61 protein-coding genes, 1 tRNA gene and 3 pseudogenes (1 of these 65 only partly in view) are annotated in these 55,233 nt (G+C 65.9%); 40 read left to right on the top strand and 25 right to left on the bottom strand.

The window, feature by feature from the left end; genetic code table 11:
- The 4 genes from C487_RS11230 to C487_RS20650 all read right to left on the bottom strand — a co-directional run.
- Positions 1-100, bottom strand: the beginning of a protein-coding gene (locus tag C487_RS11230) for a UvrD-helicase domain-containing protein (RefSeq protein WP_006185874.1). 3,584 nt of this gene lie to the left of the window's left edge; 100 of the gene's 3,684 nt are visible here — the first part of the coding sequence; the start codon lies at positions 98-100; its stop codon lies off the left edge, out of view.
- Entirely contained in the window at positions 93-1,124 is a 1,032-nt protein-coding gene (locus C487_RS11225) for a hypothetical protein (protein ID WP_006185873.1), read from the bottom strand. The genes C487_RS11230 and C487_RS11225 overlap by 8 nt, the downstream gene beginning before the upstream one ends.
- Positions 1,117-3,360, bottom strand: a complete 2,244-nt coding sequence (locus tag C487_RS11220; protein WP_006185872.1) for a PD-(D/E)XK nuclease family protein — start codon at positions 3,358-3,360, stop codon at positions 1,117-1,119. The genes C487_RS11225 and C487_RS11220 overlap by 8 nt, the downstream gene beginning before the upstream one ends.
- Before the next feature lie 502 nt (positions 3,361-3,862).
- Entirely contained in the window at positions 3,863-4,006 is a 144-nt protein-coding gene (locus C487_RS20650) for a hypothetical protein (protein WP_161605713.1), read from the bottom strand.
- Between the two features lie 156 nt (positions 4,007-4,162).
- Here C487_RS20650 and C487_RS11215 point away from each other — a divergent pair, with 156 nt between their 5' ends.
- Positions 4,163-5,335, top strand: a complete 1,173-nt coding sequence (locus C487_RS11215) for an MFS transporter (RefSeq protein ID WP_006185871.1) — start codon at positions 4,163-4,165, stop codon at positions 5,333-5,335.
- A 309-nt stretch (positions 5,336-5,644) separates the two neighbouring features.
- Here the strand turns inward: C487_RS11215 and C487_RS11210 are convergent, their stop codons facing one another.
- Positions 5,645-5,863, bottom strand: coding sequence for a hypothetical protein (locus C487_RS11210; RefSeq protein ID WP_193787929.1), 219 nt, complete (start codon positions 5,861-5,863; stop codon positions 5,645-5,647).
- 252 nt (positions 5,864-6,115) lie between these two features.
- On the opposite strand from C487_RS11210, the gene C487_RS11205 reads away from it, so the two are divergent.
- Together C487_RS11205 and C487_RS20645 are read left to right on the top strand one after the other, a co-directional pair.
- Positions 6,116-6,520: a CBS domain-containing protein gene (locus tag C487_RS11205; RefSeq protein WP_006185869.1), complete on the top strand. Its 405-nt coding sequence runs from the start codon at positions 6,116-6,118 to the stop codon at positions 6,518-6,520.
- A 110-nt stretch (positions 6,521-6,630) separates the two neighbouring features.
- Positions 6,631-6,804 carry a hypothetical protein gene (locus C487_RS20645; RefSeq protein WP_161605712.1) on the top strand — a complete coding sequence of 58 codons (174 nt, stop codon included), beginning with the start codon at positions 6,631-6,633 and terminating at the stop codon, positions 6,802-6,804.
- A gap of 51 nt (positions 6,805-6,855) precedes the next feature.
- Here the strand turns inward: C487_RS20645 and C487_RS11200 are convergent, their stop codons facing one another.
- The 3 genes from C487_RS11200 to C487_RS11190 all read right to left on the bottom strand — a co-directional run bounded on the left by C487_RS11200 (position 6,856) and on the right by C487_RS11190 (position 9,828).
- A complete protein-coding gene (locus C487_RS11200; RefSeq protein ID WP_006185868.1) occupies positions 6,856-7,221 on the bottom strand; it encodes a hypothetical protein in 366 nt (121 codons plus the stop codon).
- Between the two features lie 472 nt (positions 7,222-7,693).
- Positions 7,694-8,110: a hypothetical protein gene (locus C487_RS11195; protein WP_006185867.1), complete on the bottom strand. Its 417-nt coding sequence runs from the start codon at positions 8,108-8,110 to the stop codon at positions 7,694-7,696.
- 176 nt (positions 8,111-8,286) lie between these two features.
- On the bottom strand, positions 8,287-9,828 hold the full coding sequence (locus C487_RS11190) for an aldehyde dehydrogenase family protein (protein WP_006185866.1): 1,542 nt from the start codon (positions 9,826-9,828) through the stop codon (positions 8,287-8,289).
- Between the two features lie 103 nt (positions 9,829-9,931).
- On the opposite strand from C487_RS11190, the gene C487_RS11185 reads away from it, so the two are divergent.
- Complete coding sequence (locus C487_RS11185; protein ID WP_006185865.1) at positions 9,932-10,666, top strand: helix-turn-helix domain-containing protein; 735 nt, start codon at positions 9,932-9,934, stop codon at positions 10,664-10,666.
- Between the two features lies 1 nt (position 10,667).
- Here C487_RS11185 and C487_RS20325 read toward each other — a convergent pair.
- Positions 10,668-10,775 (bottom strand): annotated as a pseudogene (locus C487_RS20325) (proline dehydrogenase family protein); the annotation flags it as partial.
- A gap of 627 nt (positions 10,776-11,402) precedes the next feature.
- Between C487_RS20325 and C487_RS11180 the strand changes: the two are divergent.
- Positions 11,403-11,702 carry a hypothetical protein gene (locus C487_RS11180; protein WP_006185864.1) on the top strand — a complete coding sequence of 100 codons (300 nt, stop codon included), beginning with the start codon at positions 11,403-11,405 and terminating at the stop codon, positions 11,700-11,702.
- Positions 11,703-11,723: 21 nt separating this feature from the next.
- On the opposite strand, the gene C487_RS11175 is transcribed toward C487_RS11180, so the two are convergent.
- The 3 genes from C487_RS11175 to C487_RS11165 form a co-directional block, all read right to left on the bottom strand.
- A complete protein-coding gene (locus C487_RS11175) occupies positions 11,724-12,032 on the bottom strand; it encodes a hypothetical protein (protein ID WP_006185863.1) in 309 nt (102 codons plus the stop codon).
- A gap of 83 nt (positions 12,033-12,115) precedes the next feature.
- Positions 12,116-15,079 (bottom strand): excinuclease ABC subunit UvrA, encoded by a 2,964-nt coding sequence (gene uvrA, locus C487_RS11170; protein ID WP_006185862.1) that lies wholly within the window; start codon positions 15,077-15,079, stop codon positions 12,116-12,118.
- 129 nt (positions 15,080-15,208) lie between these two features.
- Positions 15,209-15,850 (bottom strand): hypothetical protein, encoded by a 642-nt coding sequence (locus tag C487_RS11165; RefSeq protein WP_006185861.1) that lies wholly within the window; start codon positions 15,848-15,850, stop codon positions 15,209-15,211.
- A gap of 312 nt (positions 15,851-16,162) precedes the next feature.
- Here C487_RS11165 and C487_RS11160 point away from each other — a divergent pair, with 312 nt between their 5' ends.
- From C487_RS11160 to C487_RS11145, 5 genes and pseudogenes are all read left to right on the top strand, one after another.
- On the top strand, positions 16,163-16,666 hold the full coding sequence (locus C487_RS11160; RefSeq protein ID WP_049908100.1) for a hypothetical protein: 504 nt from the start codon (positions 16,163-16,165) through the stop codon (positions 16,664-16,666).
- A 116-nt stretch (positions 16,667-16,782) separates the two neighbouring features.
- Positions 16,783-17,712, top strand: a complete 930-nt coding sequence (locus C487_RS11155) for a ribonucleotide-diphosphate reductase subunit beta (protein WP_049908093.1) — start codon at positions 16,783-16,785, stop codon at positions 17,710-17,712.
- 362 nt (positions 17,713-18,074) lie between these two features.
- A pseudogene (locus C487_RS22015) lies at positions 18,075-18,305 on the top strand (twin-arginine translocation signal domain-containing protein); the annotation flags it as partial.
- A gap of 148 nt (positions 18,306-18,453) precedes the next feature.
- A pseudogene (gene nirK / locus C487_RS11150) lies at positions 18,454-19,308 on the top strand (copper-containing nitrite reductase); the annotation flags it as partial.
- A gap of 205 nt (positions 19,309-19,513) precedes the next feature.
- A complete protein-coding gene (locus tag C487_RS11145; protein WP_006185859.1) occupies positions 19,514-20,305 on the top strand; it encodes a hypothetical protein in 792 nt (263 codons plus the stop codon).
- 19 nt (positions 20,306-20,324) lie between these two features.
- On the opposite strand, the gene C487_RS11140 is transcribed toward C487_RS11145, so the two are convergent.
- The gene (locus tag C487_RS11140; protein ID WP_006185858.1) at positions 20,325-20,564 is read right to left on the bottom strand and encodes a PRC-barrel domain-containing protein; all 240 of its coding nucleotides are present in this window, start codon (positions 20,562-20,564) and stop codon (positions 20,325-20,327) included.
- A 192-nt stretch (positions 20,565-20,756) separates the two neighbouring features.
- Here C487_RS11140 and C487_RS21025 point away from each other — a divergent pair, with 192 nt between their 5' ends.
- From C487_RS21025 to C487_RS11125, 4 genes are all read left to right on the top strand, one after another.
- On the top strand, positions 20,757-20,906 hold the full coding sequence (locus tag C487_RS21025) for a DUF7557 family protein (RefSeq protein WP_006185857.1): 150 nt from the start codon (positions 20,757-20,759) through the stop codon (positions 20,904-20,906).
- 264 nt (positions 20,907-21,170) lie between these two features.
- Positions 21,171-21,587, top strand: a complete 417-nt coding sequence (locus C487_RS11135) for a universal stress protein (protein ID WP_049908099.1) — start codon at positions 21,171-21,173, stop codon at positions 21,585-21,587.
- 56 nt (positions 21,588-21,643) lie between these two features.
- Positions 21,644-22,570, top strand: coding sequence for a hypothetical protein (locus C487_RS11130; protein WP_241431082.1), 927 nt, complete (start codon positions 21,644-21,646; stop codon positions 22,568-22,570).
- 207 nt (positions 22,571-22,777) lie between these two features.
- Entirely contained in the window at positions 22,778-24,028 is a 1,251-nt protein-coding gene (locus C487_RS11125; RefSeq protein ID WP_006185854.1) for a digeranylgeranylglycerophospholipid reductase, read from the top strand.
- Positions 24,029-24,057: 29 nt separating this feature from the next.
- On the opposite strand, the gene C487_RS11120 is transcribed toward C487_RS11125, so the two are convergent.
- The gene (locus C487_RS11120) at positions 24,058-25,698 is read right to left on the bottom strand and encodes a potassium channel family protein (RefSeq protein ID WP_006185853.1); all 1,641 of its coding nucleotides are present in this window, start codon (positions 25,696-25,698) and stop codon (positions 24,058-24,060) included.
- 164 nt (positions 25,699-25,862) lie between these two features.
- Between C487_RS11120 and C487_RS11115 the strand changes: the two genes are divergently transcribed.
- The gene (locus C487_RS11115) at positions 25,863-26,660 is read left to right on the top strand and encodes a ZIP family metal transporter (RefSeq protein WP_006185852.1); all 798 of its coding nucleotides are present in this window, start codon (positions 25,863-25,865) and stop codon (positions 26,658-26,660) included.
- A gap of 76 nt (positions 26,661-26,736) precedes the next feature.
- On the top strand, positions 26,737-27,180 hold the full coding sequence (locus tag C487_RS11110) for a universal stress protein (protein WP_006185851.1): 444 nt from the start codon (positions 26,737-26,739) through the stop codon (positions 27,178-27,180).
- Between the two features lie 34 nt (positions 27,181-27,214).
- Here C487_RS11110 and C487_RS11105 read toward each other — a convergent pair whose 3' ends face one another.
- The 6 genes from C487_RS11105 to C487_RS11080 form a co-directional block, all read right to left on the bottom strand.
- The gene (locus tag C487_RS11105; RefSeq protein WP_006185850.1) at positions 27,215-27,625 is read right to left on the bottom strand and encodes a hypothetical protein; all 411 of its coding nucleotides are present in this window, start codon (positions 27,623-27,625) and stop codon (positions 27,215-27,217) included.
- Positions 27,626-27,694: 69 nt separating this feature from the next.
- Positions 27,695-28,162 (bottom strand): phosphopantetheine adenylyltransferase, encoded by a 468-nt coding sequence (locus C487_RS11100; protein ID WP_006185849.1) that lies wholly within the window; start codon positions 28,160-28,162, stop codon positions 27,695-27,697.
- A gap of 96 nt (positions 28,163-28,258) precedes the next feature.
- Entirely contained in the window at positions 28,259-28,858 is a 600-nt protein-coding gene (locus tag C487_RS11095; protein ID WP_006185848.1) for a cysteine hydrolase family protein, read from the bottom strand.
- A complete protein-coding gene (locus tag C487_RS11090) occupies positions 28,855-29,652 on the bottom strand; it encodes a YqcI/YcgG family protein (RefSeq protein WP_049908098.1) in 798 nt (265 codons plus the stop codon). Before C487_RS11090 ends, C487_RS11095 begins: the two co-directional genes overlap by 4 nt.
- A gap of 257 nt (positions 29,653-29,909) precedes the next feature.
- Entirely contained in the window at positions 29,910-30,602 is a 693-nt protein-coding gene (locus tag C487_RS11085; RefSeq protein ID WP_006185846.1) for a YqjF family protein, read from the bottom strand.
- Positions 30,603-30,657: 55 nt separating this feature from the next.
- Positions 30,658-31,398, bottom strand: a complete 741-nt coding sequence (locus C487_RS11080; RefSeq protein WP_006185845.1) for an SDR family NAD(P)-dependent oxidoreductase — start codon at positions 31,396-31,398, stop codon at positions 30,658-30,660.
- Between the two features lie 114 nt (positions 31,399-31,512).
- On the opposite strand from C487_RS11080, the gene C487_RS11075 reads away from it, so the two are divergent.
- On the top strand, positions 31,513-31,971 hold the full coding sequence (locus tag C487_RS11075) for a universal stress protein (protein ID WP_006185844.1): 459 nt from the start codon (positions 31,513-31,515) through the stop codon (positions 31,969-31,971).
- A 122-nt stretch (positions 31,972-32,093) separates the two neighbouring features.
- Complete coding sequence (locus C487_RS11070; protein WP_006185843.1) at positions 32,094-32,558, top strand: universal stress protein; 465 nt, start codon at positions 32,094-32,096, stop codon at positions 32,556-32,558.
- A gap of 50 nt (positions 32,559-32,608) precedes the next feature.
- Here C487_RS11070 and C487_RS11065 read toward each other — a convergent pair whose 3' ends face one another.
- Positions 32,609-33,043 carry a hypothetical protein gene (locus C487_RS11065; RefSeq protein ID WP_006185842.1) on the bottom strand — a complete coding sequence of 145 codons (435 nt, stop codon included), beginning with the start codon at positions 33,041-33,043 and terminating at the stop codon, positions 32,609-32,611.
- 147 nt (positions 33,044-33,190) lie between these two features.
- Here C487_RS11065 and C487_RS11060 point away from each other — a divergent pair, with 147 nt between their 5' ends.
- The 20 genes from C487_RS11060 to C487_RS10965 all read left to right on the top strand — a co-directional run bounded on the left by C487_RS11060 (position 33,191) and on the right by C487_RS10965 (position 50,071).
- Complete coding sequence (locus C487_RS11060) at positions 33,191-34,168, top strand: ROK family protein (RefSeq protein ID WP_006185841.1); 978 nt, start codon at positions 33,191-33,193, stop codon at positions 34,166-34,168.
- A 77-nt stretch (positions 34,169-34,245) separates the two neighbouring features.
- The gene (locus C487_RS11055; RefSeq protein ID WP_006185840.1) at positions 34,246-35,727 is read left to right on the top strand and encodes an LVIVD repeat-containing protein; all 1,482 of its coding nucleotides are present in this window, start codon (positions 34,246-34,248) and stop codon (positions 35,725-35,727) included.
- Between the two features lie 60 nt (positions 35,728-35,787).
- Positions 35,788-36,153 carry a NifU family protein gene (locus C487_RS11050; protein WP_006185839.1) on the top strand — a complete coding sequence of 122 codons (366 nt, stop codon included), beginning with the start codon at positions 35,788-35,790 and terminating at the stop codon, positions 36,151-36,153.
- 153 nt (positions 36,154-36,306) lie between these two features.
- A complete protein-coding gene (locus tag C487_RS11045) occupies positions 36,307-36,876 on the top strand; it encodes a hypothetical protein (RefSeq protein ID WP_006185838.1) in 570 nt (189 codons plus the stop codon).
- Positions 36,876-37,823 carry a homoserine dehydrogenase gene (locus C487_RS11040; protein ID WP_006185837.1) on the top strand — a complete coding sequence of 316 codons (948 nt, stop codon included), beginning with the start codon at positions 36,876-36,878 and terminating at the stop codon, positions 37,821-37,823. The genes C487_RS11045 and C487_RS11040 overlap by 1 nt, the downstream gene beginning before the upstream one ends.
- Positions 37,824-38,191: 368 nt before the next feature.
- Complete coding sequence (gene tuf, locus C487_RS11035) at positions 38,192-39,544, top strand: translation elongation factor EF-1 subunit alpha (protein WP_006185836.1); 1,353 nt, start codon at positions 38,192-38,194, stop codon at positions 39,542-39,544.
- Positions 39,545-39,853 (top strand): 30S ribosomal protein S10, encoded by a 309-nt coding sequence (gene rpsJ / locus C487_RS11030; protein ID WP_004215311.1) that lies wholly within the window; start codon positions 39,545-39,547, stop codon positions 39,851-39,853.
- 224 nt (positions 39,854-40,077) lie between these two features.
- Positions 40,078-40,770: a rhomboid family intramembrane serine protease gene (locus tag C487_RS11025; RefSeq protein WP_049908092.1), complete on the top strand. Its 693-nt coding sequence runs from the start codon at positions 40,078-40,080 to the stop codon at positions 40,768-40,770.
- Between the two features lie 180 nt (positions 40,771-40,950).
- Positions 40,951-41,022 (top strand) — tRNA-Ala (locus C487_RS11020).
- A gap of 329 nt (positions 41,023-41,351) precedes the next feature.
- Positions 41,352-41,744, top strand: coding sequence for a hypothetical protein (locus tag C487_RS11015; RefSeq protein WP_006185834.1), 393 nt, complete (start codon positions 41,352-41,354; stop codon positions 41,742-41,744).
- 139 nt (positions 41,745-41,883) lie between these two features.
- A complete protein-coding gene (locus tag C487_RS11010; protein ID WP_006185833.1) occupies positions 41,884-42,198 on the top strand; it encodes a hypothetical protein in 315 nt (104 codons plus the stop codon).
- A gap of 1,103 nt (positions 42,199-43,301) precedes the next feature.
- Positions 43,302-43,499, top strand: coding sequence for a hypothetical protein (locus C487_RS11005; protein ID WP_006185832.1), 198 nt, complete (start codon positions 43,302-43,304; stop codon positions 43,497-43,499).
- Positions 43,500-43,666: 167 nt separating this feature from the next.
- Complete coding sequence (locus tag C487_RS11000) at positions 43,667-43,981, top strand: HalOD1 output domain-containing protein (RefSeq protein ID WP_006185831.1); 315 nt, start codon at positions 43,667-43,669, stop codon at positions 43,979-43,981.
- A gap of 231 nt (positions 43,982-44,212) precedes the next feature.
- Positions 44,213-45,325, top strand: a complete 1,113-nt coding sequence (locus C487_RS10995) for a lipid II:glycine glycyltransferase FemX (protein WP_006185830.1) — start codon at positions 44,213-44,215, stop codon at positions 45,323-45,325.
- Between the two features lie 206 nt (positions 45,326-45,531).
- The gene (locus C487_RS10990; RefSeq protein ID WP_049908091.1) at positions 45,532-46,251 is read left to right on the top strand and encodes a helix-turn-helix domain-containing protein; all 720 of its coding nucleotides are present in this window, start codon (positions 45,532-45,534) and stop codon (positions 46,249-46,251) included.
- A 234-nt stretch (positions 46,252-46,485) separates the two neighbouring features.
- Positions 46,486-47,421 carry a WD40/YVTN/BNR-like repeat-containing protein gene (locus tag C487_RS10985; RefSeq protein ID WP_006185828.1) on the top strand — a complete coding sequence of 312 codons (936 nt, stop codon included), beginning with the start codon at positions 46,486-46,488 and terminating at the stop codon, positions 47,419-47,421.
- A 127-nt stretch (positions 47,422-47,548) separates the two neighbouring features.
- Positions 47,549-47,857 carry a 30S ribosomal protein S24e gene (locus tag C487_RS10980; RefSeq protein WP_006185827.1) on the top strand — a complete coding sequence of 103 codons (309 nt, stop codon included), beginning with the start codon at positions 47,549-47,551 and terminating at the stop codon, positions 47,855-47,857.
- A gap of 1 nt (position 47,858) precedes the next feature.
- Positions 47,859-47,993, top strand: coding sequence for a 30S ribosomal protein S27ae (locus C487_RS10975; protein ID WP_006185826.1), 135 nt, complete (start codon positions 47,859-47,861; stop codon positions 47,991-47,993).
- A 71-nt stretch (positions 47,994-48,064) separates the two neighbouring features.
- Entirely contained in the window at positions 48,065-49,699 is a 1,635-nt protein-coding gene (locus C487_RS10970; RefSeq protein WP_006185825.1) for a bifunctional N(6)-L-threonylcarbamoyladenine synthase/serine/threonine protein kinase, read from the top strand.
- 87 nt (positions 49,700-49,786) lie between these two features.
- Positions 49,787-50,071: a DUF5808 domain-containing protein gene (locus C487_RS10965; protein ID WP_006185824.1), complete on the top strand. Its 285-nt coding sequence runs from the start codon at positions 49,787-49,789 to the stop codon at positions 50,069-50,071.
- A 62-nt stretch (positions 50,072-50,133) separates the two neighbouring features.
- Here the strand turns inward: C487_RS10965 and C487_RS10960 are convergent, their stop codons facing one another.
- Positions 50,134-51,804: an NADH-quinone oxidoreductase subunit D gene (locus C487_RS10960; RefSeq protein WP_006185823.1), complete on the bottom strand. Its 1,671-nt coding sequence runs from the start codon at positions 51,802-51,804 to the stop codon at positions 50,134-50,136.
- 83 nt (positions 51,805-51,887) lie between these two features.
- Here C487_RS10960 and C487_RS10955 point away from each other — a divergent pair, with 83 nt between their 5' ends.
- Entirely contained in the window at positions 51,888-52,538 is a 651-nt protein-coding gene (locus tag C487_RS10955; protein WP_006185822.1) for a helix-turn-helix domain-containing protein, read from the top strand.
- A 25-nt stretch (positions 52,539-52,563) separates the two neighbouring features.
- Here C487_RS10955 and C487_RS10950 read toward each other — a convergent pair whose 3' ends face one another.
- Positions 52,564-52,752 carry a cupin domain-containing protein gene (locus C487_RS10950; RefSeq protein ID WP_006185821.1) on the bottom strand — a complete coding sequence of 63 codons (189 nt, stop codon included), beginning with the start codon at positions 52,750-52,752 and terminating at the stop codon, positions 52,564-52,566.
- Between the two features lie 106 nt (positions 52,753-52,858).
- On the opposite strand from C487_RS10950, the gene C487_RS10945 reads away from it, so the two are divergent.
- The gene (locus C487_RS10945) at positions 52,859-53,410 is read left to right on the top strand and encodes an XTP/dITP diphosphatase (protein ID WP_006185819.1); all 552 of its coding nucleotides are present in this window, start codon (positions 52,859-52,861) and stop codon (positions 53,408-53,410) included.
- 23 nt (positions 53,411-53,433) lie between these two features.
- Here the strand turns inward: C487_RS10945 and C487_RS10940 are convergent, their stop codons facing one another.
- Together C487_RS10940 and C487_RS10935 are read right to left on the bottom strand one after the other, a co-directional pair.
- Positions 53,434-54,564: a guanosine monophosphate reductase gene (locus C487_RS10940; RefSeq protein WP_006185818.1), complete on the bottom strand. Its 1,131-nt coding sequence runs from the start codon at positions 54,562-54,564 to the stop codon at positions 53,434-53,436.
- 99 nt (positions 54,565-54,663) lie between these two features.
- The gene (locus C487_RS10935) at positions 54,664-55,143 is read right to left on the bottom strand and encodes a DUF7384 family protein (protein WP_006185817.1); all 480 of its coding nucleotides are present in this window, start codon (positions 55,141-55,143) and stop codon (positions 54,664-54,666) included.
- Between the last annotated feature and the right edge of the window lie 90 nt (positions 55,144-55,233).

Here is a 55,233-nt window from a genome sequence, read left to right as displayed (position 1 = left end):
CGGCACCCGCGTCGACCGAGGTACACGCCGCCCGGCTGTCGATGACCGCCTGCTGGTTTCCTTTGGGGTCGATATCCGCCGGCCCCGATTCGTCAGCCATCGAACCGCACCTCCCCTGCGATGTACTCCTGACAGCAGACGGTGTACTCACAGTCCGGACAGGCGTGTTCCTCGATCCGTTCCCAGCGGTCGGACGGATCGAAGGGACCCGCGAGCAGGCTCGCGGCCACTGTCTCGAGGCGGTCGTCGACGGTCTCGTTTCGGTGATCGTGTGTCATGCCGTAGGTGTGGTGGTCGACGTATACGTCGGTGAGATCGGCTACTTCGAGGCTTGTCTCGACGGTGTCCTGAACCCAGTTTACCGTCGCTGCCGAGCGGTCGGCGAGGGGTATCTGGACGTACCGACAGGTTCGGTCGCCGAGTTCGAGGCGGTCACGGAGTTCGCGGAGCCCGTCGATGACCACGGCGGTTTCGAGGAGCGAGCCGACGGGGTCCGGTTCGAACGTGGACGACTCGTCGTCGAAGTGATCGGTGAAGAGATCGGCGACATCGCTCTCCCAGTCGGACCGGTAGCGAAGCCGGCCGAGCGGCGCGAGCGTCGGGACGAACCGGACGCCGACGATCGACGAGCCGTCGCCGTAGACGTAGTCCACCGTCGCGTCGATCCGCACTCGTTCGGCCGCGTGCGCCCCGTCGGCGATGTCGACCGCGCTCGAGAGCGGCAGCGCCGGCCCGATCAGTTCGCCGCGGGCCGCGTCGTCGTCCAGTCGCTCGATCCCGGCGGCGTGGTCCGTCCCGACGCGATCGAGGTACGCCGACAGCGTCGCCTCGAGCACCCGTCGCTCGTGGCGGCGTTGGGTACTGGAGTGAAACGGTTCGTCGTGGTCGGTCCACAGCGTCGAGAGCCGATCGCTGGCGACGGCTTCGAGCGCCCCCCGATCGGTTTCGCCGCTCCGGAGTGCGTCACAGATGGCGGTCCGCAGCACGTCCACGCGGTCGGCGACCGCGTCGTCGTCGCTCCCCTCGAGCCCGTGGACGTGGGCGAACTCGTATCGCCGCGGACAGTGAAGCGCGGTGCGGAGACCGTCGACGTCGAGCGTGGCGGTCGCCGCGTCGTCAGTCATCGCGGACCACCTCGCCCGCGGCGAACTCGAACTGCGAACGGACCGCCTCGGCGAGTTCGTCGTCGATATCGCCCTCCTCGAGCACGACCGCGATCTCCTCGAACAGCGACTCGGTCGCGCCGAGATCGGCCTCGCCGCCGGTGCTGGCTTCCCGGAGCACCCGCTCGAGCTCGCCGCGGGGCTGGTCGAGCAACGCCTCGACGGCGTTCGTTTCGCCGTGAATCGCCGCACCGGCCGCGGCATCGATATTCGCGAGCGCGAGCCCGGGCGTCGACTCGAGCAGTTTCAGGTAGCGCGACTCGTCGTGGGTCCGCTGGAGGCCGCCGGCACCGCGCTCGTAAGAGCACAGATAGAGGGCACGCTCGGCCGCGCGCGCACCGAGCGCGAGTCGCCTGCGGGACCGCTGGGCGTGGTAGGTCTCGAATGGGTCGCCGACCGCGGTCGCGTCGACCGGCTCGAACGTCGCCGCGGTCTCCGCGAGCGACGGGTCGGTGACTGCGGGATAGGCCGGCATGGTTCGAAGCCACGCCGACGGGAACAGTTGGGTGAGGAACTGCTCGCCCGGATAGGTCTCGTCGATCAGATCGAGCAGGAAAACCGCCTGCCGTGAATCGTACTTCAGGTCGTCGACGGCACAGACGGTGACGCCGCCGACCGGCGGCCGCGTCTCGACCGCGTGGACGTAGGGCGCGTCGTACCGGATCGTTCGCCGGAGCATTCGGCGCAGGCCCTGCCAGTCGGGTCCCACGAGATCCGTCTCCTCGACGAACCGGGCGATCTCGAGGACGCGTCTGATACCCTCGTACTGTTCGCGGGCGTCGATCCACGCTTCCTCACGGGCGATTCGCCCTTTCAGGTCCGTTCGACTGATCCAGCGCTCGAGCGAGCGGCGAACGCTCGCTCCATCGGTTTCGGCGAGCAGGCCGGTCGAGAACTCGGGGACGCGAGCCCGGAGGCGATTCAGCGAGACCTCCCGGGGCTCGCTCGACGCCGGGGACGGACCGCCATCGAGTCGTTCGAGCGCGTCGCTGTCGCCGTCGCGCTCGCACTGGCACGTGACGACCGCGTAGAGTTCGTTGACCGCGGGGTCCTCGGCCAGCGAGGGGGTACCGATCGTCGCCGTCGGGACGCCGGCGTCCCGGAGGCGGCGTCTGGTCTCCGGAACGCGTTCGATCCGCGGCACGGCGACGGCGAACTCGTCGTAGGACCAGCCGTGGCGGTCCGACAACGACTGGATTTCGGTGGCGACCGCCCGAACCTGTTCGCGGGCGGTCTCGGTGCGGATGCGTCGAGCCCGACCGACCGGTCGCCCCGCAGCGGGTCCGGCATCGGTATCGTTGCCTCCCTCCGGTCGGTCACCCGTCGCGAGGAACCGCGTGACGGGGTGATGTGGCGGTCCATCGGCAGTTTCGCCGGCGGAAACGGGCTCGAGCGGCTCGATATCGAGACCCGCGTCCCTCGCCACGTCCTCGATACAGCCCGGTTCGACCCGGGTTCGCTCGACGCTGGCGTGGCGCTCGCCGATGCAGACGAGGTCGGCGTCGTCGGACAGCGCCGCGAGGTACCGGCGATCGAGGCGGCGGTACTCCTCGAACTCGACGGCGAGGACGGCGTCGAAGGAGGCGGTCACCCGTGACCGAACGCCGTCCGCGTCCGCCTCGAGCAGGTCGACCGCCCGCGGGATCACGTCCGCCCGCTCGACGTACCCTCGGTCATCGAGTTCCGCGTGAAAGCGATCGTTCATCGCGTAGAGGAAGGCCAGACAGTCGTGGGGTGACTCGAAGTCGTCGAGATCGAGCCGCTGACGGGTCGCCGCGAGCAGCAGTTGTCCCACGTCGCGCGCGAAACTCTCGTGGTCGGCGGCACGCTCGAGGTAGTCGGGGACCGATCGGCTCGCACCGTCGATGACGAGCGAAATGAGTTCGATACGCTCTTCGTACTCGAGGCGGTCCAGCGTCGGATCGTACTCCTCGATCGTTTTCGAGGCGTGTTCCGGCAGCGACTCGAGCCGCGGTGAGCGGGGCCACCCGTCGTTCCGCCCGCGACCGGCGTCGGCCAGCGCCTCGGCCACCGACTCGAGACCAGCCGGCTGTCGTTTCAGGACCAGAACGTTCCGCGGTCCGTGCTCCGCGGCGAGGGCCGCGTACTCCGCGGCAACCGTCGCGAACACGTCGCTGCCCGGCGCGGGTGCGGGGAGGAGCTTACAGGTTCCGTCGAGTATGGGCGGCGTGGCCATCGGTCGTACGTCACCGAGTATGGCGGAATTCGTACTTAAATGTGGGCACGATTCGATCCCGATCGAGGCGTGCCTCGAACCCGACCGAGCGGACTCGAGGACTCCCGACGGGAGACGAGCGTGAGTTCGTCCACGTTCTACCGGCAGATGGTGTCAAAATACTGTATTAGTGTACTGATATGGTACTATATGGCTGTGAAATGAACGGTGCCGATGGGGACTTAGCGACTACCCCGTATCGAGGCTCGAGAACTGGTCTTCCTCACATATGTGTTCGGCTCTCTTTCGGACTGATTCACTTTATGAATTTGCTCTTAATACCCGATTCCAGGCGGTTGAACGTGCAATACGCACATATCTTAGAATAGTTCTATATGTTTGTTCTCGTTCTTGTTCACCTATCTCTCGATAATCAAACACGTTCTCCAATGGCTCCTGTTGAGAATTGTGCCCGGCCCGGTTGACGGCCGGGTTCTCCCGCTCGACGGAACCTGGTCGATCGCTAAACGACCGCTGCGGGACAGTCGGCCTCGCGCGTATCGCGGGCGGCGGCGTCCGATTCGGGCACGTCGTCGGGATCGAACAGTTCGTCGGCACTCCCCTCGGAGTACTCGAGGAGTCCGATCACGTACTCCGCGGCCTGCATCGCGCCCGCTCTTCGTCGGGGTCGGCGGGAATATCGACCCAGTACACACGCCATAGACGGGTCGGCGGTCGGTTCGTAGTCGTCTCGGGGCGTCCATGATCGCCGCCGACGGCGCTATCGAAACCGCTTTTCCCGCAGTCGTCGAACGGTCCCGCAGTGAACTGGTCATACAGGAATACTGTTCTCGTTCTCTGTACGTTCGCGTTCTTCGTGACGGTGACCGCGCGGCTGGTGATCAGCCCAGTCGTTCCCGACATCGTGGAGACGTTTTCGGTCAGCACCGGTGCGGTCGGGCTGGCGCTATCGGGGATGTGGGCCGCCTACGCGCTCTCACAGTTTCCGAGTGGGCTGCTCGGCGACCGGTTCGGCGAACGGCGGATCATCCTGAGCGCGATCGGCGGGACGGCGGTCGCGAGCGCGCTACTCGCGCTGTCGCCGACGTACGTCGCCTTTTTGCTCTTCGCGATCGTCCTCGGCGGGACGGCCGGCCTCCACTACAGCGTGGCGACGACCTTGCTCACTCGCCTGTTCGATCAAACGGGCCGTGCGATCGGGCTGCACGTCTCCGGCGCACCGATCGCCGGCCTCGCCGCACCGGTACTCGCAGCCCTCGCCGCCGACCGGTACGGCTGGCGCGCCGCCATCGCCGTCGGGACGGCCGTCGGCGTTCCGATCGTTCTCGTCTTTTTCCTCCGAACCCGACCCACGGAGCCCCGCTACCCCGACCGGCGGATGCGAGATCAGATCGATCCGTCCCTCCTCTTCCAGTTGCTGACCCGTCCCAGCGTGGCCTACACGACCGCACTCTGTGCGATGGGCGCGTTCACCTGGCAGGCCACGGCGTCGTTTCTCCCGACCTTTCTCGAGGTCGGCTACGAACTCCCGCGAACGACGGCGGGGCTCCTGTTCTCGCTGTATTTCCTCGTCAACGGGGGCGTTCAGCCGCTGATCGGCGCGCTGTCCGATCGCTACTCGCGCGACGCCGCGGCCGCGATCACGATGTCGTCGGGAGTGGTCGGCTACGCGGTGCTGGTCAGCGGTGAGGAGCTTCCGGCGGCCGTCGCCGGCGTCGTCTGCGTCGGCGTCGCGATGACCTGGGGAGCCCCGCTGCAGTCGCGGTTCATGGACGTTCTTTCCGACTCCGAGCGCGGCCTCGGCTTCGGGCTCGTTCGGACTGCCTACATGACCCTCGGCGCGACCGGCAGCGTCGCCGTCGGATCGGCCGCCGACTTCTTCGGCTGGACCGTCGCGTTCGGCCTGCTCTCGGCGCTCATGGCGATCTCGCTGGTAACCATCGCCACGAACGACGTCCTTTCGCTCGGCTACTGACTGTTGTGTAGGATTACCGTTCAACGGGTGTACAGGTGTGCGAGTTTTCGCCCCGGCTTGTCAACCAGTGTGCAGTGGCGCACGCTGTCGGCCGTCCGAGTGGTGGCGAGGACGGCCGACGATACCGTGCGAGGGATGAGCGACCGACTGACAGAAGGGAGCGAATCGGTTGGGGAGGGGGTGGCGATTCCGTGTTGCCAGCAGAAGCGGACCACTCCTTTTTGTTCTCACTCCTCCGCTTCCCCGTGCATTTACCAGCGTTCTCGTTCCCTGACAAGGCCACACCCGCGTCTTTGCCGGAACGATCCATCACTCACTCATCCAGTCGCTCGTCTGCGGCTCGCTCGGGTCCGTCGGGATTTCGACCAGAACCGGCTCGTCCGCCGCGAGTGCGGTCTCGAGCGCCTCCCGGATCGCCTCGAGCGCCGATACCGCCTCGCGAGCGTCAGCGACGATACCGACGGCTGTATGGTAGCCGGTCCCGAGGCCGTCGGGCTCGAGCGTGACGTGAACGAGGGTTTCCGGCACGGTCACGGCGGGATCGTGCCCGACCGACAACGCTCGGCACGGCCGAAACTGACGGCCACGATCGGACGATTCGATCGGCCCGAAACCCACCACCCGGCGCGAATGTGCCGAGATACCGCCGTTTCAGTGCCAGATCACGACTGGCGTGTTTTGATCAGCGAACCGTCGTATATCAAATCCGACACTCGTGGGTACCGTCTCGGGCGGATCAAGTTCGATAATCATTATACTGTGTCGCGAATACTGTCCCGTATGGAGGATATTTTCGTGGCTCGAGTCATGTCCACGTCACTGCACACGGTGGCGTCGGACACGCTCGTCGAGGCGGCAGGACAGGTAATGCTCGATAACGAGATCGGCTCGGTCGTCGTCACCGACGACGACAACCAGCTTCAGGGAATCCTGACCACGACGGACTTCGTCCGAATCGTCGCCGAACAGAAGCCGAAGGATCAGACGCCGGTCTCGAAGTACATGAGTGCTGATGTCGTGACGGCCTCGGCACAGGACAGCATTCGCGACGTCGCGGACGTAATGGTCACGCACGGCTTCCATCACGTTCCCGTCGTCGACGAGGACGAGGGCGTCATCGGGATGGTGACGACGTCCGATCTGGCGTCGTACCTCTCGAGCGAGGAGACGCCCTCTCCGACGTAATCTCCCAGGATCGGGCTGGTGACTCCCTTCGGAAGCGAGCGGGACGAGACCCGTGGTCTCGCACTCTAAACGGACGACGCCGCTCGAGACGGCTTCGCCGTCTCGTAGCTGTGCGAGCGAAGCCGACCCGTGCGCCCGCCGCCACCGTCACCATCTCCCTCGAGGACGACGGGTTCGCCGTTTCCGACGACGGTCCGGCGTTCTCGACACACGGCGGGAGTCCGTTTTCGACTTCGGGAACACGACTGGCGATGGCGGGATCGGTGGGACACACGTTTCCGTGACCGTCTCCGAACGTCTCGTCGGAAACCGAGCACCGCGGACGGAGAGTCGACCTAGCTCGAGTCGCGGGCAGCGTCGGCTTCGGACACCTCGTCTTCGGTCATCCACCGAACCGTCTCGTCGAGTCGATCTCGTAACGCGCGGCCCTCCGCCGGTGTCAGCTCGACGTCCGCGTGGCCCGTGCCGTGGTCGCCCGCCATCGCATCGATACTCAGGACGAGCCGGTGACCGTCCGCCGACTCGGGTCGGACCGAAACGTTGGCGCGATCGGGATAGTCCCGCGGCGGTCCCAGCTCGAGGTCGGTTTCCCCGCGGGTGACGCCGATCCGGACGCGCTCGGCGTGCTCGAGGTCGAACGAATCCGTCCGCGCCTCCTCGATCGGCGTCGGCTCCTCGGAGCAACTGTCGTGTTCTCCCATACACCATTCTTTTCCGCCGGTCCCCTTGGGCGTGTTCCCGGCCCGTTCCGCCGGAGCTCGATGAGCGAGTGAGGGTGTCGGCGACGGCCGTCATTCGCTCGAGGCTCGCGGGACGAACGGGCCGAAGTCGGCGGTTCGCGCGGCGATGGTCGCGATCCGGAGTGCGTGGCTCAGCAAGACTATGAACGGAAGGAAGACGAGTACGACGCCACCGGCTGCGATCGCCAGCAGGAGCCACGACCGTCGCCGTGACGAGCAGGTTCAGGACGGCGGCCTCGAGCATCAGCCAGCGCCTGATCGGCGACTCGGTTACCCGGTTACTTTCTGGTAGGTCAACTGGCTCTCCTCGCCGTCCGTGGTCGTGGATAGCTCCCGGTCGTGTGCGCTCATATCGGTCGGACAACGCCGCTGCCGAAAAGACCGGGCACGGCACCGACACGTATCGAACTGGACGGAAAACGCGATCGAACCGTTACTCGACGGCGAACACCTCCTCGTCCAACTGCCACCCGCCTGCCCAGCACTCGAGGGCGAACCACGTGAAGTATCCGAGCACGAAAACCGTGCCCGCGACGGTGAGCAGCCACGGACCGCTGGCGACCTCGAACCCCCGGAGCTGTGAGAGACCGAACCCGCCAGCGCCGACCGCGAGGATTCCGATCCCGACTGCGGCGAGGCGGGGCCAGCCGACGGTTCGACTGCCGACGACGATCCGTTCTCGAGTGCCGGCGAGGAGTAACACGATCCCGACGGCGGTCAGCCACCCGGTCAGTGCCAATGTGGTCGAATTCCGAAAGCCGCCACTGATCACGAAGAGACTTGCGAGCAACAGCGTGGCGACGCCGCCACCGGTGAACCCGCGGCGAACGACCGTCTTCAATCCGCTCATCGCTCGCTCGGTTCTCCGGGATCGCAGTTAGTCGTTCTCACTTGCGGCGAGAAGCGGGACGGTCGTCGCCGTCACTCGAGCGAGACTGCAGCTTCGTCGCTGACGCGACGGCACCGGTCAGTCGTCGCCGTCACTCGAGCGAGACTGCAGCTTCGTCGCTGACGCGACGGCACCGGTCAGTCGTCGCTCGAGGTCTCGATATCCGCCGACAGTCCCTGTGCCATCTCGATGTCCTTCGAGTTGTTCAGCGTCCAGGCGGTGCGCTCGGTGACGGCCTCGATGGCCTCACGCGCGCTCGGGTAGCCGTTCCCGGACTTCTTGACGCCGCCGAAGGGAAGCTGGACTTCCGCGCCGATACACGGCAGGTTCGCGTACGCGAGTCCGAGCTCCGCGTGATCGCGGAAGTAGTTGATCTGGCGGTAGTCCTCGGAGATGATCGCGCCGGCGAGTCCGTACGGCGTGTCGTTGTGGATCTCGACGGCAGCCTCGATGTCGCCCGAGTACTCGAGCAGGGCGACGTGCGGGCCGAAACACTCCTCGTTCACGCACTCGAGATCGGTCTCGTCGGTACCGACCTCGTAGACGAACGGCCCGACCCACTGCCCGTCCTCGTGGCCGTCCGGAATCTCCTCGGCCGCGAGGTCCTCCCGGTCGACGAGCACCTCAGCGCCCTCGTCACGTGCCAGCTGATTGTGTTCGCGAATCTTCTCGACGTGCTCGGCTTCGATGGCCGGCCCCATGAACGTCCCCTCTTCGAGGGGATCGCCGACCGTGACGCGTTCCGCGACGTCGACGAAGCGCTCCTTGAACTCGTCGTAGATGTCCCCGTGGACGATCAGGCGCTCGCTCGAGACGCAGCGCTGGCCGGTCGTCTTGAAGCTCGACATCACCGCGGAGTGGACGGCGATGTCCAGATCGGCTTCCTCGGTGATGACGATCCCGTTCTTGCCGCCCATCTCGCAGGCCGCGAGCTTGCCGGGCTGACCACCGACCTTGCTGGCGATCTCGTGACCGACTTCGGCGGAGCCGGTGAAGAGAACGGTATCGACCCGGTCGTCCTCACTAATGGCCGCGCCGGCGTCGCCGAAGCCCTGTACCATGTTGAAGACGCCGTCGGGGACGCCCGCGTCGTCCATCATCTCGGCGATGATCTGGGCGCACCACGGCGTCTGCTCCGCGGGTTTCCAGACGACCGTGTTGCCCTCGATCAGCGCGATGGCCATGTGCCAGAACGGGATCGCGACCGGGAAGTTCCAGGGCGTGATACAGCCGACGACGCCGCGGGGTTTGCGCCGCATGGAGGCGTCTTTGCTGCCGATCTCGCTCGGGATGACATCCCCGTGGGGGTGACGCGCGTTGCCCGCCGCCCACTCGACCATGTGGTAGGCCTCGATGACGTCCGCGCGGCCTTCGCTGATCTCCTTGCCACACTCCTTCGTGACGATCTCGGCGAGTTCGTCGGTCCGCTCGCGAAGTTCGTGGTAGATGTCCCAGAGATACTCCGCACGGTCGATATAGGACAGTTCACGCCACGCTTCGGCCGCATCCTCGGCGGCCGCGAGCGCTGCGTCGACATCGCGGTCCGTCCCCTGCTGGAATCGCGCGAGGGTCTCACCCGTCGCCGGGTTCTCGCTGGCGAACGTCTCGTCCCCGTCACCGTCGGTCCAGTCACCGTCAATGTGGTGGCCGTATACCTGCTCCGTGGTTTGCTGGCTCATGGATGCTGATTGGGTCGTCGCCATCGAATAACGGGACCCGTCCATGGTCGGGCGGTGATTCGTGGCACGAGAACTACTTGCATGGCACGCACCTATATTTACCATGGCACGGAGTCGATCACCCCACGGAACGCGGATCACGCTCGAGTTGTGGCATCCGAACTGCTGGGCGATCGAGTCGACCGAACGCGTCGGCGGGGGCATTCTGGCACACGCGATTTACACCGCGCCGACGACCGAAGGCGAGTCGGTCAACGGCCTGTTCACTGCGTTCGGCCAGACCACCGACGAGGTCGAGACCTTGATCGAAGAGGTACGCGAGTCCCCGCTGGCCGGCGAAGTCCTCGAACTTCAGGAACGGTTCGGCCGACCGCAATCCTCGTCGCTTCCGGGGAACGTCGTCCGTGAGTTCTTCCTCGAGTACGATCCCGCGGACATGATCTGTCCGACGCTGCTCGAGCACGGCTTCGTCCACAGCGCTCCGGTTCGGATCGAAGGCGGTCAGGAGTACTGGGAAGTCGGGTTCGCCGGCGATCGGGACGAGATCGAAACCGCGATCGATCACGTCTGCGAGGATGGCGATGCCGACGTGTCAGTCGAAACCGTCACGAGCACGCCGACGGCTGAATCCGAGCGCAAACACCGCATGGACGCCCTCACCAACACCCAGCGAGACGTGTTCGAACTCGCACGCAAGCGGGGGTACTACCAGTGGCCCCGCGGCATCTCGACCCGCGAACTCGCCGAGGAACTCGATATTTCGAAAACGACGATGCTCGATCACCTGCGAAAAGCGGAATCGAAACTGCTAGATCCCGACGATATCGGCGTCGAGTGAGCTATCCCGTGAGGACCGCTCGAAGGGCAAACAGGGCGTTTTCCTTGCGTTCGCGGATGCGACGGTAGAAGTAGGACATCAATTTTGGTCCGTAGGGGGCGTACTGGTAGTCCCGTTCGCACCGTTGAGACACCGGGGCCGTTTTTCGGAACGAACGTTGTGCCACTGTCGTGCTCGTTTCTTACTGATCGTCCGTCGAGCAACGCCGAGAACGTAAGCAACGACAGGACGAGACGCAGCGCTCGAGGGCGGAGCGAACGACAACTGTCTCCAGTTGTCGGACGAATGGGACAGCGCCGACGAGTCGTGTAGTGGGACATCGATCTGCATCGGGGCGTCGGCTCTCCGATCGATCCGGTCCGCAGCTAATCGCGTGACGTCAGTCGGCTCCGGAGCACTCGCCCCAGCCACAGGACGGGCAGTGAAGCCGGCCGCTGCCGGCGACCAGTTCCGTCTCGCACTTGAGACACGTTGGTGCACTATCCAGCGATGTGTCAGCTTGCGTTTCGATTGAAGGTTGTTGATTCATGTGTATCGCGATCGTCCGAGCGCTCGGACATCGCTATCCAGTAGCTAGCGAGCGACGGTCCTATAGAGCGACCCGACCATGGAACCGTCGCTCGGTAGCGGCCGCAACCGTGCCGAACCCACCGTACCGGTCTCGGCCCGCCCGTTTTCGCCACCACTCGACCATGATTAGACATGTGTTAACGCATTTTCAACCACAGTTGATAGTATGACGCGACTGCGAACAGCGGTCCCAGCGCCGATACGCCGAAACTACGCGCTCACATTCGGCATCGCGTTGCTGGTACTCGGCGTGTCTGTGGGGATTATCGGGTACAAGGGAACGGTTCTCATTCAGGCCGATATCGAGCAACGGGTCACGGAGGATTCGGGTACGGTCACAGCCCAGGAGGCGAAGAAACTCGAGACCTGGAACGAGAAGAACCGACTCACCGCGAACATGCTGTCTCGGTCCGGCCCGGTTGCAGGCGGTGACGAGGCGGTAATCGACGACGACCTCTCACAGTGAGTCCTCGAGTTGCCGATCGGCTCACAGGCGATCCACTACGTCGACATCGAGGAGGGACGGATCGTTGCGAGTTCGGCCGACGGTGAGGACCGCAGTATCGCCGACAGCGCCAACGCGATCCTGCTCGAGCAGTACGACACTCCGGAGCCCCTCGACCGGGAAATCACGGTCGAGTCCGGTGAGACGGTCACCTCGTTTCAGGAAGCGAAAGCGGCGCTGGCCGACGGCGGCCCCGAAGACAGCAACTACGACGGCGTCAGTGGCCCGCTCGTACTCGACGAGAACGGCGATCCGAAGGGGTTCTACCAGGTCTTCGAAGTCGTCGATCACGACTCCGAGTTCGGAACGTACATCTCCGGCGAAGCTTCGAGAGGATCGTCCTGCTGCCGTCGAATAGACGTGATGACTTCCCCTCAGTCGTCGTCCATCGGTGCCGTCACGGGGTCGACGCGCTCGCCGCGTGGGCCCTCGAGATCCACTTTCGGAAGCAGATCTCGCAGGTAGCGACCGGTGTGAGAGTCCTCGAGTCGGGCGACGGCTTCCGGCGTCCCGGTCGCGACGACTTCGCCGCCGTTCTCGCCGCCTTCGGGACCGAGGTCGATGATGTGGTCGGCGTTCTTCACGAGGTCGAGTTCGTGTTCGATGACGACGACGGTGTTGCCGTTGTCGGTCAGCCGGTGGAGGACGTCGATGAGCTTGCGCTCGTCCGCCGAGTGCAGCCCGGTCGTCGGCTCGTCGAGAAGGTACAGCGTCTCCCCCGAGTCCTTCTTGCCGAGTTCCTCGGCGAGTTTGACCCGCTGGGCCTCCCCACCGGAGAGGGTGGTCGAGGGCTGTCCGAGCTTCATGTAGTCGAGGCCGACGTCCTTCAGCAGTTCGAGCCGGCGGCGGATCTGGCTCGAGGACTCGAAGAAGTCGTAGGCCTCTTCGACGCTCATCTCGAGGATGTCGGCGATGGTCTTGCCCTTGTAGGTGACGTCGAGCGTGGCGTCGTTGTAGCGCGCGCCGTCGCACTCTTCACAGGGGACGTAGACGTCGCTCAGGAAGTTCATCTCGATTTTTACCGTTCCCTGACCGCCACACTCCTCGCAGCGGCCGCCTTTGACGTTGAACGAGAACCGCCCCTTCTCGTAGCCCCGCTGCTTCGCGAGCTTCGTCGACGCGAACAGTTCCCGGATGTAGTCGAAGACGCTGGTGTAGGTCGCGGGGTTCGACCGCGGCGTGCGCCCGATCGGCGACTGGTCGATCAGGCGGACGGTCTCGATGTCATCGAGCCCCTCGAGCGCGTCGTGCTCGCCCGGAATGACCGACGTGTTGTCGTTCATCTGGCGAGCGAGCCCCTTGTAGAACACCTCGTGCATGAGGGTGGATTTCCCGGAGCCGGAGACGCCCGTAATGGCGGTGAAACAGCCGATCGGGATGTCGATGTCCAGATCCTTCAGGTTGTGCTGGCGCGCCCCGCGGATCGTCAGTGCGCCCTCCGGATCGCGGCGTTCGTCGGGCACCGGAATCTGGCGCTGGCCGGAGAGATAGTCGCCGGTGACTGACCCCTCGGTGTCCATGACCTCCTCGACGGAGCCGTTGGCGACGACCTCGCCGCCGCGCTTGCCGGGGCCGGGCCCCATGTCGATGACGTTGTCCGCGCGGCGCATCGTCTCCTCGTCGTGCTCGACGACGAGCAGGGTGTTCCCCAGATCGCGGAGTTCCTCGAGCGTGTCCAGCAGCCGGTCGTTGTCCCGCTGGTGGAGCCCGATCGAGGGCTCGTCGAGCACGTAGAGGACGCCGACGAGGCCGGACCCGATCTGCGTGGCGAGCCGAATGCGCTGGCTCTCGCCGCCCGAGAGCGTCGACGCCTCCCGATCGAGCGTGATGTAGTCGAGGCCGACCTCGCACATGAACCCGAGCCGCGCCCGGATCTCCTTGAGGATCTCCTCGGCGATGACCTTCTCGCGCTCGGTGAGGTCCGCTTCCATCGACTCGAAGTGGTCGCGAGCGTCGCCGATGCTCATCGCGTTGATCTCGGTGATCGAGGCGTCGTCGACCAGCACCGCGCGGCTGGCGGGCTTCAGTCTGGTCCCGTCACAGGCCGGACACTCCGTGACGGACATGTAGTCCTCGATGTGCTCGCGGGTCGAGTCGGAGTCGGTCTCGATGTAGCGGCGCTCGAGGTTCGGAATGACCCCCTCGAATCGCTTTTGCTTCCGTCGAGTGCCGTTTTTCGTGCTTCGCTTGAATACTACTTCCCCGTCGGTGCCGTAGAGGAACGCCTGCTGGATGTCTTCCTCGAGATCCTCGAACGGTGTCGACAGCGAGACGCCGAAGTGTTCCGCGACGGCGTCGAGCCGGGTCTGGTAGTACGAGCGGTTGTAGCTCCAGGGTTCGAAGACGTGTTTGAGCGGCTTTGACTCGTCTTGCAGGACGAGGGCCTCGTCGACTTCCTTGGTCTCGCCCAGCCCCTCACACTCGGGACAGGCACCGTGGGGCGAGTTGAACGAAAAGGATCGGGTCTCGATCTCGGGGATGTCGATCCCGCAGTGCGTACAGGCGAGGTCCTTCGAGAACTCGACCACGAACCGGTCGTTCTCTTCGGTCTCCTCGCCGAGCGCGCCGGTCCGGCGGGCTTCCTCGCCGAGATCCGCGGCGACGTCTTCCGAGGCGTCCGGGAGGATGACTTTGAGGACCCCTTCGGCCTCGTCGAGCGCCGTCTCGACACTGTCGATGATGCGAGGTCGGTCCTCGACGCTTACCTTCACGCGGTCGACGATCACGTCGATGGTGTGGTCGAAGTTCTCGTCGAGGTCGGGATCGTCGAGCGTGAGGTCGTGTTCCTCGCCGTCGATCTCGATCCGGGCGTACCCCTCGGAGACGAGTTCCTCGAAGAGGTCCTCGAAGGCACCCTTCTGGTCGCGGACCACGGGTGCGGCGAGTTTGGCCTTGGTACCCTCCGGGAGCTCGAGGATGCGCTCGACCATGTTCTGTGCACTCTGCTCGCCGACTTCGCGGCCGCAGTCCGGACAGTGGGGCGTGCCGACGCGGGCGTAGAGCAACCGCAGGTAGTCGTGCAGTTCCGTGACCGTCCCGACGGTCGAACGCGGGTTGTTCGCGGCGTTCTTCTGGTCGATCGAGATCGCTGGCGAGAGCCCCTCGACGGTCTCGACCTGGGGCTTGTCCATCTGGCCGAGGAAGTTCCGGGCGTAGGCCGAGAGGCTCTCGATGTACCGTCGCTGGCCCTCCGCGTAGACCGTCTCGAACGCCAACGAGGACTTGCCCGATCCCGAGAGGCCGGTGACGACCGTAAACGCCTCACGTGGGATCGTGACATCGATGTCTTTGAGGTTGTGCTCCTCCGCACCGCGTACTTCGATGGAGTCCTTGCTCATCGTTCGATCGCAACTCGGGACTGGCTCTCCTGTCGACGCGGTTCCGGATTCATTGTATCTGAGTCAGTGGCCGCAAGGACTTAACGAGTCTGAAAGGCCAATAGCAAGGCACACGATACCACGACACATTCAGCCGTCCGCTGAACGCTCGCGTGGCTCCGAATCGGCCTCCCCGCGATCGTGCCACCACTGGCCGGCGATCGCCCCGGTCGCGACGGCCACCAGCCCGACCACGATGCCGACGTTTACCACCGGAATCAGATAGAGGACGTTGACCGTGATCGCGCCGACGGCGAGCGCGAGCCACAGGTTCGGTTTCGGTCCCCGGCCGACCCGCCGGAGCAGCCTCGAGCCGAGGACGATGACGCCGACGGTGTTGGCGACCGTCAGCCCGATCGGGAACGCAAGCGCCACCGCCTCGAGTCCGGTACCGACCGGTGCCGGCGCACCGGCCGCGACGAGGAACGACGCGGTGGCGGTGACGACCGCGAGCGCGACGCCGCCGCCGACCAGGACGCCGATGCCGATCACGCCCGTGGGGACCGGCCGCTCGACGATCCGGGCCTCGAGTCGCCGGACCGACGACTGGGACACGGCGAGAACGACCGCCCCGATGGCGATCGTTCCGAGGACGTAGAGTCCGAACGCGAATGCCAGTTCCTCGGGCGTCGTAGGATTCGTGACGGCGGTCTCGAGGTCGCTCGGGCCGACGGCTACGGGACCGTGCGACCGAAGGGTGGTCGGAGGTGTGAGCGTGTCTGGATGGAGCATCCCGTGTTACAGGTTACGTGTGGCGAGACCGATGCCTTCAATCGGTGGGTTCCCGCAGCCCCCACGATGCGGCACCGGGGCGCTTTCGGCGCACTGTGTCGACTGTCCCATCGAGACCGTGTTCCGACGCTGTTCGCATCCCCACTGCCTCCGAACGGCGACGGCCGGACCAAAGTGTCTTCGGCCGGCAGTCCCAACGACGACTATGAGCGACGACGCCGCGGACGCACTCGCGGTCGAGGACTGCGTCGAGTACTGTCGGACCCAGGCCGGCCTGCTTTCGGGCAGCGTCGAGACGATGAGCGACGAGGCCTGTCTCTTATACACATCTCTGATGGCGNGGTCGAGGACTGCGTCGAGTACTGTCGGACCCAGGCCGGCCTGCTTTCGGGCAGCGTCGAGACGATGAGCGACGAGGCCGACGCCCTCCTCGACGAGATCGATCAGGAGATGGCCGAGATTCGGTCGCGACTCGAGACGTTGCCCGACGAGGTGGCGGCGACCGAAACGCCCTCGACCGCGGACGTGCCCGACGCCAGCGAAGTCGATGTCGCGGCGATCGAGGACCTACAGGCGGAACTCGAGGAGAAGCAACTCCTCGTCGAGGCGAAACAGGCTCGCATGCAGGCGTTTCAGGAACTGGCCGCCGGCTACACCGAACTGGCCGAAGCGTTGTCTTCGACCGTCGGCGACGGACAGGAGGCAGTAACCCGGATCATCGAGTTCGAGGCCGACACCGACGCACCGGTGTACTTCGACGAGCGGGAAACGATGGTCGAGACCGCGGCCGCGTCGGCCGATTCGGGGGCCGAATAGCCGAGCGAACGCACGGCCATAGCCGTCCGCGCTGCGCTGTGGGTTGTCCGCCCGGAACCTGTTCTACAGAACACATTTCCGAACGTTCATCTATGATTATGTCGTACCGTCAACACATGCCGATCGACTACGGCGAGCACGAGAAGTCGTACGAACTCTATCGCAAGGGCAAGCGTGAGGGGACCTGGGACCCCGACGAGTACGATCTCGAAGGGGATCGAGACGACTGGAAGCGGTTCTCCGAGGCGGAGCGACAGCGGTTCCTCGCGACGTGCTCGGGGTTTTACGACGGCGAAGAGGACGTCACCCGGACGCTCGCGCCGTACATGATGGCGCTTGACGCGCTCCCCAGCGACGAGATGCCCTTCGATCCCGTCCAAGAGGAGATGTACCTTGCCCAGCAGGTCTACGAGGAGGCCAAACACACTGACTTCTTCAGCCGCTACTTCGAGGAGGTGTTCGGGACGCAGGAGACGACTTCCTATCGCGAGGACGGATATCAGGAACAGGGATACAGTACGGACGACCTCTACGACACCGCGGACGACCTGATGGCGGCGATCGACGGCGGCGACCGAACCGAACTCGTTTACGCGCTCGGCGAGGCCTACCTGAACTACATGGGCATCGTCGAGGCGCAACTCGCCCGCGGTGGCTACCTGAGTTTCGACCAGATGATCGAACTGAAAGCCGCAGAGATGGGCCGTGAGGCCGTCCTCGAGTCGTTCCAGGCGGCGATCGGAAAGGTCCGCCAGGACGAGACGCGACACATCGAAAACGGACGCTGGATCTTACAGCAACTGGCCGTGGCCGAGCCCGATATCGTCGCGGACGTCTACGAACCGCGAATCGAGCAGTACGTCGAGAACCGACTGCTCGCCGACCCGATCTACGACGAGAACCCCTTCGACGGCTACGATCAGGAGAAAATCGGCAAGCAGCTCATCCAGTACCTGCAAGACACCGTCGACTACATCGGTACCGACCGGTTCGAACGGTACGACGACGTTCAGGCCGCCCTCCAGGAGCGCCACGCCGCCGACTGACGCCACCTCGCCGACCGGCTTCGGCCGCCCATCTCCCGCCTCGAGCAGTGCGTCCACGCCTCCCCGCACTATCGGACGCGGAGACCGACGCACGGACCGCATCCGGCGTCGGTCGCGGCCGGCTGACGGTCCTCGATCGCCGAGTCGCTCGAGGGGTCCCCTCGGAATCGGCAAGGGTCGCTACCGGTAGCCACTGCATGACCGCCTGCGAGTGCCGCCTCGTCGCGGGGAGGGACCGTCCCTCGCGGAAGTATATAACTGCCCACGATATACGGGGAATCGCCGAATCGGTTACCGTTCTCCGGTAACCATCGATCCTATTGAACGTACGTCTATCATACGACTACCTGAGGGGAAGAACGATGACCCAATCACAACTCAACCGACGGCACGTATTGCAGGCGATCGGGGCAACCGGCGCGTTAGCAGTCGCCGGCTGTCTCGGTAGCGACACACAGGGGAGCAGTACGGAAAGCGACGAGCCGGCGGCTGAGAGCGGGCTGCCGGCGGCCAAGTCCGTCGATGTCGACCGCATCGCGAGGGATCCGACCGACATCCCCGATCCGGTCGACTGGGACCAGCCCCGGGAACACGACGTCACGATCCGGACCGAGCGGGTTACCGCCGAGATCGAGCCGGGGGTCACTTTCGACTACATGACCTTCGAGGGGCAGGTGCCGGGGCCGATGCTCCGGGTTCGCCGGGGCGACCGGGTGAACCTCACNATGTGTATAAGAGACAGTCACGATCCGGACCGAGCGGGTTACCGCCGAGATCGAGCCGGGGGTCACTTTCGACTACATGACCTTCGAGGGGCAGGTGCCGGGGCCGATGCTCCGGGTTCGCCGGGGCGACCGGGTGAACCTCACGTTCGACGTGCCCGATGACCTGAACGTGGCGGCCCACAACATGGACTTCCACGCGGTCTACGGCCCCGGCGGCGGGGCCGACGCGACCACGATCGCGCCCGGGGACGACCCCACGCAGATCAGCTTCACCGCCGACTACGCGGGGGTGTTCATCTACCACTGCGCGATCCCGAACATGGACCAGCACATCAGTTCGGGTATGTTCGGCTCGATCCTCGTCGAACCCGAGGACGGCCTTCCCGAGGTCGACAACGAGTTCTACCTCGGCCAGCACGAGATCTACACGGACGGCGATCTCGGCGAGGAGGGCCACCACGGCTTCGACTTCGACGCCATGCTCAAAGAAGAGCCGACCTACGTGGTGTTCAACGGCCAGGCCTACGGCTTCACCCCCGACGGCGGCGTCCCCATGGCCGCCAACACCGGCGAGACCGCCCGGGTGTACTTCGCCAACGGCGGCCCGAACCTCCTGAGTTCCTGGCACGCCATCGGCAACGTCTGGAGTCGCTTCTACCGCGACGGCGACCTCCTGACCGACCCCGACCGCAACGTCGAAACCGCACCCGTCGCCCCCGGCACCACCGCCGCGGCCGAGATGGAGTTCCCCGTCCCCGGCCCCGTCAAGATCGTCGACCACGCCCTCACCCGCGCCGCTCGCCGCGGCGCGCTCGGCGTCGTCGACGTCAGCGGCGACCCCACCCGGGACATCTACGACGCGGACCCGTAACGGTACTCTCCNCCCGCGCCGCTCGCCGCGGCGCGCTCGGCGTCGTCGACGTCAGCGGCGACCCCACCCGGGACATCTACGACGCGGACCCGTAACGGTACTCTCCCGCTCGAGTGGTCCCGCCCGGACTGGACCCGTCGGTGCCTTCCCGATCCCCGGAAACGGGACTGTATACTTATGCCGGTTCGCCCGCCAGTTGCATCCGATGGTGTTCGCCCCGATTCCGTCGATTACGTTCGATGCCAGTGATCCGGCCGCGACGGTCGCGATCGGACGGCTGTTCGCGTATCTCGCGATGGGCGTCGCAGCAGTGGTGTTGCTCTATTATGCGACGATCTACGTCCGGGACGTCCTCGCGGTCGAGGCGCGCGCCGAACAGTGGTACCTCCTGATCGGGATCGGTGCGGCGATCGTGTATGCCGTCGCCGGCGTCGCCTCGTTGCTGCTCGAGCCCGACTGGATTCGCCGGTTCGTCGACGGCGCGATCCTGTTTTTCATCCTCTTTCTCGCACTGGCGATTCGCGCGATGTACCACGACCAGCCGACCGGGGGCGATCGCTCTCGGTTGCTGCCCGTGTGGGCTGACTACGTCGTGATCGTCGGTTTCGTCGCCGCCTGGTGGGGAACGTTCCTCGTCGAGACATCCTCGACTCGGCTGGTTGTCGCGGTCGGCTGGGTCGTCACCTCCGCGTGGGCGGTCCTCTACGGGGTTCGGGCCGTCCGCGTCCACGAGGGGACGACGTTCGCCGCGCTGACCCGGCACCTGCTGCCGGCGATCGTCTGCGTCGCGGCGATCGTGTTCGTCGACTTGGTGACGAGTTACGCAGCCGGGTACGGCGCGCTCGCCGACGCCACGTGGCTCGTCGGAACGTCGCTCGTCGCCGCTTTCCTGTTCAATACGGCCGTCGCGATCCGCCAGCAGGGTGGCGAACTCGAGCGCCTCTACGACTGGACGACCTGGCGCGAGCAGTCGTTCGACGACGGGTCCATCGAGTAGTACCGCGTTCGCCTCGGGGTTAGAGTTCGCCCCGCAGGACGACCTCGTCGTCGACCCGCTGGAGCATGTCCTCGGTGACGACGTAGTCCTCGTCGTCTTCGCCCTCCCAGCCGACGGCGGCGAGCACTTGCTCCGCCAGGCTGGGGTCGGGATCGACCGCGGCTGTCCCGTCTTCGACTTTCGCGACCAGACCCAATTTCTTTCCGTCGGCGTCGACCACGGTCTTGCCGACCGCGTCGTCGGTCAGTGGGGCTGCCATATCCGCTCTCTACTGCAACCAGTCGGGTAAGCGAACGGCCGTCCCGTGCCGGCGTCCCATCGGGACCGTCCCGTCCGATCCACGGCAGTCGGGTTCGGCTGTACGCGCGACCCGGGACTATTTGCCGCTAGCGGTCGATGATACAGCCGACGCGTTCGATCGTACTCCGGCCGCGTCGTGTTTTCACCCACCATGACACAGACACTCGAGATCAGCGACGACCTCAAGGATCGACTCGACAGCCACTGCGAGGACGGACAATCGACCGAGGAACTCATCGCGGAACTGGTCTCGATGTACGAGACCGAAGGGGCGTTCCTGCAGGAGGGGTACTCCGAATAAGAGATCGTCGCCCGCGCGTTCGGTTGTGCGGCATCGACGTATTCGGAGTGGCCTCCGCGACCCGTGAGGCGTCGGACCGCGAGGTGTGGCTGCGTTCGATCGCGACCGTCGTTCCGACGACCGACGCCGGTAACTGACGGCCGCCGCACGTCGGTCCCCGATATCCGCTCGTCGTTCCGCCGCCAGTCACTGGGCCACCGAGTTCCGATCGACCGAATCTGTTTGATGATGACACTCAAGTGGATGCTCCCCGTAGCGGTCGATATGCACCTGCTGGTCGCGCTTGACGACTCGGAGCCGGGGTGGGCCGCGCTCGAGTTCGCGTGTTCCGAACACTCCGACGACACGCTCACGGCCGTCCACGCCGTCGATCCGACCAACAGCGGCTACGGTGAGGTGGCACACCTCGGCCCGGACGTGTTGCTCGAGCGCCAGCGGGAGGCCGCTCGGGAACTGCTCGCGGAAGCCGAGGACCGCGCGGCCGACGACGGCTGTGCGCTCGAGACGGAGACGATCGTCGGCCAGCCGTCCGTCGCCATCGTCGACTACGCGACGACCAACGACGTGGACCGAATCATCGTCGGCAGTCACGGCCGAACCGGAGTCTCGAGGGTGTTGCTCGGCAGCGTCGCGGAGCGGGTCGCGCGACGCGCCCCCGTTCCAGTGACGATCGTCCGTTAGGGATCGGCTCCGACGGAAAACATTTACCTGTGACTGAATAGTGTTTGAAACACTATATGTCCCCGTCACTGCGGCGCAGACAGGTACTCGGAGCGGTCGCTGCGACCGTTCCAGCGGTGGTCGCCGGCTGCTCGGGCCACGGCCCACACATGGAGCTGCGGGAGACGGCCGACGATGCGCTCCTCTCGAGCGCGGTCAGGACGATCCCCGTCGATACCACGTCCGACAGACTCCGCCCGATCGTCGAAACGATCGAACGCGGAACCCACAAACGAAACAGCCCCTCCCCGGAGCCACACCCGAGGCCCGCGATACCGGCCGCCGGATCGTCGGTCGAACGGCCGCTCGAGTACGATGGAGCGTACTACACGCTCTCGCTGACCAACACGGTCGAACGGATGTTGACCAAAGCGGACATCCGGGTCAACGCGGCGACGATGGCGTCCGACGACGCGACGACCGCGGTCGAATACGAGACGCTGTCGGAGACAGACAGCGCAGCGCTTCGTGGCGCTCTTCCGCCGGAAACCGGGGACCGGGAGTACGAATCCACACACGAATACTACGACCAACAGGAACTGACCGCGTCAGTCCTCGTCCCGGAGATGGAAATCGATGCGGTCGTCCGGGATGGACAGCGCTATCCGGTCGAACTGGCGAGTACCGAGGAGATACAGGGGTACACCTACCACTACGAAGCCGAGCGCGTCGCGTCGACGGCCGACGACTTCCTGGCCTGGCTTCGCTCGAACTACCGGTTCGAACTGACCGGGCTTTCGGACGCCGAGGGGAAAATCGTCACCGAGGCGATCGAGGAGAGCAGGTACGCCGGTGATGAGGAGGACGACGCGTTTCGGTCGCTGTCCGATCGGTTTCTCTCGCACCCGGCGCTCGAGCGAGAGGAGGAAACCGGGGACTGGTTCGTCCGGTACGATGGCACCGAGTACGTCGCGTCACTCAGGCCACCACAAGCGTATGCGTGACCGGACTCGCGGCCGGTCGCAGCGTGTCCACTTGCTCGGACGGACCGTTCCGTTCGCGTCGGTCGCGTGACGCCTATCGCCTGCGACCGACGCTGTGGTCGGGGTTCGACGCGCTTTCGGTTCCAGGGCCGATGCGCAAGGAATTCCGCCACATACCGGCGACCGTAACAGGACAAACTAATTAAGGTCCACAACAGTCTGGATTACATGAACGACCGCTACGACGTAGTCATCGCCGGTGCCGGTCCCGCCGGCGCACAGTGTGCCCGCGATCTCGCCGCCAGAGGGTACGACGTCGTCGTCCTCGAGACCGAGGCCGAGGACGAGTTCCCGCGTCAGAGCAACAAGTCCACCGCGGGGACGTTCCACTCCATGATGGCCGCCTTCGGCATCCCCGACGATGTCGTAATGCAGTACACCGACAGCGTCGTCCTCGAGTCGCCGACCGAACACTACGTCCGCGACCAGACCGGTGCCGTACTGGAGTTCGCGGATTTCAAACGCTATCTGGTCAGTGACAGCCGCGACGATGGGGCGGAGTACCGATTCGACGCTCGCGTCACCGCGCCGATCATGGAGAACGGCGAGATCGTCGGCGTCACCTACAACGGCGACGAGGCGGTCTACGGCGATATCGTCATCGACGCGACGGGCCCGAGCGCCCCCCTCGCGAAGAAACTCGGTATCGTCGATCTCAAACGCGAGAACCACGCTATCGGTATCGAGTACGAGTTCGAGGGTATCGACATCGATCGCCCCGGCTTCGCGGATCTGCGCGACGCCATGATGTTGCGGCTGGATCACGAGATCGCCCCCGGCGGCTACTCCTGGATCTTCCATACCGGCGACGACACCGCCAAGGTCGGCCTCTGTTACATCCAGAACGGCAGCCACGACCAGTACAGTCGCGACGATTTCACGATCGACGACTACCTCTCTCACTGGCTCGAGACGGACCCACGGTTCCGGAACGCCGAACCGATCGAGGGCAAACAACACCGCGGTTCGGCCCACATTCAGGAACCCGAGCAGTTCCACACCGATCGGTTCATGGCGATCGGCGACACCGTCCCGAGCCTCGACCCGCTCTGGGGCGAAGGCATCAACAAGTGCATGCAGTCCGGTCGCGCGGCCGCCGCCACCGCCGACAGCTGTCTCAAACACGACGGCGTCGAGCCGACCGCCGAGAACCTCGCGGTCTACGAGACGCTCTGGAACCGCGATGTCGCGCCAAACGCCAAGAACCGGCTGCTGATGACACAGCTCCTCTATCTCGCCCCGAACGACCGCTACGACGACCTCATGCGGGATCTCCAGCGACTCGACGACGACACGCTGGCAAAGGCCAACAAGGGCAACGCCCGCGCCATCGCGAAACTGCTCGAGCCCGGGGACGTACCGTTGCTCATCGATCTCGCGAAACAGCGACTGGATCTCGATCTCGGCTCTTTCCTCTAATCCGCCGCCGGTGAACACGACGTCGGTTCTCAGGCGAGAAACCGTGCTTCGAAGGACTGAACGCTCTCGTCGGTACCAGCGAGCACGACATCGTCGCCCTCCTCGAAGACGAACGTCGCCGGATCGAACTCGGAGATCGTCTCGCCGTCCCTGACGGCGGCGAGGACGGTACACCCCGTTCGCGATCGAACGTCGGCGTCGACGACCGTCCGATCGGCCAACCGCCCGGCGGGTAGTTTGACGACGTCGATCTCCCTGTCGACGGCCAGTACTTCTTCGTCATCGAAGACGGTCGAGGCGAGCATCCGCCCGCTGACCGTGGCCAGCGACTGGACGTAGTCGGCACCCGCCCGGTACAGCTTCTGGACGTTGTCGGCGTCGTTCGCACGGACGATGATATCGACGGACGGGTTCAACTCGCGGGCGACGAGCGTCGCGAAGACGGCCGTCGTATCGTCGTCGAGGGTCACGATCACGGCGGAGACATCCTCGACACCGGCCTCACGGACCGCCTCCGGATCGCGAGCGTCGCCGACGACATCGATGTCGGCCCTGTCGTCGCTGTCGAGGACGGTCACCCGTGTGTGCGCATCGGCAAGCGCGTCGCTCGCCGCCGCACCCGCCTCGCCGTAGCCCGCGATGAGCACGTGCCGGGCCGAAACGGCGTGGACCGTCGACATCGCCTCCGCCCGCATGGTGTCGATGGGCTCCGGTTCGCCCGCGACGAGTAGCCGCATCCCGGTATCGAACTCGCGGTCCGGCGGGATCGGACTCTCGAATGCGCCGTCGATCCAGGCACCGATCCCGTCGACGCCGAACCGTTCGCGGGGTTGGATTTCGTCGACGGTCCGGCCGCAGAGGTCGCTTCCCTCGGCGATCGACAGCTCGACCAGTTCCAGATCGTCGCCGATTTCGATCCCATCGTCGACCGCGGTCGTCACGGCCGTCGGCACCCGATGGGAGAGGCTCTCGCCGAGCAACTGGCGCGGCGACAGCACCTCGTCGGCGCCCGCGATGTCGTGGTACTCCGCGAGGCGCTGGTCCTCGACCAGCGTCACGATTCGGATGTCCGGATTCGCCTCGCGCGCCGAGAGAACGATGCTCGCGTTCACGTCGTCGGTTGCGTCGGCCACGACCGCCCTCGCCCGTTCGATACCGGCGTTCTCGAGTACGTCGGTCGACTCCGGGTCCCCGTGGACGACCCGATAGTCCGCCTCGTGGAGGTCCATGGCCATCTCCTCGTCTCCCTCGACGACGACGTACGTCTGACCGCGGGACTCGAGTTCCTCGATGAACGCCTCGCCGCGAGGCGTATACTCGCAGATGACGACGTGGTCCTCGACATCGGGTGCGACCGTGGGAGCCGTCGTCGCGAGCGTGTTTCGAAGCCACGGGACGGCGAAGACGTCGACCCCCGTGAGAATCAGGCCGATCCCCGTTAGCTGGAGGACGATCATCAACAGGTTCATCTGGAGCGTCGACCATCCCGCGTCCTCGCCGTACCCGGTCGTGGTATACGTCTGGGAGATGATCTGGAGCGATCGGTAGAGCGGCTGTGGATCGTTCTCCAACGTCCCCATCCCGTAGTTGTACACCAGCGTCGAAATCATGGTGGTCACGGCCACCAGGGCGAGATAGTAGCCGGTCCGGCGGGATCGCCACAGTGACATACACGCGTCATTGACCGGCCGACTGTTGACGGTACCGGTCGATGGGGACGGGGGTCTCCCGCGCCAGCGACCACCCCTTCATACGACGGGCACATTACCATCGAAACGGCCAGAGACGCTGGCTCCGCCGCAGATTTATGCCTTCGGTTCCACGTTCCCGACGGATGGCACTCCTCGAGAACCTCGCGCTGGTGTTCGTTGCTGGGCTCATTACCGCGCTGGCGACCGGCCTCGGCGCGCTCCCGTTTTTCTTCTTCGAGGGCATCAGCGATCGTCGAAACGTGATTCTCTGGGGGCTCTCCTCCGGGATCATGCTCTCCGCCTCGCTGTTCGGGCTCGTCGAGGAGGGGCTGGCCGAGGGGACCCCCCTCGAGCTCGCGATCGGGATTGCGGCCGGCGTCGCGCTCGTCGTGATCGCCCACGACGTGTTGATGGACGCCGAGATCGATCCTCGGCAGTACGAGGAAGCCGACTTCAAGAAACTCGTGCTCATTCTGGGGATTCTAACCGTCCACAGTTTCCCCGAGGGCGTGGCCATCGGCGTCTCCTTTGCCGATCTCGGACTCGAGGGTGGGACCGAACTGCTCGGCTTTACCATCCCGGTCCTGGCCGTCTTCATGACGGTCGCGATCTCGATCCATAATATCCCGGAGGGAACCGCGATTTCGATCCCCCTGCGCTCGATGGACGTCGCGAACTGGAAACTCGTCTGGTGGGCCGTCTTCTCGAGCCTGCCCCAGCCGATCGGGGCCGTCCTCGCCTTTGGCTTCGTCCGCTATGCACGCGAATTCCTTCCGTACGGCTTCGGCTTTGCCGCCGGTGCGATGATCTACCTCGTCCTCACGGAGTTCATTCCCGAGGCGTTGGCGATCGGCGAGCGATTACCCTACGGCGGCAAGGTTCGGCTTGCCGCCGGCATCGGTATCGGCGTGCTGGTGATGCTTCCGCTGACCGCTGTCTGAGCCCTCGCCCGTCCCGGCCGTGGCGCATCCGTCGTTCCGGCAGGAATTTCACGGCCCTGGTCGTACGACTGGGACGATGTTCGACACGATTTTGCTGCCGACGGACGGCAGCGACCACGCCGCGGCCGCCGCCGAAACCGGCATCGAACTCGCGACCACCCACGACGCGACGGTGCACGTCGTCTGCGTTGCCGACACCGGGCCGCTGGGTGATCTCCGGCTCCCCGGCGATGCCGCGAGCGCCGAGGACGCGATCCGCGGCCAGGCACAGTCGTACGTCGACGAGATCGTCGCCCGGGCCGAGGCGGCCGGGCTCGAGGTCACTGGAACGGTCCGCGAAGGGGCGGCGGCGGAGGCGCTCCTCGAGTACGCTCGAGAGATCGACGCCGACCTCATCGTTATCGGGTCCCGCGGTCGCGGCGGTGTACATCGGCTGGCGATGGGCAGTGTCACGGACCACGTCATCCGGTTCGGTGACGTGCCGGTTTTCGTGGCGAACTCGGGCTCTGACGACGACTAAGTCCCCGAAGTGTGACGACGAACGTGGACGCGCCTCACGATACGATCTCATTGATCGCTTCCGTTCGGCGGCCGATCGACCAGCCAATGCACGCGAGGCCGGCGTAGATCCCGAGCGCGGGGACGGCATAGACGCCGAGCAACCCGTCGAACGGGAGTCCGAGCGCGTCGAAGGCGAGCAGGAGCAACATCGAGACGAGGAGGAACGCGATCCCGATGTCCGCGAACCGCATGTCGGGAAACTCCTGGTGTCGTGGCGCAGCCGTCAGCCGGCCGAGCGCGTAAAACGCGAGCGTATACGTTACCCACCCGACACCCACGGTCAGCACGGTCAACACCACGTCGTCGGGAACGTATCGCGGAACGAACCGCAGGTGAATCAGCAGAGTCGCGAGCAGTGCGCTCGCCAGTAACAGGACCAACAGCGGTCGCCGGTCTCCGGTCATTACCTACGTTGACAGTCTCCCGAGCTATTATTATTGCGTCATCGACTCGTTCGTCCGACGGGATCGACGCTACGCGACCGTCCGTCCGTGCTCGTCGATCTCCCCCGTCACGATCCGCGTCGAGGAGATCCGCTCGCCGTCGTCGGCATAGACGTAGGGAGCGACGATTCCGGATACCGGGTCGAACCCGCGCTCGCGGCGACGGTCGTTGATCGCCTCGAGTTCGGGGGCCGTCTCGGGTGACACCACCAACGCGTCGATCGACGGCTCCTCGGTCGCGATCCCGTACTCGGTCTCGAGCGCCCGGAGTTCGACGTCGCGGTCCCACTCGTCGAGTTCGCGGAGCGTCTCCGTAACCGCCCGCGTTCGCTCCTCGAGCGGCGGAACGGGGCGGGGTTCGTGGCGCGTCTCGACCGCCAGTTCGTCGCTGGTGAGCGCGACGACGACGCCGTCCGTGCCGAACCGGAGCGCGTGCTCGAACAGGGTTCGGTGACCGTCGTGGAGGGGGCCGAACGTGCCGGCGACTGCGACTCGCATACCGACTCGAGGACGGGAACCCGGTTAAGTGTGGGGAGGACGTCACCGGTCGCAAGCGAGAGACACGAGTCGAGCGTCACGGCCGGGCGGGTCGGCTCAGGACTGCTTCGCGAGGACCGCGTCGGTCGTCACCACGTCGGCGAACTCGCCCTCGAGGTGGACCAGTGCGGTGTGGTGGACCGTTGCCGCGTCGACGGACTCGCCGTCGAACGTCCGGTCGAAGGTCGCCGTCGCATCCCTGATGAGAAGCGGGTCGAAGCCGAGGTTCTCCGCCATCCGCGTGCTCGTCGAGACGCAGTGGTCCGTCGTGAGTCCGGCGATCACGAGCGTTTCGAGTCCCCGTTCGCGAAGCCACGCCTCGAGTTCCGTCCCGACGAACGCGCTGTTGACGGCCTTTTCCATCGTCGTCTCGCCCGCGAGCGGTGCCGTCTCCGGCTTGAACGCAAACCCGGGTTCGCCGCGTCGGAGCGGCGAATCGGGCTCCGTGGAGTCGTGTCGAACGTGGACGATCGGCCGGTCGGTTTCGCGCCAGCGCTCGAGCAGCCGCGCCGCGTTCGCTTCGGCGTCGGGGTTGGTACGGTTACCCCACGAGGGGTCGTCGAATCCCTGCTGGAAGTCGATCAGGACGAGGGCAGCGGCCGCGAGTCGCTCGTCGTCCACCGCGGGGTCGTCCGTGGCGCTTCCGCCGTTCGTCATGGAAGCCTCGCGGCGGGTTTCGGATGCGTCCGGGTGATCGTAATCGGGCACGTCGACGGGGCGCGTGCGTCGTCCTCCGAGAGCATGTACTGTGGCCACTCCCGGTCGCCCTCGACGCCCCAGTCGCCGAGGTCGGCGTGGGGACAGACGCCGTCGTACTCCTCGAGTCGTCCCTGAATGATGTCTCGGGCGCGCTGGCCGGCCTCGGTGTCGGCCGTCACCGAGAGGGACTCGAACAGCGCCCGCGGCTGGAACGTGATCTCGAGGCCGACGGGACAGTACCGGCTCTTGCGCTGCTCGTAGAACGGGGCTCGACAGGTCGGGAACATGGGCTCGCCGCCGAGGCAGAACTCCCAATGGGGGTCGTCGGGGTCCGTCGGGATGGAGTCGGGCCACGGATCGGGGTCGTGGAGGTGCAGCGTTTGCAACACGTGCCACAACGTCCGATGGTACTCCCGCTCGGACAGCGGTTCGGCCGGCGGTTTGAAGAAGGTGACGAGGGAGGCCCGTCCGGAGTGGTCCTCGTAGACGTCGAGGTACTCGAGGATCCGATCGCGGAGCGTCAGCAGGGCGTCCGCGTCGCTCATCGACGGCACGGCGGTGTAGAGCGGGTCGCCGTCCCGGACCGATTCGGCCCCGAAGAAACATGGGAACGACGTTCCGTTTCGCTCGCCGAGCACCCCCTCGCGAAACGAGTGCCAGTGGTCGGCGACCCACTCGGGGGCCGCACCGGTTCGAACGCGCCGATCGAGCGTTTCCTGGTCCATCAGCGACTGGATGCCAGGTTCGTTCATCGTACGTCCCCGTTCGGGCTCGCGAACATGTAGGTTCCGCTCTTTCCGGTCGACCGGTAACGACCGCGCCTCGCGTTCGTCGCCGGCGCACACGACGCCGCCCGCGAGGATTCGGGCACGGCGGCCGCCATGATTGACCAGCGCCCCTCGGAACCCCGTTTCTCGAGGTGGAACTCGAGCGAGCTGTCGGCGGCGTCTGCAACCGCCTCGAGGGCGTCCGCTTCGATCAGCGTCGGGTCACTACCCTCGCGGTCGACTTACCCCCACCGCCGATTCCGCGACGACGCGATGTCGACGCCGCGGCTGTAGTAACAGATCGGCGTCCCCGCGGGCGCGTCGAACCCGTTGGCCTCGAAGAGCGTGTTTCGTTCGATCTCGGCCGTCGCCGCACGGAGCGTCCAGGGCTCGTGGTCGATGTCGGCGTAGCGAAGCGTGCCGTCTCGAGCCGTCGTGTAGTAGCGGTAGTGCTCGGTGAGAAACGCCGCGAGCGAGCCGGGGGCAGGTGTGAACGCGTCCCCGACCGGCTCGTAGGTGCCGGCGAATTCGGCGGGCGACGCACCCGGATGCCGGCGCTCGCTGGTAAACGCGATTCCGCGGTCGGTCGCGGCGATCTCGATGTCGGCGTAGTAGTAGGGCAGCCGGTGGAAGAGACGCGCGCCGACGACGCCGAGGGCACCCGCCGCGTCGAGGCTGAAGAAGTAGACGCCGGGCTCGCCGTCCCGGCTGACGTACGTCCGGAGGTTGAGTTCGGGCAGGTCGACGCCGACGCTCGCTGGAACGCCTCGGGGGCGAACGTCGACGTTCAGATACGGCACGACCGAGAGCCACGCCCGGCCGTCGTAGGGCTCGACGGTGAGGCTATCGGGGAGTCGCTCCGAGACGACTGCGGGATCGACGGGCCAGTTGGCGAAGAGCAGATGTCGCCAGCCCATCGCGATCGGGAGACTCATACCGGAATCAGGGGCCGACCGCACGAAAAGCCGTAGCCAAACAGCGTCGAGCAGGTCACACCGTCTCGGGCAACCAGCCACCGTCGACCTCGAGATTCTCGCCGCTGACGTACTCGCTGTCCGGATCGAGGAAGAAGTACAGCGGCGCGATCAGGTCCTCGAAGTTCGCGGGTCGACCCCGCGGTAACTCCGCGGGGAACTCGTCGGAGTTCTCGACGACGTACGGCGAAATCGCGTTGACCGTGATCCCGTCGTCCTGCGTGTCCGCCGCGAGCATGCGCGTAAACATCAGCACGCCCTTCTTCGCGACGAAATAGGGGAAGTTCTTGGGACTGACGAGCCCCTGCTCGCTCGAGGCGTAGCCGATGTTGACGATCCGTCCGTACTCGTGCTCGCGCATCCCGGGCAGGGCGCGCTTCGAGCAGAGGTAGGTGCCGTTGAGATTGGTCTCGAGGACGCGGGTCCAGGTCTCGAACTCGAGGTCGGCCCAGTGGGCGGGCGCGAAGTCGCCGACGTTGTTGACTAGCACGTCGACGGTCCCGAGTTCGTCCTCGATGGCGGCGAACAGTCCGTCGACGCTGTCGGGGTCGGTCACGTCGCCCTGGACCGTCATCGCCGCTTCCGCGCCGCGGTCGCGGGCGGCGTCGGCCACCTCGCGGGCGGCGTCGGCGCTCGTGTGGTAGTGAACCGCCGTCCGCGCGCCGCAATCGGCCGTCGAGAGCAGGAGTTCGCGACCGACGCCCGTTGCGCTGCCCGTAACGAGTACCGTCTGGCCTGCGAGATCGGGACCCTCCATGCAGTGTCGGTCGGCGACGACGGGCAAAAATCGTCCGGAACCCGGGTCTCGGCGACCGGCGGTGGGTGTCTGCACCCCGCGGATTTACGGCGGTGCGCGGTCAATACGTCACCGATGCTAGACACGGTCTTGCTCGCCGTCGGTCCCGGCGACGGCGACCGCAGCGATCAACTCGCCGAAGCGGTGATCGAAGTCGCGAACCCGGCCGACGCGACCGTCGTCCTCGCCCACGTGTTCACCAGCAGCGAGTACGACGACGTGCTCGACCGCCTCGAGTTCGACCCCGATGTCGACGAGATCGACCCCGATGCGGTGGCGACGCGCCACGCGACGATCCACGATCTGGAGGCCGTTCTCGACGAGCACGACGTCGACTACGCGGTCCGGGGTGCGGTCGGCGAACACGGTCCGACCATCGTCGATCTGGCAGCCAGCGTCGGCGCGGACCGCGTCGTCGTCGGCGGGCGGCGGCGATCACCGACCGGCAAAGCGGTTTTCGGCTCGACGGCACAGGAAGTGTTGCTGTCGGCTCCCTGTCCCGTCACGTTCGTTCGCCACGACGACGCGGACTGAGCCGTGCACTGCCTTCGTCCGCCGAGCCGTCGGGAGAGCGGCTTCACCGCCCCGGGAGCGCGGTTTCCGCAATACTGCAACGACGAGAATACTTAAGCGGATGGCACAACCACTGTGACGGTATGGCAATCGATACGGTACTTCTCGCCGTCGGACCGATGGACACAGTGCGTGCGCCGGAACTCGCCGAAACGACCCTCGAGATCGCCGCGCCGCTCGAGGCGACCGTCGTGATCGGGCACGCCTTCACGGAGGAGGAGTACGAGGACGTCCACGACGACCTTGGATTCGACGCCCGTGTCGACGATGTCGATCCGAACGCGGTCGCCGCCCAGCGCGCGCCGGTTCCCGAACTGGCCGATCGCTTCGAGGAGGCCGGCGTCGAGTACGAGATCAAGGGCGCGCTCGGCGAAGTCAGCACGAAGGTCGTCGACATGGCGATCGACGTCGACGCGGACCGCATGATCGTCGGCGGTCGCCGACGCTCGCCCGCGGAAAAGGCCGTCCTCGGCTCCGTCTCACAGGAAATCATCCTGCAAGCGCCCTGCCCGGTCACGTACTTCCGCGACCTCGACGTGATGGACTAGCGCCGACCCGGTCGGTCCCTGCTTTCTCCGACTCCCACGTCGTAGTTCTCTTACTCCCGTTCGTCGGCGCGTCGTTTCCACGTCCGCTCCTGTCGGCGCTCGCGGACGTGTCGCTCGCCATCGGCCAGATCCCGTCGGACTCGTCGCTCGAGCGATCGGGTCTCCGCGAGCAACGTCTCCTGAAAGTTCTCGACGACGTCGTAGGACCAGCGGTCCTCGTCGACGACGCCGTGGGGGAGCAGGTCGGTCCGAATCGCGTCCGCGAACTCGTCGTGCCCAGCCGCCCTGAGCAACTCCTCGGCCCGATAGAGGTGATCCATCCCGTGACCCGTCGCGTGGTGGAACTCGAGCAGACAGCCCTGTGCGCGCTGGACCCACTCGAGGCCGAGTTCGACCTCGTGGAGCGCGTTACGTTCCGCGTCGGACAGCGTCGGTTCCGGTTCGGCGGACGGCTCCGTGGTCGGTCGGGTGTCGTCGGTACCCATACGGCGAACTATGGCGCATGCTACCATACGTGTGTCGCCGACGGCTCGCTGCCGGCCGGTTCCCGACCCGTAACGTATCGAAATCGCAACTCGTTGCCGAGTACAATCTGGGTAGTTAAGTACGGCCGCAGTCGTCCCCTAGACAGCATGGTCTACTATGCGGGCGTCGATCTCGGCGCGACCAACGTCCGGGCCATCGTTGCCGAGGCCGACGGGACGACGATCGGCGTGAGTCGCCGATCCACGCCACGCGGGCCGACGGGTATCGACGTGACGGAAGGTGTCCTTCGAACGCTTCGCGAGGCGTGCGTCGACGCCGGGATCGCTCCCGAGCGCATCGCCGCGACCGGCATCGGTTCGATCGGTCCGTTCGACCTCGCGGAGGGAGCAGTGATCGATCCCGCCAACCTCCCCGACTCCATCGACCGGATCCCGCTGACGGGACCGATCGCGAAACTGATCGACAGCGAGGACGTCTATCTCCACAACGACACCACCGCGGGCGTCATCGGCGAGCGCTTTCACGCCGTCAGCAACCCGGATGACATGGCCTACATCACCATCTCCTCGGGGATCGGTGCCGGCGTCTGCTGTGACGGGGCGGTCATGAGCGGCTGGGACGGCAACGCCGGCGAGGTCGGCCACTACGTCGTCGACCCGCAGGGTCGCCTGACCTGTGGCTGCGGCCGCGACGGCCACTGGGAGGCCTACTGCTCCGGCAACGCCATCCCCGACTACGCTCGACTGCTCGCCGAGGACGATCCGACGATATCGACGGCCCTCCCGGTCGAGGGTCCCGACTTCACGGCGAAAGACGTCTTCGAACTGGCCGGTGAGGACGAACTGGCCGATTACGTCATCGAACAACTCGCCCACTGGAACGCTATCGGCGTGACCAACGTCGTCCACGCCTTCGCCCCGATCGTGGTCTCCTTCGGCGGCGCGGTCGCACTGCACAACGAGGACCTCGTCGTCGACCCCATCCGCGAACGCGTCTCGGAGATGGTAATGACGAACGTCCCCGAGATCCGCGTCACGGACCACGGCGACGACGTCGTCCTCGAAGGCGCGCTGGCGAGCGCCCTGACCGAGGGAACCGGGGATCGACGGCGGCTGCGAGGCTGACCGTCCGGCACGCGCCGCGGGAGACGGGCGCGCCGCGAGTGACTACCTCTATGTGGCTGCGTCCGGCTGTGTTGCGTATGGAGCGGAGAGCGTTCCTCGAGCGGAGTGGAGCCGCCGGTCTCGCCCTGTCCCTGCCGGGCGGCCTCGCGGCGTCCCGTCCCAGCGCCGCCGTCACCCGACAGTCGGCCGGCTACGAACCGCTCGGCCGCGTCTCGATCGACAACGCCGCGGAGGCCGTCGTCGGCGACGACGGCGAGACCGCGTACGTCGCCGCGACGACCGGCTTCGTCACCGTCGACGTCAGCGATCCCGCCGAGCCGACGGTGCTCGCCGAAGAACGCGGCGTCGAAATCGACGGGAGCCCGCTAACGAACCTCCTCGATCTGGCCGTCGATGGCGACCGACTAGTCGTCGCCGGCCCCGCCCAGTCCGTGAGCCCGGTCGGCTCGGGCGACCAGTATCTGGGCGTTCGCTGCTACGACGTGAGCGATCCCGCCGCCCCCGTCCCGACCGGCGCGTACGAAACCGGCTACCACGTCCACAACTGCTATCTCGAGGACGAGTTGCTGTTCGTTCCCGCGAACACGGGCGATCGGAACCCGCTCGTGATCCTCGACGTCGGCGGCGATGAAATCACGCGCCTCGGCTACTGGTCCCTGCTGGACCACGAACCCGGGTGGCGGGACATCTACTGGCTCGCCCGCTATCTGCATGATATCTACGTCCACGACGACATCGCGTACCTCCCCTACTGGAACGCGGGGACGTATCTGGTCGATGTAAGCGATCCGACCGACCCCAGCTACGTGTCCCACGTCCGAACGACCTCCCTCGCGGACCAACGTCAGATTGACGACCCGCTCAAGGCCGTCTACGGGCTGCCCGGCAACGACCACTACGCGATGGTCGACGACGCGGGGGACCTGCTGGCGGTCGGCCGGGAGGCCTGGGCCACCGGTGGGTCGGACCCCGACCGACCGGGCGGGATCGACCTCTACGACGTGAGCGATCCCGCTCGCCCGACACGCCGGGGGTCGATCGATCCGCCGCGGACGATCGACGAGTCCCGCAGGGGCGGCATGTGGACCACCTCGCACAACTTCGAGCTTCGCGACGGACACCTCTACTCCTCGTGGTACCGAGCGGGGGTCAAGATACACGATGTCTCCGACCCGACCGCTCCCGAACGGATCGCCTGGTGGCGCGACCCCGAGCGGACGGGATTCTGGACCGCACGCGTCGTCGACCCCGGGGAAACGTTCCTCGCGAGCAGTACGGAAGCGATCCCGAACGCGTCGATCGACGGGGCACTCTACACGTTCCCGATCGAAGCCGGCGAACAGGCCGACCCGCCTTCGCTTCAGGCTCCCGAAAACTGGGGGGACGACGATACCGATGCGGCCGGCAACGGAACCGATACCGGCGGCGACCGCGACTCCGGCGGGAACGGGACCGAGGACGCCGACGACTCGATCCCCGGCTTCACCGGCATCGCCGGCCTCGTCGGTGGCGGGGTCGCCCTCGAGCGGCTGCGCCGCCGCGGAAACGTTCAGGATTAATTCGACGGTATTCGGACGTGTGACCCAACTTATTCCCCGCTCGAGCGTCTAGTACGACCTATGACTGATTCCGCGGACGACCCGTCCCTGAAGGAACGCGTCGAGCAGTGGATGGCCCGGGAAATGCCGATCATCCAGATGCACGGAGGGACCAGCGCGGTGCGGGCGGCCGACCCCGATACCGGCGAGGTCATCATCGAACTCGGCGGCGGGTGCTCGGGCTGTTCGGTCAGCGACGTAACGACCGGCAACATCGAGGCCGAACTCATCACGTGGCCCGAGATCGACGAGGTCACCGTCCGAGTCCCCGACGCGCGCGACAGCCTCGGCGGACCCGATCAGCCCGAATCGATCATGGGCGTCGATCGGACCGAAGGCGGCCGCGGCGACTGGGGCTCGTCGAATCCGGGGAAGGATCACCTCTGAGTCCCACGCGTTGCATCGGTCCGGACGTCCCGATCCGCGTGGTCCTTGTTGACAGGGGCGGTTAGTTTTGGGAAGTCCTATATTCTTTTACGCGCCCACTACGGACATTAGATATCATGACGAGTAGACGCCTACAGGCGGGAGGTGTCGGCGATGGGTAACGCGCCGGAGTCCGGCGACGAGGACGACCCCGACGCCGAGACCGACGGCGGCCTCCGGGCCTATACCGTCCGGCTCGAACTCGTCGACGAACCCGGCGAGTTGCTCCGCGCGCTCGCCCCGATCGCCGACAACGGCGGGAACTTGTTGAGCATTCACCACGAGCGCGGCAATATCACGCCCCGCGGGCACATCCCCGTCGAGGTCGACCTCGAGTGTCCGCCGGATCGATTCGACGACGTGGTCGAGGGACTCCGCGACGCCGGTGTGAATATCATTCAGGCCGGCGCGGAGCACTACGGCGAAGCGATCAGCGTCGTGCTGGTCGGCAACCTCGTCGAAACCGACCTCTCGAATACCCTCTCGCGGATCGAGGACGAGGCCGACGCCGTCGTCCAGGACCTCTCCTTGGCCGCACCGGAGGGTACTAACGGAATCTCGAGTGCGCGTGCGCGACTCGCGATCGACTCCGGTCGCTCCGGGGACGTGCTCGCGGCCATCCGATCGATCGGCACCGACAAGGACCTGACCGTCGTCGAACCCCTGCTCGGAGGTGAGGCCTGATGCGACTCGCGATCCTTGGTGCCGGCGATGTCGGTCGTTCGGTCGCCGACCTCGCCGGCGAGTACGACCACGAGGTCGTCGCGCTCGCCGACTCCACGTCCGCCGCAGTCGATCCCGACGGGATCGCCGTCGACGATGTCCTCGAGCGCAAAGCCAGCGACGAGGCCCTCGGGACCGGCAGCCCCGACGACGTCTTCGACACCGACTACGACGCGCTCGTCGAGGCGACGCCGACGACGCTCGGCGACGCCGAACCCGGCTTCACACACGTCCAGCGCGCACTCGAAGCCGACCGCCACGTCGTGCTAGCGAACAAGGGGCCGGTCGCCGAGCGCTACGAGGAACTCCGCGCGCTCAAGGCCGACAGTGCGGGTTCGATCCGCCTCGAGGCGACCGTCGGCGGTGCGATTCCGGTGCTCTCGACGATCGAGGACTGCACGCCACAGGCCGTCACCGCGGTCCGGGGCGTGCTCAACGGCACCGCGAACTTCATCCTCACTCGGATGGCCGCCGAAGGGCTGGACTACGACCACGTCCTCGGGGAGGCTCAGGACCTCGGCGTCGCCGAGGCCGATCCGACGTTCGACGTCGACGGCACCGACGCCGCGCTCAAGTTCGTCATCCTCGCGAACGTGCTCGCCGACGGCGGCTTTTCGCTCGCGGACGCGACGGTCGAGGGCATCCAGTCGATCCCCGGCAGCGCGCTCGATCTCGCCGCCGAAGACGGCCGGACGATCCGCCTTATCGGCGAGGCGACCCGCGACGGCGTCCGCGTCGGGCCGCGGCTCGTCCCCGAAAGCGGCGCGCTGGCCGTGACCGGCACGCGGAACATCGTCCAGATCGAGACGCGACACGCCGGCTCGCTCCACTCGAGCGGCCGCGGTGCCGGGGGTCCGGAGACCGCGACGGCAGTCCTTTCGGATGTCGGTCGGCTGCCGCCGCTGTGAGATCGGTCGGGTGTCCGTGATGCGCGCCGATTTCCGTCTCGGTTGACTCCCTTTCTCGTCCATTTCACCGTCGTGTGGCCGACCGGTCCGGACCGATGTCGTCGAACCGCGGGTTTCCGTCGTCGCCCTCGCCGGGTGGAGACCATCGACGCGTGCGTGTCGGCATTTCGGTGCTCGTCGGCGAGTTCTCACCGCTTCTCGGGCCGGGTTCTCACCGGCGGTTGCCGTCTTTCGAACGTTCCGTGTCGTGTGAATGCTAGCCAAACCGCAAGACGGCGTCGGGATGGGGAGAATACGCTTTCGAAATGGTTTTAACCGCAACGAGCCAAAGGGACCGATATAAGCGCCTCTGCGCGTGAGCTACAACAATGAGCGACCAACACCAGAACCTGGCCATCATCGGTCACGTTGACCACGGGAAGAGTACGCTCGTGGGACGACTCCTCTACGAGACGGGGAGCGTACCCGAGCACGTCATCGAACAGCACCGCGAAGAAGCAGAAGAGAAGGGCAAGGGCGGCTTCGAGTTCGCCTACGTCATGGACAACCTCGCCGAGGAGCGAGAGCGTGGTGTCACCATCGACATCGCCCACCAGGAGTTCTCCACGGACGCCTACGACTTCACAATCGTCGACTGTCCGGGTCACCGCGACTTCGTGAAGAACATGATCACGGGCGCATCCCAGGCGGACAACGCCGTCCTCGTCGTCGCTGCTGACGACGGTGTCGCGCCCCAGACCCAGGAGCACGTCTTCCTGGCTCGAACCCTCGGTATCGACGAACTCATCATCGGCATCAACAAGATGGACATCGTCGACTACGAGGAGTCGACGTACGACGAGGTCGTCGAAGAGGTCAACCAGCTGCTCAAGCAGGTCCAGTTCAACACCGAGGACGCCTCGTTCATCCCGATCTCGGCGTTCGAAGGCGACAACATCGCCGAGGAGTCCGACAACACGCCGTGGTACGACGGCGAAATCCTGCTCGAGGCCCTGAACGACCTGCCCGAGCCGGAGCCACCGACGGACGCGCCGCTCCGACTGCCGATTCAGGACGTCTACACCATTTCCGGTATCGGTACCGTCCCCGTCGGACGTATCGAGACCGGTCTCCTGAACACTGGCGACAACGTCTCCTTCCAGCCCAGCGACGTGGGCGGCGAGGTCAAGACGATCGAGATGCACCACGAAGAGGTGCCCAAAGCAGAGCCCGGCGACAACGTCGGATTCAACGTCCGCGGCATCGGTAAGGACGACATCCGCCGCGGTGACGTCTGTGGCCCCGCCGACGATCCGCCAAGCGTCGCCGAGACGTTCCAGGCACAGATCGTCGTCATGCAACACCCCAGCGTGATCACGGCCGGCTACACGCCGGTCTTCCACGCCCACACGGCACAGGTCGCCTGTACGATCGAGTCCATCGACAAGAAGATGGACCCCTCGAGCGGCGAGGTCGCCGAGGAGAACCCCGACTTNCACACGGCACAGGTCGCCTGTACGATCGAGTCCATCGACAAGAAGATGGACCCCTCGAGCGGCGAGGTCGCCGAGGAGAACCCCGACTTCATCCAGTCGGGTGACGCTGCTGTGGTCACCATCCGACCGCAAAAGCCCCTCAGCATCGAGCCGTCCAGCGAGATTCCCGAACTCGGGAGCTTCGCCATCCGCGACATGGGTCAGACCATCGCAGCTGGCAAGGTCCTCGACGTCCACGAGAAATAAATGCAGCAGGCACGCGTTCGACTCGCGGGCACGAGTCCAGACGACCTCGACGACATCTGCGACGACGTCCGCGAGATTGCGAACAACACCGGCGTCAACCTGAGCGGACCGATTCCGCTACCGACGAAGACTCTCGAGGTGCCGACCCGGAAGTCGCCTGACGGCGAGGGCACTGCGACGTGGGAGCACTGGGAGATGCGCGTCCACAAGCGCCTGATCGATCTGGACGCCGACGAACGCGCACTCCGACAGCTCATGCGCATTCAGGTGCCAAACGACGTTTCGATCGAAATCGTCCTCGAAGACTAAGCGCTCATCGAGGCCGGTTCGATCACGAGCCGAATTCGAGCTATTTCCCCGTTTTTGCGGCCGTCGAACGCATCCCAGTAGCGGTAGCTAAACGCATCGAACGGCCAGGGTGGTCACGGCTGCCTCGGCGTCACCAGGCTCCCCACACCCTTCGCATGCCGCCCGATCGCACCCCCGACCAGTAAGTGCCGGGACTTTTGTCGCTCGCCGTCGCAGCCACCCGTATGGCGAGACACTCGCGGTCACGGTCGGGGTCCTACGTGCGGTCCGATCCCGGACGGGACCGGTCGGACGCGAACTCGAGCAGCCCCGTACTCGAGGTGCTCGTCGCCTTCGCGGTCGTCTTCGCCGCCCAGGGGATCACTGCGTTCGCGGGTATGATGGGTACGTTTTTCGTCCTCGCACCGCCGCTGACGACGAACCCGTGGACGATCGTGACGAGCGTCTACGCCCACAGCGGGCTGGGTCATCTCGTCTCGAACGCCCTCGCGTTGCTCGTCTTCGGCTGGCCGGTCGCGCGGGCCACGACGCGGTGGCGCTTTCACGCCTTTTTCGCGGGTACGGGCGCGATTGCCGGTATTGCCCAGGTCGCTCTGACCGGCGTCTTCGCCTCACTGCCGTTCGTTCCCGTCGCGCCGACGGCTGTCCTCGGGGCCAGCGGTGCCGTCTTCGCCCTGCTCGGCTATCTCGTCGCGTCGAACCGGCTCTCGACGGGGCTGGCCTCGTTCGTCGACGTGCCACAGTGGCTCGCTGTCCTCGTCTTTCTCGGGCTCGCGACTGCGGTCACCCTCGCGACCGCCTCACCCGGCGTTGCGCTAATCGCCCACTTCGCCGGCTTCCTGGTTGGGGCCGTCGGCGGACGCGCTCGCGTCCTCGCGGTCGGCTCGAGCGCTCGGACGGACTCCGTTGGCAGTTGAGACTCGACGACGAACGGCACCCGGTGAGCGCCACGGCATTGGACTCGGACGCGACGCATTCGTGGCCGTTCGATCGACGGCTGGTGAGTGTCCGCCTCGAGTCCGGCCCCCGTGGTGTCGTGTCCCGCGCCGCCCTCGAAACACAAGCTACAAATAGAAACCGGGGTTAGGAACGGGCGAGGGCTCGTAGATCAGTGGTAGATCGCTTCCTTCGCAAGGAAGAGGCCTCGGGTTCAAATCCCGACGAGTCCACTATTCTGCGCCGCGGGCACATTCACGAGCGCTGCAAGTCGTCGTCGAAGGCGAGCGTTGAAGCCCGCTGAGTTACAGCCCGTAACGCGAGTAGCACGAGCGAGCGGGAACGTCTCAGTTCGGGGGGTTGTCACTCCGAGGCGGCCATCGGATCGGCCGCTTCTCGTGGCGAGGATGCGAGTCGTGGGTCGGGAGCGACGAGCGGGTTCGCGACGCGAGAGTATCGCTGTGAGACACGTGATTGATAATTAATTAGTAGGAGGAGAAACGGGGAGGTGTATGGAATCGGAGACGCTAGATCGAATCGGCCGTCCGCTGGCAGAAGAGAGATGAACGAACGGCTCAATCGGCGACTCAGTGCGGTCGTTGGCGTCTTTCTGGTCCTCGTCGCTGGCGGGATCGCCGTTCTCGGGGGTGGACTCCTCGAGACGCCGGTGTTGCTCGCGCAGGTGACGCTGATGGGGCTGGCCGGCGTCTGTGATATCGTCGCGGCGACCGATACCCGGCTGACTGCCCGTTGGGCGTGGTACCGGTGGAGCGGTCTCGGAAACGTGTTGCTCGGATTCTCGCTCCCGCTGGGGTTCGTTGAAAGTGGGACTGGGCTGCTGTTCGTCGTGGTCGTCGCCATTGGCGGGCTGTCGCTGGGGTTGATGGGCGTCGATATGCTCGTCTATCACGGGAAGTATACCCGCGATGAGCGACTCGACCGCGACGGCACGTAAGCGAGTGGTGTGGACCGAACGGAGAAGGAACCGAAGGCACAGGTACGACGAGTCCTCCGGCTCTGACAGTTGCTCTCTCCGCACGCTCGAGCGAGCACGGACTGACCGCGTCCGAGAAGGGAAACGGAGTCGGTATGCTATGTACGATGCAGCCGATCCGGGGACGATAGTCAATGAGTTTCTCATTACGCTGTTCGTTCCGGGAATTACCATTTTCGCGTCTTTGTGGGCCGTGTTTCGGCTGTTTCTGAACGAGTTCTTGAGTTCCATTGGACTCGGCCCGCTTGTACCAGCGTATGGGGTGGGGGCAATCGAATCGGGGTACGGCAGGATGCTCCTGTTGATACTGCTCACGACTGGCATTCTGCTGCCGTACGGTGCGGTATCTCATCGGGTTCTTCGGGAACCGTTGCGAGAACGCGGAATCGTGGTGGCTACTAAAGCAAAAACCTAAGCTGAATTGGCCCCACAATAGCCATATATTTAATTTTGACAACTGTTATTTGGGGGCCTATGGCCAATAGTGAGGAGTGTACAAATCAAATACGAAAGCGCATACGGTAGGCAAGTGGGTGGAAAAAAGACGACGAGTCCGGCAAAGATTCCAAAGGGAAGTGTGTTAGAAATCCGTTCAGTGTTCCTTGAATAGTATTCGAATTTGAGCAATGGTAAGTGAACGATTCCAAGAATACCTCCAAGCAAGGCTCCGCTCGTTGTGAGCAGTATCGAAGATGGAAAGATAACGAGCGCGGACAGATTCGTACTAGTACTTGTGGATAGTAAGTAGGAGATGAAAATAAATAACGAAATGCATGTGTTTACCCCCATAGAGTTCCTGGCTGAGCCACTGAGACGGCTGAAAACAGCACCCTCTATTTGATTTATATATCTCTCNACGGCGGTCGAATTTTACGGATTTCTAATTGAATTCCCCGATTTTGAACCTACTGTCCTCCTGCGATTTCTGGGGGTAAACACATACAACGAAATAATAGTAATCATTCGGATTGGTATGGTACTCAGGTCCATATTTTCCAGGTCTGGTTCAATAGTAGTTTGTTGTTCTAGCACATAGAGTAATATGCCAACGACCGCAGCAATTACGCCAAGCGCAACCCCAACGAGAGTCTCACGGATAATTCCCAAGACAGCCATAGAGAGCCCAATCACACTCAGTGCAGCTGTAAGTAACCGAAATAACCGTTTGCTTTCCATACGTTATAATTTTCTACAGATTGTATAACTTCATTGGTATCTCTGTACGGTCGTATGATGAAGCCAGTCCCATCCCTTCCGCCGACGAACAATAGATATAAGTAACTAACAGTTAGAAATCAGAACGGAAGCTACGCTCCGCAAACCGCAGGGGGTGTATATTAAAGCCCCGGGTGGTAGGACACCCGAGACGTAGCTTCCAAATCCCACCAGGGATTTGCAAGCAATGATTGCGTACATTCTACCGGGATATAAACGTCCCGCACGACAACGGAATCGCTCACTAGAACCGCCTGCAGTGGCCGGCTTTGAGACTGCCGTCGGCCTCGAGCGGGGGGTGCGATGACGAACGATGCCGAGAGCGGAGATGGTGCGCCTGCGGGCGAGCGGGCGGCGGATGACGGGGGTGTGTTGCCGCCCTGTCCGCAGTGTGGTGAGTCGATGGTGGCGACGACGGTCGACGGGCCGATGGAGGCCTACGCGACGCCCTGTGGCTGTCGCGTGTGGCCCGACGCGCTCTCGAGACTGGACGATGAGTGATGACCGCCGTGGTGAGGGTCGCGGGTGCGGGTGGAGCGGGTCGCTCGCTCGAGTCGGTGCGACGGGGTCGGGTCCGGTGGCCGTTCTGTCGGTCGTCCGGACCGCCACCCACAAAACACATTGGGAGAACGTTGATTGTCGCCGCTCCGTATCCTTCACACGGCAGTATGACTGACTTCCAGAATCACGATGTCGACGGAGCTGATGGCGGAACCCCGTTCGTGACGGAACGGAAGTCCAGCGAGACGACCGTCCAGGCGATCCTTCGGGGTATCACGACGGTAACCGGCGTCGACGAAACCGAACTCGACCCGCTCTACGACGCCGTGGCCGTCGAGGCGTTGACGGCGCTCGTCGAGCACGGCGACCGCCCGATTCGTGTGACGTTCGGCTACGAGGGTCACACTGTCGTCGTCGACGGGGACGGCTCCATACGGATCGTCGACGATCCGCCGCGGAACCCGCCGGCGGGCTCCGACTGAGCGCCGTCCGCGTCCGCACGCCGTCTCGGCCGTCGGCGACCGTCGCCGCTCGCTCGAGTCCGGCGACGGCGCGGCCACGGGTGTGATCGGCCCCATAGCCGCGAGCGCGCGAGTAGCCGGCTGCTACCGCTCGCCGCTCCCGACGCCCGATCGGTTGCGGGTCGTTACCGTCATCGCTCCGGGCGGGAATGGACGGAGTACCAAATAGGCTGCCCCTGGTTCCGTCGGACGATGGCACAGAAGACCGGCGGCAACCCTCGCTCGAGACTCCATCGCATCGGGTCGCTGTTCGCGAATCACGGACGCACCGCGCGAAACGAGGGGTCGGCTCTCGAGGTGACCGTCGTCGACTCGATCCGCGACATCGGGCGAGCGCAGTGGAACGGGATCGTCGAGCGCTCGAGTCGCGGCAGCGTGTTCCACCGTTACGAGTGGCTCGAGGCGATCGAGACGGGACTCGGTTATACGCCCCGCCATCTCGAGGTCACCAAGGACGGCAACACGATCGGCGGGATGCCGAACTTCGTGGTCGAAATCGAGAAGACGCCGTTTACCCGCCTGTCGTCGTTGTACCCGGGCTTTGGCGGGCCGTTGCTCCCGACGGAGACGGCCGACTCCCTCGAGCGCGTGATCGGCACCGTCCCGGGCCTCTGTCGTGGCCGGACGGTCGTTCACCAGATTCGGGGGTTGGATTCGAGCTATCTCCGGTACAACGACGCGCTCCAGTCGCGGGGCTATCGCCCCTACCGGCGGGAGTGTCGGTTCCTGCTCGATCTCACGAAGGGACACGACGAACTCCTCGCGGACATGAGTCGGTCCCGGCGGCGGGGGATCGAACACGGACAAACTATCGACCACGAAATCGTCGAGGAGGAGATCACGGGCGAGACGCTCCGGCGGTTCTACCGGACCTACGAACGCGTCATGGATCGCGTCGGCGGGGCCGTGTACCCCGTCTCGTTCTTCGAGGCGTTGCAGGCGATGGACGACCGTCTCCTCTTGCTGACGCTCCGGATCGACGGCGAGTACGCGGGCGGGATGCTCGAGGTGCTCGACGACGAACGCGATGCGATTCACGGCTTTTTCGCCGCCGTTCCGCGGGAGTATTTCGACGATCACGCCTCGGAACTGCTCTACGATCACGTCTTCCGGTGGGGGATCGACCACGGCTACGAGACCTACGACTTCGGGAGCACGAACACGGACTTCGAGGACGGCGTCTTCAGATTCAAGGAAGGGTTCGGCGGACGGGCCGTCCCGGTTTTCGTCTGGGAGCGCGGCTGTAGCCCCCTCTGGCCGCTGGTGAAGGCCGGACGAGCGCTGTACTGGCCGTATTACACGTGAGTCGCCACGCCGGACGCCCCCCGGCCGTCGCGCCGTCTCGGCGGGTGCCCGCCCGAACCCGACAGCGATCGACCGGCCGCCTCGCGGCACCGGTGAGAAGCGCCCCGGCCGCGGCGTGGCTCCCCTTCGAACTGAACACTATTCCAATTCAATTAACCGATGAACGGACACAATAGTTTTCCGTTAGTGCCCGGTACGCCAGTCGCATGCGATGCGTGACGTTTGTTATCACGCCACCACGAGGCTACTTCGATCGGGGTGCGGAACGCCTCCGTGAGCGGGGCGTCACGTTCGAATCCGTTCGGAACGTCGATCCGCTCGACGACGGAACGATCGTCGCCCAACAGGTGATCCGTGGGGAGCGAGCGGCCGCCCGAAGCGCGCTCGAGGAGACGGGTCCGACCGTCGTCGACTATCACTTCACCGATGCCGCCGAGACGACGGTGCTCCAGTTGCACTATCGGCCCAGCGACCTCACGCGGGAACTCCTCGCGATCCATCACCGACACGCGGTGGTGTTGGAGTACCCCCTCGAGTATACCGGCGCGAGGAACCGGAGCCTTCGCGTCTCGGAGATCGGCCGCGGGGACGCGTTACGGCGGGTCATCGAGGAGACACGGGCGATCGTCGACGTCGAAATCGAGCGCCTGGTCGACTACGAGCCGTCCGCCCAACGCCTCATCGCCGACCTGACGGCCCGCCAGCGGGAGGTCCTGCGCGTCGCGGTCGACGAGGGGTACTACGAGGTACCCCGCCGGGTGACGTACGGCGACGTCGCCGCCCGACTCGAGTGTTCCGCCGGGACCGTCGGCCAACACCTCCGTCGGATCGAGGCCCGACTCATGCCGACGCTCGTCGGCGGCGACCGTCCGCGACCCGAGACCGATCGTGAACGCGACCGGCCTCCAACCGGTCCCTCCCGGTGAGCGGTGCCTACGGGTTAGCGGTCGCGAAATCGAACATACGGTGGCCGGGGACCGGTGAAACGCGGATACTCGGCCGCGACCGATCATACGGCGAGTGAGCCCGCGTCGACCCGGCCCGAGACACCGGGGTGAGTTGTATCCGGGTGGCCCTCGTTGGGTCCCGTATGGCGACGGTAGCCGTCACGTTCCGAGACCGACTGCTCGTCTGTACAGGCGNCCCTCGCGCCATCAGAGATGTGTATAAGAGCCAGCCGCAACGGACCGGCCCGCTACTACGTCGGGACCGTCGCGGACGGCCTGTTTCGAAGCGCCGACGGCGGCGAGACGTTCGACCGCCTCGAGACCCGGTTTGCGGCCGGCGCGCGGACGCCGGCGGCCGACACTGAGCCCGATCGCGTGACGGCAGTGACGATCAGTCCGCACGACTCGCAGGTCGTCTACGCCGGGACCGAACCCAGCCGGGTCTCCCGGTCGCGCGACGGCGGCGACTCGTGGACCCGTCTGGAGGGCCTGACCGACCTCCCCTCGGCAAGTGAGTGGTCGTTCCCGCCACGGCCCGACACCCACCACGTCCGCTGGCTCGAGGTCGACCCGTTCGATCCCGACCGACTGTATGTCGGGATCGAGGCGGGCGCGTTCGCGTACACGCCAGACGGCGGCGAAACCTGGCACGAGCGGCCGCCGGGAGCGCGCCGTGACAATCACAGTCTGGCTGCCCATCCCGACCGCGAGGGGCGGCTCTACGCCGCGGCCGGCGACGGCTACGCCGAGAGCGATGACGGCGGCGAGACGTGGCGATGCCCCCAGAATGGACTCGAACACACCTACTGCTGGAGCGTCGTCCCCGCTCCCGACGATCCCGACCGCGTGCTCGTCTCGAGTGCGCGCGGTGCGTCGACGGCCCATACGGCGAGTCGCGCGGCGTCGTACGTCTACCGGCGTGAGGACCAGCGGGCCTGGGAGCGACTCGATGGCCGCGGTCTGCCGACCGGCGAGGGCGTCGTCCGAGCGGTGTTCGCGACGACGGGCCGACCGGAAACCGTCTACGCCGTGACCAACCGCGGCCTCTTCGTCACGCGCGACTTCGGCGACTCGTGGGCCGCGATCGACATCGACTGGCCGGCCAGTCTCGAGTCGCAAACGCCGCGAGGACTGGTCGCCCTCTCGTAAGCCGGGTCGACCGCCGACCGCCACCGTCCGACCGGGTCCGTCGATAACCGCGTTCCCTGAGGCGGGTGGGCCGCTTCGAAATCCTTTTAGGCGCTACACGGGGATAGTAAGGTAACTGAGTGATATCATGGACGTCGACATCATCTCCGAAACGGAGAACCCCATGTTGCATCGAACGGACGTGACCTTCGAACTCGTCCACGAGGACGCCACGCCCTCCCGCCTGCAGGTCCGCGACAGCCTCGCGGCGAAGTTGAACAAGGACGCCGACGAGGTCGTCATCCGCAAACTCGACACCAAGTTCGGGATGCGCAAGACCGTCGGGCAGGCGAAGGTCTACGAGACCGACGACTACGCCCGCGAGGTCGAGCAGGACCACATGCTCGAGCGAAACAAGATCGGTGTGGACGAAGAAGCCGACGCGGAGGAAGCATAACATGGCGCGACACGAACTCTACAACGACGACGGCAGCACCAACGGCGAGCTGTGCCCCCGCTGTGGTGACGTCTTCCTCGCCGACCACGGCGACCGCAAGCACTGCGGGAAGTGCAGCTACACCGAGTGGGAGTAACACCCGACTGATGGGCGACGTGCCGACGACGACCGTGGCACGTCGAACGCCGCTATCCGCCGTTTTCATCCGTGACTGACACCCCCCGTATCCTCGGGATCGAAGGCACTGCCTGGGCCGCCAGCGCAGCGGTCTTCGATGCCGAACGCGACGAGATCGTCATCGAGAGCGACGCCTACCAGCCCGAGAGCGGCGGCATCCACCCCCGCGAAGCCGCCGAGCACATGCACGACGCCGTGCCGCGCGTCGTCGAACAGGCGCTCGAGCACGCCCGCGAGACTCACGACGGTCCGGCGGACGACCCGCCGGTCGATGCGGTCGCGTTCTCCCGCGGACCTGGACTCGGCCCCTGTCTCCGGATCGTCGGCACGGCTGCCCGAGCGCTGAGCCAGGCCATAGACGTCCCGCTGGTCGGTGTCAATCACATGGTGGCCCACCTCGAGATCGGTCGCCACACCGCCGACTTCGACGCGCCGGTCTGTCTCAATGCCAGCGGCGCGAACGCACACCTGCTGGCCTACCGCAACGGGCGCTATCGCGTGCTCGGCGAGACGATGGACACCGGCGTCGGCAACGCGATCGACAAGTTCACCCGTCACGTCGGCTGGTCCCACCCGGGCGGGCCGAAGGTCGAGGCGGCGGCGAAAGACGGCGAGTACGTCGAGCTCCCCTACGTCGTCAAGGGGATGGACTTCTCGTTTTCGGGCATTATGAGCGCTGCAAAGGATGCCTACAACGACGACGTGCCGGTCGCGGACATCTGCTATTCCCTGCAGGAGAACATCTTCGGCATGCTAACCGAAGTGTCCGAGCGCGCGCTCTCGTTGACCGGGAGCGATGAACTCGTCCTCGGCGGCGGCGTCGGCCAGAACGACCGCCTGCGCGAGATGTTAGGCGAGATGTGTGCCCAGCGCGGAGCGGCGTTCCACGCACCCGAACCTCGTTTCCTGCGGGACAACGCGGGGATGATCGCCGTCCTCGGCGCGAAGATGTACGCCGCCGGCGACACGCTCGCGCTCGCGGACTCGCGCGTCGACCCCGATTTCCGACCCGACCAAGTGCCGGTTACCTGGCGGGCCGACGAACCCGAACTCGCTGCCGGCCGCGGCACAGTGACGGAGGGTGACCGGCAGGTCCGCGGTGCCGAAGCGGTCGTCGACCTCGAGCCCGCCGCCGGCCGCGTCACGAAGCGCCGCCGGGCCAAGACCTACCGCCATCCCGCCCTCGACGAGCGCCTCCGCACGGAGCGGACGACGCTCGAGGCCCGGCTCACGAGCCTGGCTCGCCGCGAGGGCGTTCCGACGCCGGTCCTCTCCGATGTCGATCCCCGCGAGGCACGGCTGGAATTCGAGTACGTCGGCGACCATGACCTCCAGGCGGGGCTGTCGCCCGCACGGGTTCGTGCCGTCGGCCGGCACCTCGCACGGTTCCACCGCGCGGGGGTCGTCCACGGTGATCCGACGACTCGGAACGTGAGAGTCGACGACGAGCGGACGTATCTCATCGACTTCGGACTCGGCTATCACACCGACCACGTCGAGGACTACGCGATGGATCTGCACGTGTTCGATCAGAGCCTCGTCGGCACCGCCGACGACCCCGCGCCGCTCCGCGAGGCGGTCCGGGAGGGGTACCGCGCGGTCGGCGCGGAGCGCGTGCTCGAGCGCCTGCGTGACATCGAAGGGCGCGGGCGCTACCAGTCGTAAGGCCGGTTCGACCGGACCGCGATCGCCCGATTGCAACGATCGTCACAGCACACAATACTCTTATCAGGGGAGGACGTATCACCGGCCATGGCAGACAAGCCGACTTCCGGTGAGATTCTTGGGGTCCCGTACAACTTCGAACGACCGAGCATCAGCCGCATGCTCTCGTCGTACTGGCAGCCCGGGGAGGGGATGCTCGTCGAGAAGCCCTTCGGCGTCGGCTACACCCTGAACCTCGCCAACTGGCGCTCGTGGATCGTCGTCGCCGTCGCCGGGGCGCTCCTCTGGCAACAGGAACAGGGGGCCACCGCGGCAAGCGACGAGACCGCCGACGAGCCGGTCGAAGTCATCGTCGACGAGAGCGACGACTGACCGCCGGACTGCGTTTTCGAGCGCGATCGCGGCGCTGCGAGCCGCCGCTCCCGACGCGGCGCTCAGCGGTCGACTTCGCCCATGATACAGTCGAGGCTCCCGATCGCCGCGATCAGATCGGCGACGTACTCGCCGCGAGCGATCTCGGGCAGCGCGGAGAGGTTCGAGAAACAGGGGCTGCGGATCTTGAACCGCGCCGGCGTGTCGGTCCCGTCCGCGCGGATGTAGATCCCGAGTTCGCCTTTCGCCCCCTCGACGGCGCGGTAGGTCTCGGTTCCGGCGTCCGGCTTGAGCGTCCGGGGAACGTTGCTCCGAAGGGTCCGTTCGTCCTCGGGCCAGTCGGCGAGCAGGTCGAGACACTGCGCGACGATCTTCGCGGACTCCTCGATCTCCCGTAGTCGAACGAGCAGCCGCGCGAAGTTGTCGCCGTCGGGTTCGGTGACGACGTCCCACTCGAGGTGCGGATAGTAGCCGTAGGGGTCGTCCCGGCGGCGGTCGTAGTCGATGCCGGAGCCGCGGGCGACGGGGCCGGTACAGCCGTACTGTTTTGCGGTGTCGGGCTCCAAGACGCCGGTGTCGACACAGCGGCGCTGGAAGATCTCGTTGGTGACCAGCAGGTCGTGATACTCCTCGCGTTTCGCGGGGAAGCCGTCGAGGATGTCCCGAACGTCCGCGATGAACTCCCCGCGGGGGTCGGGCAGGTCCCAGGCGACCCCGCCCAGCCGGAAGTAGTTGAACATCATCCGCTGGCCGGTCAACTCCTCGAGACAGTCGAGGACGAGTTCGCGGTCCCGGATGGCATATTGGAAGGCGGCACAGAACTCGCCGACGATGTCAAGCGCGTAGGTACCGACGGCGATGAAGTGCGAGGCCAGCCGCGAGAGTTCGGCACCCATCGTCCGGATCACCTGCGCGTAGTCGGGCACCGCGATGTCGGCCAGGTCCTCCGCGGCCCGGGCGTAGGCCCACTCGTTCAGGAGCCCCGCGGACACCCAGTCCCAGCGGTCCGGATAGGGCATGATCTGGTGACGGTACGTGCTCTGCTGACACAGCTGTTCCTCGCACCGGTGGATGTAGCCGATGTCGGGATCGACGTCGACGACCGTCTCGCCGTCCAACACGGCCTTTACGTGGAGGACGCCGTGTGTCGAGGGATGGTGCGGGCCGATGTTGAGGAACATCGTCTCCGAGGCGGCGTCGTGTTCGTCGCCCGCGATCGGGTTCGCGTGTTCCGAGAGGGTGACGATCTGTGACTGTTCCTGATCGTAGTCCAGCGAGAGCGGATGGCCCTGCCACGTCTCGGGGAGGAGAATCCGTCGCAGGTCCGGATGGCCCTCGTACTCGATGCCGACGAGGTCGTAGGCCTCGCGCTCGTGCCAGTCGGCCGTCTCGAAGACCGGCGTTGCCGACTCGCTTCTCGGCTCGTCGGCCGGCGTCGGGACCACGACGCTCACCTCCCGCGTCGGGTCGGCGTAGGATTGCAGGTGATAGATCGTCTCGAACCGGTCCGGGTACTCCTGGGCAGTAACACAGGCGCAGTGATCGAAGCCCGCCTCGTCCCGGAGCGTCGCGAGCACCGTCTGTACCTCGTCCGGCCGGATCACGACCGCGGGCGCGTTCTCGTGGTCGTCCCGACCGAGGACCGCGTCGCCGAGCAGGCCCTCGAGTTCCGCGGCCCCGATCGAAGCGGCGCTCTCGGTCGGTCGTGACGCGAGCGTCGAGTCCGATGTCATGGCTGCCGCTTCGGACGCGGGAGCCGAGTCGATTCTGCGTCACTGGCTAGGCTATTTATATATGCAGACCGGACCCTCCGGCCGTGAAGACGGTTCGACTCACGCTGCGTTACGACGCTGCGACGATCCATCCGATGCATCGCTTCGTCGCCGAAAGCGACGCGTTCGATGCCTATCGGATGGTTCACGGCAACTTCGCGGGGGACGACGACAACGTCTTTATTTTCCACGTCGTCGGCGATCCGGATGTCTACGAGGCCGCGCTCGCGGATACCGGCCGGGTGAGCGACTACGAACTCACGCGGACCGGCGACCGGACGTTCACCGTCTACGTCCGCGATCTGCCCGCCGAGGTGGACGCCCGACTCCTCGATCTGTTCACCGAGCGCAGTCTGGTCGTCTTACCGCCGGTGGAGTACCGGTCGGACTGGACGGTCCGGTTTTCCGTCGTCGGCGACTCGGACGACCTCCGGCGCGTGCTCGAGGGCATCCCCGACGGCATCGAGACGACCGTCGACCGGGTCGGCGAGTACGACGGGGGTGACGCCGCGGTCGGCACGCTGACGGCGCGCCAGCGGGAGACGCTGCGGGTCGCCCGCGAGCTGGGGTACTTCGACGTTCCCCGCTCGGCGGGCGTCGAAGACGTCGCCGCCGAACTCGACTGTGCGCCCGGGACGGCCGCCGAACACCTCCGGAAGGCGGAGGCGGCCGTGATGGAGGCCCTCGAGCTGTAGCGAGGAGCCGCCGCGAACGCGGTCGCTACTCTGACGTGTCCGCCCCGAGCGGCGGTGCGAACGCGTCGACGACGCGACACGGCTCGAGGGCTCGCACGCCGTGGACCGTTCCCGGCGGGACGACGTACGAATCGCCCGCCTCGAGGGGCGGCGAGCGCTCGCCGCCCGGGAGGGCATCGATCCGGTCGGGATCGTCCCACTCGGTGACGTTCATACGTCGTGTTCTCCGTCCATCGCTGTTTGCTGCTTTCGCGGACCGGGATTCGAGGGGCGAACGGGCAACCGACGCCTATTTTCCGTCCGCGGACGCCGCCTCGTACATGGCCATTCGATTCGTGACCGGCAACGCGGGGAAGGTTCGCGAGGCGCGGGACTACCTCGCGGGGATCGAGCCCGTCGAACAGATCGAGTACGACTACACCGAGGTCCAGAGCGACTCACTCGAGGAGATCGCCGCCCACGGTGCCCGGGAGGCGTTCGAGCAGTTGGGGGGCGACGAGCCGGTACTGGTCGATGACGCGGGGCTGTTCGTCGACGCGCTGGGCGGCTTTCCGGGGCCGTACTCGGCGTACGTCGAGGACACCGTCGGTGTCGAGCGGCTCTGGCGACTCGCGGAGGCGGAGGAAAACCGCCGCGCGACGTTCCGGACCGTCCTCGCGTACGCCGACGAGGACGGGACCGAGACGTTCGCGGGCTCGGTCGCGGGCACCCTCGTCGCGCCCCGCGGCGAGGGCGGATTCGGCTACGATCCCATCTTCGAGTACAACGGGACGACGATGGCCGAGATGAGCACTGCGGAGAAGAACGCGATTTCACACCGCGGCCGCGCGCTGGCGACGTTCGCGGAGTGGTACGCCGGCCGCGACGAGTAACGCGCCGGGTCTTCGATCGGCGGTCAGTCGTCTCCCTCTGCGGCGGTCTCGACCGCCTCGTCGTCCGCCGCGAGCTGTGCTTCGGTGACCGTCTTCGCTTCGCTATCGACGCTGACGCCCTCCCAGTCCTGATCCGCGTGGTACCCCTCGCGCTCCTTCGCGCTGGGGGCGACGCGGATGAATTCGGCGTGTCGGCGAGCCGCGGGGATCGTCTCCCCGCCGCAGTAGGAGAGTCCGGACTGCATGCCCGCACAGAACTCGTCGGCGACATCGCCGACCGGCCCCTTGTACGGCGTCAGGGCCTCGACGCCCTCGTCGGCGCGAACGTCGGTATCCTTGTCGTCACGGTTCTCGGCGGCCGTGGTGGTCGCCATGCCCCGCGAGCGCTTGTACCGAGCGCCGTCGACTTCCACGACCGCGCCGGGTGCTTCCTCGGTTCCGGCCAGTAGACTTCCCAGCATCACCGTGTCGGCTCCCGCCATCAGGGCCTTGACGGCGTCGCCGGACGTTCGAATCCCGCCGTCGGCACAGATCGTCACGTCCAACTCCTCGGCCGCCGTCGCACAGTCGTCGACGGCGGTCAGTTGCGGGACGCCCGCGCCGGCGACCTTTCGGGTGGTGCAGTGTGAGCCGGGACCGATGCCGACTTTCACGCAGTCCGCGCCGGCGGCCGCGAGGTCCTCGACGCCCGCCGGCGTCGCGACGTTGCCGGCGACGAGGTCCGTGTCCGGGAACGCCGCCCGGAGCGTCTCGACGGCCTCGAGCGACCGCTCGAGGTGGCCGTGGGCTACGTCGACGACGAGCGCGTCGACGCCAGCGTCGATCAGTGCGGCGCTGCGGCCGACGTAGTCCTCGTTGATCCCCACCGCGGCGGCCACCTGCTCGTCGGCGGCCGTTACCCGTTCGACCTGTTCGGCCTGCTCGTCCGGCGTGAGAAAGCGGTGAACGACGCCGATCCCGCCGGCGCGTGAGAGTTCGATCGCTAGTTCGGCCTCCGTGACGGTATCCATCGCGGCGGAGACGAGCGGCGCGTCCAGTTCGACGGTCGGCGTGAGCCGCGTCGAGAGGTCGACATCGCTGCGGCTATCGACTGGCGAGCGGTTCGGGACGAGGAGCACGTCACCGTAGCTCAACCCGGTTCGTAGATCGTTCATTACCCCTCACTACTGAGGCGCCCCTGGCAAATAAGGGTCCCGAACTGCGGTGGCTTCGCGAGGATGCAGCGGTCCGATATCGCGTCGCCGCGACCGCCGTCAGGCTCGTGGGTCCCGGTCCGGTCCCGGGTACTCGCCGTCCGCGACGACCGCGTACAGGCTCGCGGGGTCGAACAGGCGGGCGAACGCGTCCGGCGGGCGGATGCTGACGGAGACGCGGGGCTGCAGGGTGAGCCCGGCCGTCGCCGATCGAAGCCGGTCGTCGTTCGAGAGCAGGTGCGCCGCGTTCCCCTGATAGGCCGACGCCAGTCCGGGATGGTCCCCCGCGGGCTGGTCGACCGCGATGCGCTCTGCCTCGAGCCGGTCGCGGTGATCCGCGGCGAGGTCGGCGTCGGCCAGCGCCGTCACGAGCCGTTCCGTCTGCTCGAGTAGCGGGTCGCTGGCGACGAGGTCGATCCAGGAGTGGCGGCGGACGTGATCCAGCGCCTCGCGCGCGTCGCCGCCGACGAGCAGGTCCGCCGCGAGCACGTCGGCGTCGGCGACGACGCGGGCGGGGTTCGGTTCGTCGCGGTCAGGCATCGCCGTCCTCCCGGATCGCCGCGAGTGCGTCCCGAATCGCCTCGTGATCGCCGTCGTACTCCTGTCTCTTATACACATCTCTGATGGCGC

The organism is Natrinema pallidum DSM 3751, assembly GCF_000337615.1.
Taxonomy (GTDB): domain Archaea; phylum Halobacteriota; class Halobacteria; order Halobacteriales; family Natrialbaceae; genus Natrinema; species Natrinema pallidum.
Note: the sequence above shows the minus strand (reverse complement) of the source record. Positions and strands in the feature narration are given on the sequence as shown.

Bases quoted from the DNA above. Each gene is read 5' to 3' on its own strand.
- C487_RS11025 (WP_049908092.1), top strand. From the start codon at position 40,078: ATGGCGAGACACTCGCGGTCACGGTCGGGGTCCTACGTGCGGTCCGAT.
- C487_RS11080 (WP_006185845.1), bottom strand. From the start codon at position 31,398: ATGGAGGGTCCCGATCTCGCAGGCCAGACGGTACTCGTTACGGGCAGC.
- C487_RS11120 (WP_006185853.1), bottom strand. From the start codon at position 25,698: ATGTCACTGTGGCGATCCCGCCGGACCGGCTACTATCTCGCCCTGGTG.
- C487_RS10980 (WP_006185827.1), top strand. From the start codon at position 47,549: ATGGACGTCGACATCATCTCCGAAACGGAGAACCCCATGTTGCATCGA.
- C487_RS10940 (WP_006185818.1), bottom strand. From the start codon at position 54,564: ATGAACGATCTACGAACCGGGTTGAGCTACGGTGACGTGCTCCTCGTC.
- C487_RS11095 (WP_006185848.1), bottom strand. From the start codon at position 28,858: ATGACGAACGGCGGAAGCGCCACGGACGACCCCGCGGTGGACGACGAG.
- C487_RS11165 (WP_006185861.1), bottom strand. From the start codon at position 15,850: ATGCTCCATCCAGACACGCTCACACCTCCGACCACCCTTCGGTCGCAC.
- C487_RS11105 (WP_006185850.1), bottom strand. From the start codon at position 27,625: ATGACCGGAGACCGGCGACCGCTGTTGGTCCTGTTACTGGCGAGCGCA.
- rpsJ (WP_004215311.1), top strand. From the start codon at position 39,545: ATGCAGCAGGCACGCGTTCGACTCGCGGGCACGAGTCCAGACGACCTC.
- C487_RS11040 (WP_006185837.1), top strand. From the start codon at position 36,876: ATGCGACTCGCGATCCTTGGTGCCGGCGATGTCGGTCGTTCGGTCGCC.
- C487_RS10960 (WP_006185823.1), bottom strand. From the start codon at position 51,804: ATGACATCGGACTCGACGCTCGCGTCACGACCGACCGAGAGCGCCGCT.
- C487_RS11070 (WP_006185843.1), top strand. From the start codon at position 32,094: ATGGCAATCGATACGGTACTTCTCGCCGTCGGACCGATGGACACAGTG.
- C487_RS10990 (WP_049908091.1), top strand. From the start codon at position 45,532: ATGCGATGCGTGACGTTTGTTATCACGCCACCACGAGGCTACTTCGAT.
- C487_RS11195 (WP_006185867.1), bottom strand. From the start codon at position 8,110: ATGAGCGGATTGAAGACGGTCGTTCGCCGCGGGTTCACCGGTGGCGGC.
- C487_RS11115 (WP_006185852.1), top strand. From the start codon at position 25,863: ATGGCACTCCTCGAGAACCTCGCGCTGGTGTTCGTTGCTGGGCTCATT.
- C487_RS11200 (WP_006185868.1), bottom strand. From the start codon at position 7,221: ATGGGAGAACACGACAGTTGCTCCGAGGAGCCGACGCCGATCGAGGAG.
- C487_RS20650 (WP_161605713.1), bottom strand. From the start codon at position 4,006: ATGCAGGCCGCGGAGTACGTGATCGGACTCCTCGAGTACTCCGAGGGG.
- C487_RS11005 (WP_006185832.1), top strand. From the start codon at position 43,302: ATGACGAACGATGCCGAGAGCGGAGATGGTGCGCCTGCGGGCGAGCGG.
- C487_RS11055 (WP_006185840.1), top strand. From the start codon at position 34,246: ATGGAGCGGAGAGCGTTCCTCGAGCGGAGTGGAGCCGCCGGTCTCGCC.
- C487_RS11045 (WP_006185838.1), top strand. From the start codon at position 36,307: ATGGGTAACGCGCCGGAGTCCGGCGACGAGGACGACCCCGACGCCGAG.
- C487_RS11075 (WP_006185844.1), top strand. From the start codon at position 31,513: ATGCTAGACACGGTCTTGCTCGCCGTCGGTCCCGGCGACGGCGACCGC.
- C487_RS11060 (WP_006185841.1), top strand. From the start codon at position 33,191: ATGGTCTACTATGCGGGCGTCGATCTCGGCGCGACCAACGTCCGGGCC.
- C487_RS11140 (WP_006185858.1), bottom strand. From the start codon at position 20,564: ATGGCAGCCCCACTGACCGACGACGCGGTCGGCAAGACCGTGGTCGAC.
- C487_RS11130 (WP_241431082.1), top strand. From the start codon at position 21,644: ATGTCCCCGTCACTGCGGCGCAGACAGGTACTCGGAGCGGTCGCTGCG.
- C487_RS21025 (WP_006185857.1), top strand. From the start codon at position 20,757: ATGACACAGACACTCGAGATCAGCGACGACCTCAAGGATCGACTCGAC.
- C487_RS11000 (WP_006185831.1), top strand. From the start codon at position 43,667: ATGACTGACTTCCAGAATCACGATGTCGACGGAGCTGATGGCGGAACC.
- C487_RS11155 (WP_049908093.1), top strand. From the start codon at position 16,783: ATGCCGATCGACTACGGCGAGCACGAGAAGTCGTACGAACTCTATCGC.
- C487_RS11180 (WP_006185864.1), top strand. From the start codon at position 11,403: ATGACGCGACTGCGAACAGCGGTCCCAGCGCCGATACGCCGAAACTAC.
- C487_RS10945 (WP_006185819.1), top strand. From the start codon at position 52,859: ATGGCCATTCGATTCGTGACCGGCAACGCGGGGAAGGTTCGCGAGGCG.
- uvrA (WP_006185862.1), bottom strand. From the start codon at position 15,079: ATGAGCAAGGACTCCATCGAAGTACGCGGTGCGGAGGAGCACAACCTC.
- C487_RS11205 (WP_006185869.1), top strand. From the start codon at position 6,116: ATGGAGGATATTTTCGTGGCTCGAGTCATGTCCACGTCACTGCACACG.
- C487_RS11015 (WP_006185834.1), top strand. From the start codon at position 41,352: ATGAACGAACGGCTCAATCGGCGACTCAGTGCGGTCGTTGGCGTCTTT.
- C487_RS11110 (WP_006185851.1), top strand. From the start codon at position 26,737: ATGTTCGACACGATTTTGCTGCCGACGGACGGCAGCGACCACGCCGCG.
- C487_RS11050 (WP_006185839.1), top strand. From the start codon at position 35,788: ATGACTGATTCCGCGGACGACCCGTCCCTGAAGGAACGCGTCGAGCAG.
- C487_RS11090 (WP_049908098.1), bottom strand. From the start codon at position 29,652: ATGAACGAACCTGGCATCCAGTCGCTGATGGACCAGGAAACGCTCGAT.
- C487_RS11010 (WP_006185833.1), top strand. From the start codon at position 41,884: ATGTACGATGCAGCCGATCCGGGGACGATAGTCAATGAGTTTCTCATT.
- C487_RS11145 (WP_006185859.1), top strand. From the start codon at position 19,514: ATGGTGTTCGCCCCGATTCCGTCGATTACGTTCGATGCCAGTGATCCG.
- C487_RS10985 (WP_006185828.1), top strand. From the start codon at position 46,486: ATGTGTATAAGAGCCAGCCGCAACGGACCGGCCCGCTACTACGTCGGG.
- C487_RS11135 (WP_049908099.1), top strand. From the start codon at position 21,171: ATGCACCTGCTGGTCGCGCTTGACGACTCGGAGCCGGGGTGGGCCGCG.
- C487_RS11225 (WP_006185873.1), bottom strand. From the start codon at position 1,124: ATGACTGACGACGCGGCGACCGCCACGCTCGACGTCGACGGTCTCCGC.
- C487_RS10950 (WP_006185821.1), bottom strand. From the start codon at position 52,752: ATGAACGTCACCGAGTGGGACGATCCCGACCGGATCGATGCCCTCCCG.
- C487_RS11085 (WP_006185846.1), bottom strand. From the start codon at position 30,602: ATGAGTCTCCCGATCGCGATGGGCTGGCGACATCTGCTCTTCGCCAAC.
- C487_RS10975 (WP_006185826.1), top strand. From the start codon at position 47,859: ATGGCGCGACACGAACTCTACAACGACGACGGCAGCACCAACGGCGAG.
- C487_RS11100 (WP_006185849.1), bottom strand. From the start codon at position 28,162: ATGCGAGTCGCAGTCGCCGGCACGTTCGGCCCCCTCCACGACGGTCAC.
- C487_RS10935 (WP_006185817.1), bottom strand. From the start codon at position 55,143: ATGCCTGACCGCGACGAACCGAACCCCGCCCGCGTCGTCGCCGACGCC.
- C487_RS10965 (WP_006185824.1), top strand. From the start codon at position 49,787: ATGGCAGACAAGCCGACTTCCGGTGAGATTCTTGGGGTCCCGTACAAC.
- C487_RS11190 (WP_006185866.1), bottom strand. From the start codon at position 9,828: ATGAGCCAGCAAACCACGGAGCAGGTATACGGCCACCACATTGACGGT.
- C487_RS11185 (WP_006185865.1), top strand. From the start codon at position 9,932: ATGGCACGGAGTCGATCACCCCACGGAACGCGGATCACGCTCGAGTTG.
- C487_RS11065 (WP_006185842.1), bottom strand. From the start codon at position 33,043: ATGGGTACCGACGACACCCGACCGACCACGGAGCCGTCCGCCGAACCG.
- C487_RS10995 (WP_006185830.1), top strand. From the start codon at position 44,213: ATGGCACAGAAGACCGGCGGCAACCCTCGCTCGAGACTCCATCGCATC.
- C487_RS11125 (WP_006185854.1), top strand. From the start codon at position 22,778: ATGAACGACCGCTACGACGTAGTCATCGCCGGTGCCGGTCCCGCCGGC.
- C487_RS11220 (WP_006185872.1), bottom strand. From the start codon at position 3,360: ATGGCCACGCCGCCCATACTCGACGGAACCTGTAAGCTCCTCCCCGCA.